Genomic DNA, 57,419 nt, shown 5'->3' with positions numbered 1-57,419 from the left:
CGGGTACAACGCGCTGATCTGGACGATCGACCCGGTACTGGAGACGTCGGTCTTCGACCGGTTCGCGCGCCGGGCGCTCGACGGCCGGGCCCCGGACGCGTACGACCGGTTGCTGCGCGGCAGCCTCCGGCCCGGCAGCAGCAGCGACGACCCGGACGCGGAGGACTTCACGAAGTCCGTCCGGGTGCGGCGCCGTCGCGTCCAGCGGACGATCGCGCAGCGGATCACGAAGCTGGAGGGCGAGTTCCTCACCGACGACCTGGGCCGGGTCCGTCTGCTGGTCGCGGTGAGCAAGGTCGACATCATCCGGCTGGCGCTCGAGAAGACGATGGAGCCCGCGGCGCGGCTCGACGACATCGGCAAGAGCGGCTCGTTCAAGGCCGGCGTCATGCATTACCTCGACCACGTCGCCCGGAACGTCGGCGAGATCTACCACCCCGATCCGGACTGCGCCGAGCTGCTGAAACGCCTCGACGTCCGGCTGGTCGCCGACGAGTACGTGCTGCAGGACCGGCTGTCGGGCCTGGCCGACTCGCTGCTCGACCACTACTCCGACGCCGACCGCTTCTGGCAGCTGGTCGAGGAGGGCGGAGCCGCCGACGTCCGGCTCGGCGCGGATCCGGACGACCCGTACTACGACGGGCCGGTGCTGCACGTCCCGTCGATCGGCGAGCACCTGCGCCGCGCGCTGCAGCCCGGCCCGCCCGACCCGGCCGGACGCACCGGTGTGGACGATCCGCTGCTCACCCGCGACCTGGTGATGTCGGCGATGGGCTGCGGGCTGGTCTTCGCGCTGGGGTACGGCGAGGCGATGGTCGGGCTGATGAGCATGCCCTGGGCCGACCTCCGCATCTTCCTCTGCTCGCCGCTGGCGGCCACGCCCCAGGAGAGCGCCGGCCGGGACCGGGTCACGATGGACCCGCTGGACGACGCCGCCGACTTCGCCGACACCGCGGACCGTTCCGCGTCCCTGACCCAGCTGCTGCTGCGCGTCCTCCGAGGAGTGCTGTGATGGCCCGGACCGTGAGTTTCACGACCGTCGGGTGGACCGACACCGGCCAGGGCTGGCAGCAGGAGCGGGACTCCACCGAGAACGTTCCCGACCGGCTCTGGGCGGTCGCGAGAGACCACCTGCAGTTCGTCCCGCAGCCGCCGGAGAGCCTGCAGGACCTGACCGGAATTCCGATCTGGAGCCTGGCCTCGGTCCGGGTCGGGACGGCGGACCAGTGGTGTTTCACGGTCCAGGGCCGGGGCGCCGGGCACCGGGCCGGGACCGTCCAGTTCGCGTTCGCGGACGGCCGCCACCCGGCGTCGACGGTGTGGCGCGCGGCGGCGACGCTGGTCGCGACGCCGGGCCACGGCAGCAGCCCCGACCGGTTGCCGTGGAGCCGCTCCTCGGTGGACGTGCCCGCCGTCGCCGGTGCGGTGCCGGTCGACGCGGCCGCGTTCGAGAAGGCCGCCGCCGAGCTGCTCACCGCGCTGCTGGGCCCGTCCGGCATGACGATCGTGCAGGCCGGTCCGGAGCTGATGGCCGGCGTGCTGCCCGCGGTCCTCGCGATCGTGCCCGCCGGTCTGGCCAGGGCGTTGCGCTGGCACACGTGCCTGCTGCAGCCGGCCAAATCCGTCCGCGCGACCCAGAACGCGGTCGTGGGCGAGTGGTCGCCGCACATGCGCCGGCTCGCCGGCCCGGCGGCGTCCGAGGCCGACGCCTGGCTGGAGAACATGCGCCGCCAGCAACGCCGCTTCGACCCCGGCCCGGACACGAACGACCTGGTGACGCAGGTCGCCCGGGGCCTGGCCCAGGGACACGCCGTCGATCCGGAGGAGACCGCCGACGCCGGCTCGGTCCGGGGTGCGCTCGACCGCGCGTGGACCGCCTGGCAGCGTCCCGCGCTCGACGTCCCCGCGCTGGTGAACGAGCGGCAGTGGGCCCGGCTGCTGGCCGCGCCGGACGGCGTCCACCAGTACGCGGCCGCGACGCCGCGGGCGGCCGCGGATCTCCTCCGGGGCGGGAGCGCGGCACTCGACCGTGGCGTCGCGGTGCTCCTGTTCCGAGGCCTGGCCGGTCAGCTGCCGTCGGACTCCACGATCGCGGACGCGCTCGGGCTGCCGGCCGAAGACGGATCCGGCCCGTCCGACGCCTACCTGACCTGGCTGGGCGCGGTCGTGCGGCAGAGCCTCGACGAGACCGAGAACTGGGCGCTGATCCGGGCGTTCACCGCGCCCGGCGGACGCTGGCACGGCCAGGCGGCGCGCCTCGCCGGTGCCCCGCTGTTCACCGCCATGGGCTATACCCGGGCGAGCTGCCCCGACCTGTACCCGTTCGACGCGGCCGGTCTCGCGGCCCGGATCGTGCAGCGCGACGAGGTGTCCGACGACGTCCGGCAGGTGATCGAGACGTCCGGTGACCCGCTCGGCGTGGTGCGGTCGGTGACCGGGCACCTGAGCGTGCCGTCGCCCCGGCTGTTCGGCGGTCTGCTCGCCTGCGCGCTCGCCGTCCGCGACCGGCCGGCGGATTGGGACGAGCAGCTGTACGCCCTGGGCAAGGACTGGGTCGACGACCAGGCGTCCACCTGGTCCTCGCACCAGCGGAGCGACTGGCCGACGCCCCCGCAGTGGTGGGCGCGGATGGTGTCGTTCGCCGACCGGTCGGGCGCGGACCGCGGCCGTGCGGCGGCGGACCGGACCCTTCTCGTGGACGCCGGTCTGGCCGGCCTGTTCGGGAACGGCTACAGCGAGCGCGAGGTGCTGGTCGCGGTCTCCGACGCCCCCTCGACGACGCTCGAGACCCACCTGAGCGAGCTCGACGGCCGGTCGCCGCTGACGCCGTCGACAGCCGCGTTCATCGGCCAGCTGGTGCCGCTCTGGCGCGACGAGCAACGGGAGCTGGTCGTCGCGCAGCAGGAGCTGGCCGCGACCCGGTCGAAGCTCGGCGCCGCCCGGCGCGAGGCGCAGGCGGCGGCCGGGCGCGCGCGGGCGGAGTTCGGTGAGACGGGATCCCGCTACTCCGAGGGCGGCGGCGAGGACTCCGACGCCGACGAGCGGCCCCGTACGAGCCGGTTCTCGTCGTTCCTCGAGCCGCTCCGGCCGAAGGGGGACGGCGACGACCTCACGTCGCCCCGGAACGTCGCCGGGACGGCAACGATGATCGGCGTGCTCGCGTTCGTCGTGGTCGTCGTCGTGGCCGTGACCTGGTGGGCCGTCGGCGGCAGGAAGGAGACCCCGGCCGCTCCCACGGCGCAGCGGACGGCGCCCGCACCCGCTCCGACGGTTCCCACCGCCGGTGAGGCGGCATACGACGGCAGCACGGTGACGCTCACGGTCAGCGGGGTGACGTCGGGTTCGAGCCGGCTGATCGTGCTACTGGCCCAGTACGACCCGAACGCGCCCGACAAGGCCCTCAGCGTGATCACCGCGACGGTGGTCCGGCGCAGCGGCGAGACGGCCCGCTACACCGCCTTCGGGACGTTCCCGCCCCACCAGCTCTCGGCCGCGATCGGGCCGCTGCCGGTGCACGTGTGGGTTCTCGACCCCGCGCTCCGGAAGGACCGGGCCGACGACGTGCTGGCGGCGCGGAAAGCGGTGCGGGACGATCCCGGCCACGACCCGTCGCCGCTGATCGAGGCCGCGAACCGGGCCGGCACCCCGACGACGACGGTGAAGGTCTAGCAGCGGGGCGATCCAGAGACGGGCTCCCCCGTGGCGCCCGTCTCTGACCCGATCTAGCGCGGGATGCTCCTATCCATCCGCATGAGCGCCGGTACCGACAGCGTCATGTCGGGTTCCGGACGTTCTGTCGACCACCGTCCGGGGGCCGGCGCCCTTGGGCCTGACCGCGCGGTCGCCGAGCAGCGCGAGCGCGGCCGGCAGCAGCACCCCGCGCACCACGGTGGCGTCCAGGAGGATCGCCACGGCCGCGCCCACGCCGAGCATCCGGTACTCGATCGCGCTGAGCGTCAGGAAGATCGAGAACGCGGCCACCATGATCACCGCCGCCGACGAGATCACCCCCGCGCTCGACGCGACCCCGCCGACGATCGCGTCCCGCGCCGGGCGGTCCGGCGTCCACCGCTCCTGGATCCGGCTGAGCAGGAACAGGTGGTAGTCCATGCTCAGTCCGAACAGGAGCACGAACAGGAACAACGGCAGCCAGCTGACTATCCCGCCGTAGCCGCTCCCGTTCTGGAAGACGAACGTCAGGACGCCGTAGGCGGCGCCGACCGAGAGCAGGTTCAGCGCGATCGACACCGCGGCGACGAGCGCGGAGCGGAACACGACGAGCAGCAGCACGAACGCGAGCCCGAGGACGAAGACCAGCACGGACGGCGTGCGGCGGGCCAGCTGGTCGGCGAAGTCGGCCGCGAACGCCGTCCGACCGGCGACGGCGGCGTGGAACCCGGGTGGGAGCGCCGTACGCCGGAGGTCGTCCAGGGCCCGGACCGATTCGGGATCGGTGCCGGACCCCGGCAGCGGGACCCTGGCCATCACCGCATCGCCGTAGGCGCTGGCCGTGACCCGCGGGAAATCGCCGTAGGCGTCCCGGACGAGCCCGGCGTCGAACCGGACGCCGGGGTCGGCCCGGACCACGACCCGGGCCGGGGAGGCCGCGCCCGGGAACGCCTCGTTCATCCGGTTGGCCGCGTCGATCGCCGGCACGCTGCGCGGCAGGCTCGCGGTGACCGGCGCGTCCTGCAGGTGCATCGAGGCCGCCGGAGCGGCCACGAGCAGCAGGAGCAGCACCGCCGTCCCGCCCCACCAGGCCGGCCGCCGCGTCACCGCGGTCGCCAGCCGTCCCCAGAACACCGAGGACTGCGCGGCCGGGGAGGTCCGGCGCAGACGGATCCGGCCCCGGTCCACCCGGTGACCGAGGGCGGCGAGGATCGCCGGGAGCACCACGAGTGCGCCGGTGACCGCGACCGTGACCACGATCGCGATGCCCAGGGTGGCGCCGCGGAACACGTCGATGCCGGTCCAGAGCAGGCCGCTCAGGCAGAGCACGACGATCACGCCCGACACCAGGATCACCCGTCCGGACGTCCGGCCCGCGATCCGCACGGCCGCGGCGGAGTCCCGTCCGGCCGCGCGCTCCTCGCGGAGGCGCCGCAACGAGAACAACGCGTAGTCGACGCCGACCGCGACGCCGATCAGCAGCACCATCGTGTAGGCCGCGCTGTTCACCGCGAGCCAGTGGTCGACGATCGAGATCAGCGCGAACGTCGCGACCAGCGTCGTCGCGGTGAGCAGGATCGGGATGCTCGCGGCCACCAGCGCGCCGAACACCACGAGCAGGATCACGATCGTGAGCGGTAGCGAGATCCGTTCCGAGCGCCGCACGTCGGCCCCGATCGCGCGGTCCACCGCCACCGCGAGACTGCGGTCCCCCGCCTGCGCGAAGTCCGTCCCCGGGTGCCGCGCCGCCACTCGGACGACCAGGTCGCCGACGTCGTCGGCCCGCGCCGACGACCCGTTCAGCGGCCCCGCGATCTGAGAGGTGACCAGCGCCAGCCGGCCCCCGTCCGCCAGCCGGGCCCCCTCCGCCGGCCGGGCCGGATCGTCGCCCGGGGTCGCTCCGAACGGTGACCAGACGTCCGCCACCGCCTCGCGGTCGGCCCGCAGGGCCCGGGTCAGGTCGGTCACCGCGGACCGCACCGCGGCCGGATCCGCCGGGCCGATCAGGACGCTCTCCTGCGTCGCCTGGACGTCGTGCTGAGCGTTGATGACCCGCTGCGCCCGCCCGGTCTCCCCCGGATCACTGCTCCGGGCCCCCGGGCCGGAGATCAGGCCGCTCGCCACCACGGCGAGCACGACCACGACCAGCCACCCTCCGATCGCCGCCGTCCGGTGCCGCGCCGACCACGCGGCGATCCGTTCGACGAACGGAGGGGATGTTCCGGGCACGCCGGAGGAAGATTTGCGCAGGCTATCCATGACCTGGTGTCCTCATTCTCGGAGGGAGCGTTCACGAGAGCTCGCCGTACGGCGAGGAACTGCTTCAACCACTGGGCCGCCGAGTTGCCGCTCGGCGGCCCAGACTTCTATTCGACCTCGGTGAGCACCTGCTCGAGTTTCGTCATCCGCCCCCGCAGGTCCGACAACTGGCCCGACAGGTCGGCCAGGTGCTTGTTGGAGGCCTTCTGCCCGGCGACCGCCTGTGCGGCCAGTTCCCGGTACTCGTCCTCGCGGGTGAGCGCGGCCTTCGCGCGCCAGGTCGCGAACAGCTGCCAGATCGTCACCGTCACCACGATCGTGATGAACGTGAAGATTCCGATCGCCCCCACGACCTCGGCGAGGTCGTGTCCGTCCATGGTCAGTCTCCGTTCGGGGGGTCCGGGTTCGTCGGTGGATGGGGAGTGAGGGTCGGCACGGCGGCCGTGATCGTGTCCGGGGTCAGCCGGAACGCGAATTCGGTGACCTCGTAGTAGCGCCGGGCCTTGCCGTCCTCGGACACTTCCGTCCGGGACGTGACCAGCCCGGCCGCCTGCAGCTTGCGCAGGTGAACCTGGAGCAGCGGCCGGCTGATGCCCAGTTCCCTGGCCAGCCGGCTGACGTACGTGGGCTCGGTCCGCAGCGCCGCGACCACCCGCATCCGGTGCGGGTTGGCCAGCGTCGCGAGGACCGCGATCAGTTCGTCGCCGGTCGGCGGCGAGCGGGTCACGGAAAGCTTCCTAGCGACATGCCAAGGAAAGTTAGCAGGTGCCAACCCTGATGCGCATCAGGCATTCCCCCTACGGCCGCGACACGGTCCTATCTCGACCCGGATGTCCCCGCGGCGCGGTGCGGGCGGAGCAGAATGGGACCGCTTGAGCTCACCGGCGAGAGGGGCGTCATGCTGTCACGAATCGGACGAGCCCGTCCGCAGGTCCGGACGGCACGGCCCGCTGCGACGCCGGTCGCGCTGTCGGCCCTGGCTGCGGTGATGACGGCCGCCGCGGTGACGGCTGCCGCGCTGACAGCGGCTCCGGCGATCGCCGCTCCCCACGGCGGTTCACCGTCGCCGTGGCCCAGCGCGTCGCCGTCGCCGGGCGCGTCGCCGTCGCACCCCGGGTCGCCGTCGCCGAGCGCGAGCGGGTCGCCGTCGCCGAGCACCAGCGGGTCGCCGTCGACGGGTGCGCCCGGGGAGGGGTTTCTCGACCTCACTCCGCGCGGTGGCGAGAGCCGGGCCGTGCGGCTGGCCCCGGGCGGGGCGCTGGTCGGCAACTGGGCGCCGGTGCCCGACGGCACGTTCACCGGGTTCGTCCGGCTCCCGTCCGGCGTGCTGCGGGCGCTCGGCCCGCTGGGCCCGCACGCGCAGGCCCTCAACGACCAGGGGGACGCCGTCGGCTGCACCGCCGGCGGCACCGGGCTGTACTGGCACGACGGGACGCTGACGTACCTGGTTCGGCCCGGCCTCTCGAGCTGCCTCTACGCGATCAACGACGCGGGGCAGATCGCGGGCGCGTCCGCGGCCCCGGGCGGCGGCGAGAAGGCGTTCGTCTGGAAGGACGGTGTCTACACCGACCTCGAGACCGCGCCCGGCCAGGCGTCGACGCCGATCGCGATCAACGAGCGCGGCCAGGTCCTCGCTCGGGTGTTCGGCGACCGGACGTCGATCCCGGTGCGCGCCGTGGTGTGGACGGACGGCTCCCCGACCGATCTCGGCACGCTCGGCGGCGCCCAGACGATCCCGGCCGCGCTCGGCACCGACGGCGCCGTGGTCGGCATCTCGGAAGTGCCCGGCGGCGGGTCGCACCCGTTCCGGTGGGCGCACGGACGGATGACCGACCTGCTGGCCGGCACCGGCGTCGACGACCGGAACGCGCAGGCCGCCGGGCTCGACACCGCGGGCGACGTCGTCGGAACCGTGTCGTCGCGCCCGGCGCTCTGGCGCAACGGCGAACTGACCTACCTGGCCGACGCCGGCGAGGCCACCGCGATCAACGAGGCCGGCCAGGTGACGGGGGTCGTACGCGAGGGCCCGGACGGCCGCCCGACGGTGTTCCGGTGGACGGACGGCGACCTGGCCCGCCTCCCCAACCCGGCCGATGCCAGCTACTGCTACGCGGTCGGCATCGACCGAACCGGCACCGTGGTCGGCAACGTCGCGGTCGGTCCGGTAGGCCACGCCGTCGTCTGGCCGTCGGCCTGACCGGGCCAAGTACTGCAACGGCATTCGGCACGGGACCGGCCGGTCCGGCGTCCGGGTCGTGTGACGGGGGTCCCATGATCTGGACTCCGTCTCGTCGACTGGGACGACCCGTCTGATTCCCGCACCAAGCCCGGGCTGTGCGGCTGGTCATGGGTGAATCATTCGGGGGAACGCCGAGATCGATGGAACATCGCCCCCGCGAGAGCACCCGCAACTTTCCATCGATAACCATTTCCGCTGGACCGGGGCATCGGGCCGCGGCCCACTGTCGTGGCCGTACTAGTGTCCTGAGTCTTTGATGCGCGTGCAGTAGCGTGCGATGGAGTCGAGGATCTGGTCGGCGGTCTTGGTCCAGATGTAGGGCCGGGGGTTGTCGTTCCAGGTTTGGGTCCAGGCACGAATGTCGTCGTTGAGGGCACGGACCGAGCGGTGGGTTCCGCGTTGGATTTTCTTGGTGGTCGACTCACCGAACGAGCGTTCGACCAGGTTCATCCCGGAGGAGCTGGTCGGGGTGAAGTGCAGGACGAACCGCGGGTGGGCGAGCAGCCACTTTTGATGGCGGGCGTTTTGTGGGTGGAGGCGTTGTCGAGGATGACGTGGACGTCCAGGTCGGCCGGGACGTTGCGGTCGATGGTCTGCAGGAACTTTGTGAACTCGATGGCGCGGTGGCGTGAGTGCAGCGCGGTGAGGACTTTCCCGGTCGAGAGGTCCAGGGCCGCGTAGAGGCTGGAGGTTCCCGCGCGGATGTAGTCGTGGCTGGCCCTCGCCGGATCCCGGGCATCATCGGCAGGACCGGAGCGGTCCGGTCCAGGGCTTGAATTTGGGATTTCTCGTCCACACACAACACGACCGCGCGTTCGGGTGGGTCCAGATAGGGACCGACGACGTCACGGACCTTGTCGATGAACTGCGGACCCTTCGACAGCTTCCAGGTGTCCTGGCGGTGCGGTTGCAGACCGAACGCCCGCCAGATCCGCGACACCGCGGTCTGGTTGAGACCGACCTCGGTGGCCATCGACCGGGTCGACCAGTGTGTGTCGGCACTCCACTCCGGAGTTCCTGAAACGAGTGTCCCCACCCAGTTTTCCAGGACCCCGAATGACGGAGACGCGGCCGTGACGGCGCCGTGACGGAGGCGCGGCTGCTCAGCCGAAATAGCCGAGGCGGCGGCTGATCTCGTCGGCGGCGGCGATCACCGACGGAGCGATCTCGTGCAGCCGCTCCTCCGGGCAGCGGTACGCCGGCCCGGAGGCGCTGACGGCGGCCACCACCGCTCCGTTCGCGTCCCGCACCGGGGCGGCCACCGCGTTCAGGCCGATCTCGTACTCCTCGACGGTCACCGCGTAGCCGTGCTCCCGGGCGTCCGCCAATTGTTCTTCGAGGACGGTGACCGAGACGACGGTCGCGGGGGTGTACGCGGCGAGTTCGGCGGACGCGTACGCGGTCCGGCGATCGGGCGCGGAGAGCGCCGAGAGCAGCACCTTGCCGCTGGACGTGGCGTGCAGCGGGGTGAGCTGGCCGACCCAGTTGTGGGTCGTGACCGTCGCCCGGCCGCGGACCTGGTCGACGTTGACGGCGTAGTGCTCGCGGAGCACCGCGAGGTTGACGGTCTCGCCGACCGCGGCGGCGAGCTGTTCGCAGGCCGGACGCCCCTGCTGGACGACGTCGAGCCGGGCCGACACCGCACCGGCCAGCCGGACGACGCCGAACCCGAGGCGGTACTTGCCGCGGTCGGCGGTCTGCTCGACCATCCCGCGGTCTTCGAGCGTCTCGAGCAGGCGGAACGCGGTCGACTTGTGAACGCCGAGCTCCCCCGCGACCTCGCTGACGCCGGCCTCGCCGCGCCGGGCCAGGATCTCGAGCACGTTGATCGCCCGGTCGACCGATTGGACTCCGCCGGAGGCAGGCGGGGCAGCGTCTTCATTGAGCTGCTCGGTGTTCCGCATGACGCAACTGTAAGCGGTCCACAGGCCGGGTGCGGGTTCTTGACCCGCCTATATGAGCCGGTCATGCTGTTGCTCACGCAGAAACACGCTTCGCATGGCGCAACGATCCCCCCTTGTCGGAAAGGCGGTGGCGGGTGCCCGGCCTGTTCATCGACGGAATCTGGACGCCCGGTTCCGGCGGTAAAGACGACGTTCTCAACCCCTTCGACGGCAGCGTGGTCGAGCAGGTCGACCTCGCGGACGCCGCCGACGTCGGCAACGCGGTCCGCGCCGCCCGGCGCGCGTTCGACGCCGGAGACTGGGCGAACACGCCGGCCCGCGAGCGCGGGGCACTGCTGGGCCAGGTCGCCGACCTGCTCGTCCGAGACAAGGACGCGATCGCGCACCTCGAGACGCTCGACACCGGCAAGACCCTGACCGAGAGCGGGCTCGACGTCGACGACGTCGTCTCGGTGTTCCGGTACTACGCCGGTCTCGCCGACAGCGATCCCGGGCGGCTGGTCGACACCGGGCAGGCTTCGGTGGTCAGCCGCATCGTCTACGAGCCGGTCGGCGTGTGTGCGCTGATCACCCCGTGGAACTACCCGCTGCTGCAGATCTCCTGGAAGGTCGCACCGGCGCTGGCGGCGGGCAACACCGTGGTGATCAAGCCGAGCGAGGTCACGCCGCTGACCACGGTCCGGCTGGTCGAGCTGCTGGTCGAGGCCGGGGTGCCGGACGGCGTCGTCAACCTGGTTCTCGGGGGCGGGCCGGTCGGTGGCGCGCTGGTCGAGCACCCGGACGTCGACCTGGTGTCGTTCACCGGCGGGGTGGCGACCGGGAAGCGGATCCTGCGCGCGGCCGCCGACACCGTGAAGCGGGTCACCGTGGAACTCGGCGGGAAGAACCCGAACATCGTATTCGCCGACAGCGACTTCGAGACCGTGGTCGACTACGCGCTGACCGCGGTGTTCCTCCACTCCGGACAGGTGTGTTCGGCCGGGGCCCGGCTGCTGGTCGAGGCGCCGATGCACGACGCGCTGGTGGCCGAGGTCGCGGCGCGGGCGGAGCGGATCCGGATCGGCAACGGCCTCGACCCGTCGTCCGAGACCGGGCCGTTGGTGAGCGCCGCGCACCGGGCGAAGGTCGAGGCGTACGTCGAGGCCGGTCTGGCCGAGGGCGCGAGGCTGGTGGCCGGCGGCTGCCGCCCCGACGATCCGTCGCTGGCCGACGGGTACTTCTACCGCCCGACGGTGTTCGACGGGTGCCGCGCCGACATGCGGATCGTCCGCGAGGAGACGTTCGGGCCGCTGCTGACCGTCGAGACGTTCGACACCGAGGCCGAGGCACTGGCGCTGGCCAACGACACCGAGTACGGGCTGGCGGGTGCGGTGTGGACGACCGACGCCGCCCGGGCCGAGCGGGTCGCCCGGGGTCTGCGGGCGGGCACGGTCTGGATCAACGACTACCACCCGTACGTGCCGCAGGCCGAGTGGGGCGGCGTCAAGCAGTCCGGCAACGGGCGCGAGCTCGGGCCGTCCGGGCTGGCGGAGTACCGCGAGGCGAAGCACATCTGGCAGAACACGGCTCCGGCGCCGCTGCGGTGGTTCAAGGGATGAGCGCGTTCGACTACGTCGTCGTGGGTGGCGGCAGTGCTGGGTGCGTGGTGGCCGCGCGGCTGTCGGAAGACCCGTCGGCGTCGGTGTGCCTGCTGGAGGCCGGGCCGTCGGACGTCGGCGACGAGAAGATCCTGCGGCTGACCGACTGGATGTTCCTGCTGGAGTCCGGCTACGACTGGGACTACCTGGTCGAGCCGCAGGAGCGTGGCAACAGCTTCCTGCGGCACTCGCGGGCCCGGGTGCTCGGCGGGTGCTCGTCGCACAACTCGTGCATCGCGTTCCATCCGCCGGCCGAGGACCTGCTCGCGTGGGACGTACCGGGATGGAGCCCGGCGGAGTTCCTCCCGCTGGCGCAACGGCTCGAGATCTCGGTGCGCACCGTGCCGCCCAAGGACCCGTGCGGTGCCGCGGTGCTGGAGGCGGCGGCGCAGGCCGGGCTGCCGACGGTCGACTTCAACACGGGTACGACAGTGCTCAACGGTGCCGGCTGGTTCCAGATCAACGCCGAGCCGGACGGGACGCGCAGTTCGTCGTCGCACGCGTACCTGCACGGGGTGCTGGCGTCCCGGCCGAACCTGACCGTGATCACCGACGCCTGGGCCTCCACGATCGTGCTCGAGGGCGGCCGGGCCACCGGCGTGGAGTACCTGGCCGCCGACCGTCTGCACCGGCCGACCGTCGGCGCCCGGCGGGAGGTGATCGTCTCGTGCGGGGCGATCGACACGCCGAAGCTGCTGATGCTCTCGGGCATCGGCCCGGCCGGGCACCTGCGCGAAGTCGGCGTGGACGTCGTGGTCGACTCCCCCGGCGTCGGCGCGAACCTCGACGACCACGTCGAGGGCCTGGTGATGTGGGACGCCTCCCAGCCGATGGTCACCGAGTCGACGCAGTGGTGGGAGATCGGGCTGTTCGCCACGACGGTCTCCGGGCTGGACCGGCCGGACCTGATGATGCACTACGGGTCGGTGCCGTTCGATCTGAACACCGTACGGTGGGGCTATCCGACCACCGAGAACGGGTTCTGCCTGACGCCGAACGTCACCCGGGGCCGGTCGCGGGGCACCGTGCGGCTGCGCTCGCGCGACTTCCGCGACAAGGCGCGGGTCGATCCGCGGTACTTCACCGACCCGGACGGCGAGGACGAACGGGTGATGCTGGCCGGGCTGCGGCTGGCCCGGGAGATCGCGGCGCGGCCGGCGCTGGCGGGCTGGGTCGCCCGCGAGCTGGCGCCCGGGCCCGCGGCCGTGACCGACGACGAACTGCTGGACTACGTCCACAAGACGCACAACACCGTGTACCACCCGGCGGGCACCGCCCGGATGGGCCGCGACGCCGCCTCGGTCGTCGATCCGCAGTTGCGGGTGCGCGGAGTGGACGGCCTGCGCGTCGCCGACGCCTCGGTGATGCCGTCCCTGACCACGGTGAACCCGAACCTGACCGTGATGATGATCGGCGAGAAGTGCGCCGAAGAGGTCAGAAGCGCGCGGCGGTGAGGCGGGGAGCTTCGTAGACCGAGGGCACCGCGGCCAGCGGCGGCGGGGGCGGCGCGTCGGCCAGCCGGGCCAGCTCGGAGGCCGGTCCGGGCCGGCCGTAGAGCCAGCCCTGCCCCGCACCGCACCCGTGCGCGATCAACGCGGCCGCCTGGTAGGGCTCCTCGATCCCCTCGGCGACCGTGCTCATCCCCAGCGCCTGCGCCAGCGCGACGATCGCGGTGATCACCGGGGCCACGGCGGTGTCCGGCCGCAGCGTGTTCACGAACGCCCGGTCGATCTTCAGGATGTCGACCGGCAACCGGTCGAGTCGGCTCAGCGACGAGTACCCGGTTCCGAAGTCGTCGACCGCGATCCGCACCCCGTCGGCCCGCAGCGCCTCGAGCGCGGCCAGCGCCACCGGGGCGTCGGCCTCGAGCATGCTCTCGGTCACCTCCAGCACCAGCCGGTGCGGCGGCAGCCCGGTGTCGGCCAGCACCCGCCGGACGTCCGGCACGAACTCCAGATCGTGCAACTGCCGCCCGGAGACGTTCACCGAGATCCGCGGGTTCTCGGCCCAGTCCCAGGACGCCGCCTCCCCGCACGCCGCACGCAGCACCCACCGTCCCAGGTCGAGGATGAACCCCGACTCCTCGGCCAGCGGAATGAACTCGATCGGCGGGATCGCGCCCCGCTCGGGGTGCGTCCAGCGCAGCAGTGCCTCGGCCCCCACCACGACGCCGCTCGTCAGGTCCACGATCGGCTGGTACACGACCAGGAACTCACCGGCCGGCAGCGCGTCGACCATCTCTTTGCTCTGGGCGCCGCTGTACACGTCGACGAACGTCCGCGCCCGGCCGCTGAGCTTGGCCTGCTGCAATGCCGCGTCGGCCCGCCCGAGCAGCACCGACGCCGAATCCGCGACCCGCCACTCGGCGACGCCGGCGGAGCAGGTCCGGCCCTCCGGCAACATCGCGCGGAGCCCGTCCACGATCGCGGCACCCTCGGCCGCGGCCACTCCCGGCATGACGACCCCGAACTCGTCTCCGCCCGAGCGGGCCAGCAGCGCGTCGGGCGGTAGCGCCTGACGCCACGCCTGCCCGGTCAGCCGGAGCAGCCGGTCGGCCTGCGCCTGTCCCAGTAGCTCGTTGACCCGGCGGAAACTGTCCAGGTCGAGGAACGCGACGGTGGCCGGCGTGGCGTCCCGCCGGGCGGCGTCCAGAGCCCGATCGACCGCGCGTTGCAGGCCGCGACGGTTGGGCAGGCCGGTCAGGGAGTCGGCCTCGGCCTCGGTCGCCTCGCGGACGAGCCACCCGACGATGACCGCGATCACCGCGTTGGTCACGGTCAGCGGAACCACGACGACGCGGGGCAGCGCGTCCCAGACGCTCTCGCCCACGATCAGCGACGCGGCGATCAGCACCTGGTAGAGCAGTCCGACCGGCCAGCTGAAGAAGAACATCGTGAACAGCGAGGCGAGCGGATACGCGGTCGCGTAGGCGAGCGCGTGGCCCTCGTCGCGGGCGAGCCAGACCACCGCGGTGACGAACGCGACCGCCGCGCCGATCACGACATGGAACGCCCACCGGGGCCAGCGCCGGCCGACCCGGATCACCAGCACCCCGGCCATCGCCACCAGCACGCCCACCGCGAACCCGGCGATCACGCCGGTCCGAGCCTCGCCGAGCGCGACGATCGCGACCACCGCCCCCGCGGCGACGTAGCTGCACCCGGAGACGATCGACATCAGGCGAGGGGTCGCGACGACCGGTGCCTGCCACCAGCCGGCCTGCCCGCGCAAGGCGAGCAGCCATCGCAGCGGCGCGGTCATCGGTCTCCTCTCGGCGTGCGGGTGGCCTCTGGCGTGAGGGTGCCCTCTCCGCGTGTGGGTGACAGACGCCCGATCAGCTCTATCGGCACTGGTCAGGGCGTTCTGAGTAGTACTACTCAGGGGGACTGGGTCCATCGGACGGCGTGCCCGGTGCTTCGGCTGCGCGATCGTGACGCGCATGAGTGGCACCGAGGGTTACGACCAGGAGCTGGCGCGTGCGGACGCCGCGCTCGCCGCCGCGGCCCGGACACTGGCCCAGGCCGACGCCGGCGCACGGGCGGCGCGGGCCGCGCTGGCGGGGGCGGAACGGTGGGCCGTGGAGGCGTACCGGGTCTGGTCGCAGGCGTCGGGGTACCGGTCGGAGCTGTTGTCGCGACGGGCGGCCGCGGCGGGGGTCGTTGGGCCGAGCGGGGTTGGGCCCGGCGGGGTTGGGCCCGGCGGGGTTGGGCCCGGCGGGGTTGGGCCCGGCGGGGTTGGGCCCGGCGGGGTTGGGCCCGGCGGGGTGGATCCGCGAGGGGTGGCTCCGGGCGGGGTGGCCGGCGGCGGGCTGGGAAGGGTGGCTGCGGGGGGTGGGCCGGTGTGGGTGCCGGTGGCGGGTGAGCCCGGGCGCCGGACGGAGACGTCGGCGCGCTCGGTGCAGGCGGTGCTGCTGGGGCTGGGCGGGGTGTTGCTGGCGGTGGCGGCCGTGGTGTTCACCGTGGTCGCCTGGGGCGCGTTCGGGATCGGCGGGCGGTCACTAATCCTTGGGGCCTTCACCCTCGGGGTCTTCGCGGTGCCTGCGGTGCTGCTGCGTTTCCGGCTGGCCTCGACCGCGGAGACGCTCGCGCTGCTCGGTCTGGTGCTGCTCCTGCTGGACGGATACGCGGTGCGGCACGTCGGGCTGGTCCCGGGGTCGTCGAGCTACGCCGGGATCGTCTTCGCGGTGACCGCGCTCGTCGCGCTCGCCTATCCGTTCGTGGTTCCGATGCGCACGCTGCGGCCGGCCGGGGTCGTGCTGGCGCACCTCTCCGCCGTTCTCCTGACGGTCCCTCATGCGGACGCCGCCGGGCCGTGGGCCGTGGCCGGGGTCGTTCTCGTCGCGGCGGACGTCGCGGTGCTGGCGCGCGTGCGGGGCAACGCGGTGCGGGTGGTCGCGGGGGTGTGCGGAGGCTTCTCCGCGGCGGGGGCGCTGCTGTGCGGACTGGTCGCAGCGGCGACCGGCACCGGGTCCGGGTTCGCGGCGGGGGTGCTGGCGCTGGTCGCGCTGGCCTGCGCCGGCTTGCTCGCCGCCGAGCTAGGGGCTCGGGGGATTCGAGACGTGTCCCGGGGGGTCGCGGCCGGAGCCGCGGTGCTGCTGGTGGCGGCCGGGCCGGTGTTCGGATGGCTGCGGTTCGGGCCGTCCGGGTGGGGGCTCGCGGGGCTGGGAGCCGTGGCGCTGGCGTGCGCGCTCGCGACCCGGATGCTCCGGCCGACGGGGCGGCTCGGTGCCGGAGCGTCTTGGCGGGACCGTGCGTCTTGGCGGGACGGGGCCGGAGCGACGCGGCAGACCGGGACCGGAGCAGCGTGGCGGGACGGGGCCGGAGCGACGCGGCAGACCGGGACCGGAGCAGCGTGGCAGACCGGGGCCGGAGCGGCGTGGCAGACCGGGGCCGGAGCGGCCTCGGCGGCGGTGGCTAGCGCGACGGCGATCTCGCCGCTCCTCGCGGTCGCGTTCACGCTGGTCTCGCCGCTGAGCGACCGGGACCTGCTCTGGGGCGCCGACGCGGGTCGCGCGCTCTGGGCCTCTCCGGGCCGCCCGACGTGGGCGGCCGTTCTCGCCCTCGCGGCGGTGCTGACCGCGTTCGCCGTGATCGTCGGAGTCTTCGACGCCCGCCGGGCCCGTCCGGTGTCCCTGGCACTGGCCGCGGCCGGCGTCGCGGCCCTGGCCGTGCTGGTCCCGGCCGCGGCGGCGGCCCCGCTGTGGGCCGCGGTACTGGTCGCGGGCGCCGCGGCAGCGGCGGCGACCGTGGCCGGGCTGGTCGCCTCCGGCCGCGCCGCCGCGGCCCCCGCCCCGCCCGCGCCCGGACCCAACGCGGCCGGACCCGACGCGGCCGGACCGGACACGGCCGGACCGGACACGGTGCCTGCGACCGCCAAGGCCCCTGCCGCCGGAGGCCCTACGGCCGGGGGGCCTGCCGGAGGCCCTGCCGGAAGACCTGCCGGAGGCCCTGCCGGAAGACCTGCCGGAGGCATGACTGCCGGAAGCCCTGACGACGGAGGCCCGGCTGCCGCAAGCCCGCCTGCTGGAGGCGCCTCCGCCGCAGACGCTGCCGCCGGAGGCGCTCCCGGAAGCCCGGCCGAGCGCCTGACTGCCGGGGGCATGACTTATGGAAGCCCGGCCACCGGAGGCCGGGTGATCGGAGGCCCCGCCGGAGGCCGAGTTGCCGGAGGCCGAATTGCCGGAGGCCGAATTGCCGGAGGCGCTGCTGCCGGGGGTGCGGTCAGGGGCCTGGCTGCTGGGGGCCCTGCCTCCGGGGGCTCTGCCGCCGGGGGCGCTGCTGCTGTGCGGGCGGGTGCCGTGGGGCTGCTCGTGGCGGGCGGAGGGCTCGCGGCCTACGCGCTCGGGGTGGCGCTCGCTTCCCGCGGGCTGACGCTGACGGTGCTGGGCGGGATCGCACTTGGGTACGCGGTGTTGTCGTGGCGCGCGGCCTCGGAAGGGCGCCAGGCCGTGTTCGCCGGGGTGGCGCTCGGTGCGGCGATCGGCGAGGCCGCAGCACTGGCGACCGCGCTCACCAGCGGCGCAGCGGGCTGGGCGGGCGGACCCGGACCGGCCGGCGCCGCGATCGGTGCCACCGCCGTGGTGGCGCTCGGAGTCGCCGCCCTCACCCGGCGCCCGCGCCCGCGGACCGCAGCGACCGCGTCGACGATGGCCGCCGGTGCGGGGTACGTCGGTGCCGCGCTCGGCGCACTGGCGATCACGCCCGCCGGGAGCCTGGCTCTGACCGTCGGCCGTCCGGTCGCGGCCCTCCTCGCCGTGGCCGCCGCCGTACTCGCCACCACCGCCGCCCGCACCGCGACCACTACCGCGACCGGAACAGCCACCGGCACCACGACCGCACCCGCCACCCCCACGACGACCGAACCCGCCGTCAGCACCACGACGGGAACCGCCACCAGCAGCGCGACCGCCACCCACACCACGACCGAACCCGCCGTCGACACCACGGCCCGCGCGGCGACCGAAGCCGCCACCGGCAACGCAACCGAAGCCGCCACCGGCAACGCGGCCGGAGCCGCCGCCAACGCGACCGGAGCCGCCAACGCAACCGGAATCGCCGCGTCGGCTGCGGCCGGTCCGATGGCGGCCCCGGCGAGCATCGCAACCGGCACCGGCACCGGCAGCCGCAGCCGCAGCGGGGCTCGGGCCACGGCCGGGACGGCGGGGGTGCTGGCGGCGGTGCCCGGGCTGGCCGTGGCGGCGCTGGCGCTGGCGCCGACGGCCCTGGCCACCGTGCTCGCTCCGGTCGCGTGGGTCACCGCGGTCTGGAGCGGCGCCCCGGCGAGTGCGGCGCAGCTCGCGCCGGACCTCACGTTCCCGGGCGGCGTTCTCGAACCGGTCGCGGCGCTGGCGTTCGGGCTGCTGGTGCTGCACCTCGGAGTGCGGTGGTACGCGCACCCCCGTGCGGCGGTCCGGTACGCGGTCCCCGCGCTCGCTCTCGGGCTCGCGGAGCTGGCCCCCGCCTTCGGCGCACCCTGGCCGGTCGCGCTCGGCGTCCTCCTCACCCTCGCCGCCACCGGCGCACTCCTCGCCTGCACACCCCCCACCGGCGGCGCGCGCACCAGCCAGGTAGCCGCCGCCGTGCTCGCGGCGTCCTCGGGCCTCGTCGCGGTCGTCTGGTCGCTCGCCGACCGGGCCGCGACGCTCTCCGTGCTCGGCACCGTCCTCGCCGGCGCCGTCGCGGCGACGGTCCTCACCCGGGCCGCGCTCCCCCGCCGGGTCGCCGCGGCCATCAGCGCGGCGGCGGCCGTCGCGCTCGCGTTCGCGACCGGCGCCGCGAGCGACTTCCCCACCGCCTACCTGCTGCTGGCCGTCGCGACCGCCCTCGTCCTCCCCGGCCTGACCGCCGCGCCGCGCCTGGTCACCAGAGCCCTCGACGCCGGGGCCGCCGTCGCCGGGGCCCTCGCACTGGCCACCGCCATCGCCACCGAAATCGCCGCCGAGATAACCGCCGGCCACAGCCCGGCCACCCCAGGCACCCCCACCACCCCAGGCAGCCCAGGCGGCCCCACCACCCCCACCACCCCAGGCGGCCCGGCCCTCCCCGGAGGCCCGGCCACCGGCCCGGCCACCGGCCACGGCCCGGCCACCGGTGACGGCTCCGGCCCGCTCGCCTTCCTCGGTGCCTCCGACCACCTGGTCTTCGCCCTCACCGCGACGCTCCTCGCGATCCCCCTCGGACTGGCCGGGCTCCGCGCGTCCCGCCGCTGGTGCCTGAGCCTCATCCCCGCCGTCGAGCTCCTCGCTCTCTGGGCCTGGCTCGCCCGGGCCGGCGTCACCACACCCGAGGCCTACACGCTCCCCGCCGCCGCGCTGGCGGCCGCGTTCGGCCTCTACGTCCTGCGCCGCCGGCCGGCGATCTCGTCCTGGACCGCGCTCGGCCCGGCCCTCGCGGTCGCCGCGATCCCCACCGGCGCGATCGCGCTCTCCGACGGCGAACTCGGACTGCGCGTGCTGATGCTCGGAGCGGCCGCGCTCGGCGTCACGCTCGCCGGTGCCGCCGCCCGCCGCCAGGCCCCGTTCGTCGCCGGCGCCACCGTCCTGACGCTGGTCGCCGCCCGCGCGCTGGCCCCGGTCCTCCCGCAACTCGCCGACGCCGTCCCGACCTGGGTTCCGCTCTCCCTGGCGGGCGTCCTCCTCGTGGCCGTCGGCGCGACCTACGAACGACGCCGCGCCGACGCGACCCGCTTCACCGCATTCGTGAAGCAGATGCGCTGAGGCGTGTTTCCCCGGCGCACGGGTTCAGCGCGCCGCCGGCTCGATCCGCAGGTGTGCCCGCAGCACCCGAGCGACCGGATCCTCCTGCTCCACCGCGTACCCGCGCGCCCGGCAGGCGCGCGCGAGCGACCCCACCCCGTCGTCGCGCTCTCCCCACACCGCCAGCCCGGCGAGCGCACCCTCGTGGAACGGCACCCCGGCCGGATGAGCGACGGAGCCCGCGTCGAGCACCACGGCGTCCCGCTCCAGCCGGTCGACGATCCGGCCCGCGATCCGGACGCCGCCGAGGTCCGCGTCCGGGCAGAGCAGGACCTCGTCGACGTCCCCAGCAGCCTGAGCGATCAGCGCGACGATCGGGTCCGCGGGCTGGCCCGGGCACCACACGACGGCCTCGTCGGGCCAGCCGTCGCACACGGTCTCGGCCGCCTGCCGGTTCTCCACCACCGTCAGACGGCGGACGCCGGGCTCGGTGCGCAACGCGACCGCCCGCCCGGCCGTGATCCGGAACGAGTGGGGACCGGGCAGTGGACCGGTCCGGATCGGGTGGCCGTCCACGGTCAGGACCAGCGGGCCACCGATCCCGAGATACGGAGAACGTACGAGCCCCAGCGCGAAGAGCGCGTCCGCTTCCCAGCCCAGCGCGGCCAGCAGGTCGGTGACGTCCTCCCGGGCCTTGGTCCCGCGGTCGGCGCGGGGCGCGTCCGGGTCGCCGGTGTGGCGCTGGACGAACGCCCGCCGGCTGTCGCTGCTGCGCCCGGCGGCCAGGTCGCTGCCCGCGGCGACCGCCCAGAACAGCCGATCACCGCCGGGTACGGCGGCGAGCGAGGCGGCCGCACCGGGCCAGCGCGGACGCAACTCGTCGGCGAGTGCCGCCGCCCGTGCGGCCAGCGCGGTCCGGCGGTCCGATCGCGCCGTGCGGGCCGACCGGTGCGCGGCGGCGAGCGTCTCGTCGGGGATCGTCCGGACCGGCGGACGCCGCGCGGCGCCGCCGGCGAACCGGTACTCGATCCGGACGCCACCCGCGCGCGCCACCGCGGCCATCACGTCCTCGGCCGAGTCCGCGAACCGGCCGGCGATCGTGGCCCAGAGGCGCTCGCTCGCGGTGAACCACGACCAGGCCGCCGGATCGACGTCGTCCGGGCAGACCGGCGGTACCGGCGGTTCGGCCGGCTCCACGGTGACCCGGCGTGGATCGTCCCGGCCGCGCCGATCCTTCTCGTAGGTCCCGTCCGCCCGGGGCAGGGCGTACGCGTCGAGCCCGGCCAGCGGCGAGACGTCGAGGCGGAAGCCCCGGGGCCGGGCCCGCGTCATTCCGGGTAACTTCCGGACAGCCAGTCGAGCAGGAGCGCGACCCGGGCCGCACGGGTGTCGAAGCCGTGGATGACCGGCGCCTGGTTGTAGGCCATCGTGTCCGAGGTCCGCCGGAGCTTCACGTACTCACCGCAGGCGTCGATCGCGTAGCGCTCCATGTCGTCCTGCAGCGCGCCGACCACCGTGATCCCGCTGTCGGCGCCGATCCGCTCGAACAGCGCGACCGCCTCGCGCCGGTGCTGCTTGCCGAGGTTGCGGCCCAGTTCGTCCAGCACCAGCAGCAGCGGACGCCCGGTACCGGACGCCAGCGCCGCGGCGCACACCAGCTTCACCGCCTTCTCGTCCATCTGGGCCGTGTTGCCGCGACGGTCGTAGGCGACCATCGGGTTACCCTCGGCCCGGCGCCAGACCGGGGTGACCTCCCAGTTCCAGCGCTTGGTCGGGTCGGCGGGCGGCTCGGGCTCGGCGAAGCGCAGGCCCGCGCCGTAGCCGCCGTAGGCCTGGTCCAGGCGGTCGAACTCTTCCCCCACCGCGTCGAGCCGGGCCTTGATCGCCTTCGCCAGCGAGGCCCGGACGGCCGCCGCGGCCTTCGACGCCTCGTCGTGGCCGAGCGCGGCCGCGTCCCGGGCCCGGCGTTTCTCGGTCCGCTCGGCCGCGATCCGGGTCCGCTGGTGGGTGTCTTCGTGCGCCTTGAGCCGGAGGTGGTCGCGGACCGCGTCGAGAAGGGACGCGAACGACTGTTTCTGCCGTTCGGGCTGGCCTCGGCCGGGCGTCGCCCGCTCCTCGGCGAGCGCCGTCACCTGGGTCGGCACCGGATCCCCGGGCCGGAAGCAGAGCGCGAGCATCTCGCCGAGGACCCCTTCGGCGGCGCGCCACCAGTCGTCGGCGTCGAACAGCTGCTCGTCGTCGGCGAGGTCGGCCAGGTGGTTCTGCGCGGCCTCGACCGTGGCACCCCAGTCGCGCAGGAGCGTGTCGAGGTCGACGACGCGGCGGCGAGCGTCGAGCCGGTCGCGTTCGAGCCGCAGCTCTTCGCGCAGGTCCTCCAGCCGGCGACGCCGGTTCTGGAGGGCGTCGGCCCGCTGCTGCCTGCCGGTCTCGAGGAGCCGGGCCTGGTCGTACTCGCCCCGGGCCGCGGCGAGGCGGGGAGCCAGTTCGTCGGCGCGCTCGGTCACCGCGTCCAGGTCGCGCCGGTGGGTCCGCATGCGGGCCCGCCGGGACTCCGCGGCCACCGCGGCCTGGGCCCCGGCCAGTCGTCGCTTCGCGGTCTCCAGCTGCCGTTCGCTGCCGGTGAGCGCCGCGTCCGCCTCCCGCAGATGCTCGGCCGTGGCGGCCACCCGTTCGCGTGCTCGGGTGATGCGGGCGGCGCGGCCGGTCACGGGTGCGTCGAACCCACCGATGACCGTGACGCCCGCTCGGGTCACCGAGGGCGGGTCGCTCTGCTCGTCCGCGCCCGCGCGCAGCGCGGTCAGAAACCCCGAAAGATCGAATCCGGCCGCGTTACCCGGCACGTCCCCCGCGCTGCCCGGGACGTCCTGCGCGGCCACCGGGGCTCCGGCGACGACGAGCATCGCGCCGGGCAGCGGAGCGAGCGCGGCCACCGCGGCCGGGCGGGTCTCCGCGGCGATGACCGCTGCTCCCCGGTACGGCCAGAGCAGCGGCTCCCAGGTCACGCGCTGGGCCTCGGTCACGGCCACCGCGTCGGCGAGGGCGATCGCCGGGATCCCCGCGCCCTTCAGCCGGGCCAGCTCGTCCGCGGCGATGTCGTCACCGGCCTCGGCCGCGGCGAGCGCGGTCCGCGCCACCTCGGCGGCGTGGGCGGCGACCGCCCGCGCACCGATCGCACGGACACGGGCGCCGTCCGCGTCGGCCAGCTCCGCGGCCGCGGTGGCCTCGTCGCGTCCGTCGGCGTCCCTGGCAGTGGCTTCGAGGTCGTCGGCCTCCCGGCCCAGCCGGTCGAGCGAGTCGGCGAGCGACCGCCGCCGGTCTCTGAGCTGCTGGTTGTCGCCGTCGAGGGCCGCGAACGCCTCCTCCGCGCGCCGGAGACGATCCCGCACCGCGACGTCGTCCGCGAGTTCGTGCAGTTCCTCACCGATTTCGGTGAGCCGTTCGCGGTGGGCCGCGTCGTCGGCGGCGATCCGCCGGAGGTCGTCTTCGATCGCCTCGATCTCGTCGGCGGCCTGGGCGACGAGCACCGCCGACCGCGACCGCCAGTGCGCACGCGCGGTGTCCTCGCGGTCGCGGGCCTGCTCGCGGCGCTCGATCGCCGCCTCGATGTGGAACGCCTGCTCCTCCCACTCGAGCAGCCGGTTCTCGGCGTCCTGCGCCTTCTCTCGCTCGGCGTGCTCGGTGTTGCGGTGCCGCTGCTCACTCGCGATCTCGTGGTCGAGGCCGGTGAGGGCGGCGACCGCCGAGAAGATGCGATCCGGTTTCAGCTCGTTGAGCGGCTGCGCCAGCAGGTTCGCGGTCGCGGACGGCCGGACCGACGTCGACAGGAACGACACGCACCGGATGTGTTCGCCGAACAGCACCCGGGAAAGGTCCCGTGCGTTGTAGTCGCGCCGTCCGGCTCGCGGCGGCAGAGCCGCCCACAACGCGTCCGCCTCGCGTTCCCGTTCCGATTCGGTGGACGCGACGGGAACGTGCAAACCGTCGGTCCAGCGGACGAGAAGGTGAGGCGTCTCGCGGTCGATGCGCAACCAGACCGTGAGCGCGCCGGCGGCCAGCGACTCGGGGTCGACCGCGTCCGCGTCGGCGAACACCCCGATGACGTAGCCGTGGTCGGCGCTGGCGTACTCGCGGTCCTGGGCCGCGATCTCGGCCGAGAACAGCAGGTCGGCCGATTCGCGTGCGCCGGACGCCAGCCGCCACTGCTCGTCGCCGTGCAGCAGCGTCAGCGCGGCGATGAACGACGACTTGCCGGCGCCGTTGGAGTCTTTCGGACCCTGCCCGGCGACCGTGATCAGGCAGCCGGGCACCAGCGGCACCGGATGCGTGGAGAGGCGGGACACCCCGATCAGCTGGATGCCGATCGCGACGCGGTCTCCGACCACGTCCAGATCGCCTCCGCCGCGGATAGCGCGCGTCACTGCTCCCCTCCCAGTTGGCGTGCCGCCCGGATCGCCGCCGCCAGCGGGCTACCCGGTCCCGCGGCCAGCACGAGTTCTTCCTGCAGGAGCCGCCGCGCCGCCGGAGTCAGCCGGTGGAACTGGGGACCCGGCACGTAGGCCGACCCCTCCACCGCGCGGACCGGCCGGATCAGATCGGCGGCGCGCAACCGTTGCAGCGCCTCCCCGAGCCGGCCGCGGGCCAGCTGGGTGTGGCTGCGCAGCTCGGCCATGCTCGTCGGAACCGCCGACGCCCAGCTGTCTTCCGCCAGCCGGCCTTCCGACCGCGGAATCGCCACCGAGTGGACCAGGATCGTCGTGAGCACGGCGCGGTCGAACTCCGGCAGCGTTCCCCAGCCGCGGGCGACGAGCTCGTCGCGGACCGGGTCGTCGAACCCGCTCGTCCACTCGCGTCCGGAGACCCGGACCAGGTCACGGCCCGTGCGGCGCAGCAGGGTCCGCAGCGTTTCGCGCAGCGCCGGGTCACGCAGGGCGGCGAACCCCAGCTCCTCGACCGGTTCGCGGGCGTGTTCGACGGCCGCCCAGGCGGCGACGACCTCGTCGCGGTCGCGTTCGGACAGACCGCCGAGCAGATCGTCGGCCACGCCGCTCACGCGTCTGCCCCGGCCGGGTCCGCAGCCTCGCGGGGCTCGGGTGCCTGGGGCTCGGCTGCCTGGGACTCGGGTGCCTGGGGCATCGTGCGGCAGAGCTCGCGGAGCGCCTCGACGTCGGACGCGGGCCACATCACCACGCGCGGCCCGAGCCGCACCACGCCGGTCGGCTCGTGCCAGTGCAGCCAGCCGGCGTCCGCGAGCTGCCGGAGGGCCTCGGCGGCGAACCGCTGGTGCATCTCCGGACTCCGGGTCGGGAGCAGCTCGGTCAGAACCGTGAGGACGGCCTCGACCGTGGCCGCCCGGCCCGGCCAGGGCGCGGACCCGAGGTCGGTCCAGCAGCACCGCAGGCACCCGGCCAGCACCCGCGCCGCCTCGTTCGGATGGGTGAGGGTAGGCACGGTCAGCCGCAGGTCTCGCAGGGCGGCCGGTGTGACCGCGTCGGGGCCGACCGGCACCCACCAGGCCCGGGTGACCCCCGGCTCGACCAGACGCACGAACCCGTCGGGAGCGGGTGCACCCGGCGGGACCGACAGCGGCCCCTCCGCCCGGGCCCGCGCGGCCCAGAGCGCTGCTTCCTCCACGCTCATCCCGTGACCGGCCCTCGGCCGAAGTGGCCCTGACCCCGCCAGGAGGGCACCCCACCGGCGTCGACGAGCAGCCCGTCGCGCCAGGTCAGCGCGTAGGGCAGCGCCGGGTGCTGGGCCGCCGCGGTGAGATCGGCGAGCAGTCGCCGCGCGGTCGGCCAGTCGCCCGACCCGCCGATCACGTCGGCCATCTCGACGACGTCCCGGCCGGCCAGCACGGATTCGGCCCGCTCCCGGAGGTCGGCGGCCTCGGCGTCGTCGCCGGACCGCACCTCGGCGACCGCCTCCGGCTCCTCGTCGGACGGACGCGGCGGCCGGAGCCGCTGGGGCGTCGGACGCTCGGCCTGCGCGACGGCCTCCCCCAGGTCACCGGCCGACAGCCAGGGCCGGGGAGCGTCGAAGACCAGCCCCGCGAGCGGCGCGGCCAGCGCGCTCACCGGCGAGCGGCGGGTGAACGTCCGCCACGCCTCCGGCGGCAGCAGGTCGAGCGCGCGGGTGGCACCGACCGCCTGCGTCAGCCGCCCCGCGGCCGCGGTCGACACGTCGCGGTAGGCCGCGACGGAAGCCCGCAGCTCGGTGCTCGGCCGCGTCAGCTCCGGCCAGCGCGACAGGATCAGATCGTGGACGCCCGTCGCCTCGCCGATCAGCGCGTCGGCGTTCCACAGCAGCGGTGCCTTCTCCCGGAGCGCGTCGATCGTGCCGCCGGACGTCAGCATGAAGAGTTCGGTGACGATCAGCCGGAACGCCCGGGCCAGCCGGGCCGCGCTCTCGCGCGCGTCGTCCTCGGTCGCGGCCGGGTCGTCCAGGTTGAGCCGCTCGAGCGTCAGCATGCGGTGCAGCTCCAGCTGACCACCGCGGGTGAGCATTCTGCGGATGAACAACAGCGAGACGTAGCTGGTGAAGGACGCCCGGTAGACGTCCTGGTGCGGACGGTCGAAGGCTTTCTGGACCGCGCCGAGCTCACGAAGCGTACGGACCCTCGAGTGGAAGACGGAGTCCGGGAAGCCCCGGCACGCCAGCCGCATCTGCTCCATCGTCAGCCCGTCGCTGCCGGCTGCCGAGAACGCCGCGAACAGCGTCTCGGCCAGGTCGACCAGGACGGGCTCGCTGATCACCGACTGCGCCGAGCTGCCGAGGACCGCGAACATCTGCCGGTAAACGGCCACGATCGCGTTGTCTTCGGCAGCGCTCTCGAGCGTCAGTTCATCCGGATCCACAGTCCGGACACTCTAACCCGGGCCACCGACAGTCTGGTCCGGGCATGCGGAAGGGCCCCGGTCGGTTGACCGGGGCCCCTCTGCTCAGCTCAGCCCTGGCGGGCCTTGAGCCGCGGGTTCTTCTTGTTGAGGACGAAGATCTGTCCGTGACGACGGACCACGATCGAGCCGTCCTTCGCCTTCAGCGCCCGAAGCGAGTTACGCACCTTCATGGTGTCCTCTCCGCTCCCGGCCTCCCGGAAGCCTTCACATACCTGATAACCATTTTCAGGTAGTGGTCATTCCCTCAGGCTGCCGCGGCGTCGTCGCCGCGATTCGGGAGCCGGTGGAGCGAGGGCGTCAGGCCGTAGTCGGCCTGGGCGCGGAGGGCCTCGTGGGTGTAGCTGTCCGCGAGCTGCCAGACCAGGTCGTCGCGGTCGTCGGCGACCGCCTCGTTGATCCGCACGGCGTAGTCGTCGTGGAGCTCCTGCAGGTACTGCTCAATGCTCAGTGCCGTAGGCACGGTAGCCATCCTTCTTCGCTGGTCTGTTCCGCCTTCTACTGTATCGATAAAGACGCCGAACCGCCAACGGATATTCCTGACGGGTAACTGACTACGCTCGGTAGCCTTCGCCGCCCTGACCAGCGGTGACGAGAAGGCACAAATGACCACTGAGGACACCGGGTCTGCCCGTTCGTATGAGGCGCGACAACCCGCTCGGCCCTTACCGTCCGGCGCCATGACCCCGGGATCGTCCGCTCGCCCCGCCACCGCCTCGCCCGACCCGGCGGCGACGGTCCCGTTGACCACGGTTGATCCCGATTCAGAAAACGCGCCGACGGCGCGCACGGCCGCCGCCGCGACCGCGTTGATCAGCGCCCGCCGCTCCCAAAGCTCCTGGGGGACGCCGCCCGGCGAACCACCGCACGCCACGCAAGTAGGCGCACCACCGACGGCCGGGAGCCCGCAATCCCCGCGCCCGGCCCCCGAGGCACCGACGGTAGCCGTCCCCACGGTGCCCGCTACCGCGACGGCGCCGCCACCGTTCCTCCGGGCGCCTTCCGCGGGTTCGCCCTTCCCGGACGCGCCTACCTCGGGGGCGCCTTTCGTCGGGGCGTGGGGGCGGGAGGCGGAATCCACCGGAGCGCGATCCGCTGACGGCGAGGCCGCGGAGGCGCCGGCTCCGGACGGGTCAGACGCAGGCGCACCGGTTGAGAACGCGTCGATCGCACGGGCACGGGCCACCGGCGGGGCGGCCTGGGCCTCGGCGCGCGACTCCCCGCCCCGCTCGCCGGAATCCGAGAGCCCCGAAGCGGCAGCCGCGGCTCCGTCCACCCCGGCGGTCCCCACGCAGCGAACCGCGTCCCGGGACCTGAAGGCAGGGAACTCCGCGCCGAACCTGGACACGCTCGGAGCCTGGGTGTCGGCCCAGACAGCCCGCAAGACCGCACCGCCGCCCGCCCCGAGCCCCCCGGTCACCCCCGGCGCACGGGTCACCCCCGACTCACCGGCCACCGCACCGCGGCCACCCGCGGCGGAACCCCCCACGGCGGCCACCGCACCGCATCCGCTCTCGGCCGCCGCACCCGACCGTCTCACCGCCGTCAGTCCCGACCCGCGGACCGCCGCCACACCCCAGCTGCTCGGCGGCAACGCGCCGGAGCGGCCGTCCGCCGCCACGCCGGAACCGCCCCTCGCGAGTGGGCCGGAACCGCTCGCCGCCAGCGCGCCAGAACCGCCCTCAGCCGCTGCGCCGGAGCCGTCCTTCCCGGACTCGCCAGACCCGTCCTCCGGCACGCCCCAGCCGTCCGCCGCTGTACCGGAGCCGCTCGCCACGCCCGAGCCGTCCGCCGCCGCCGCGAAGCGGTCCTCCTCGGACAGGCCGGAGCCATCCTCCCCCGTGGCGGAACGGTCCGCCGCCGTAGCGGAGCCGTCCGCGGCCGCCGCGGGGCCGCCCGCCGCCGTCGCGGAACGGTCCGCCGCAGTAACGGAACGGTCCGCCGTCACGGAGCCGCCCGCCGCCGTCACGGAGCCGCCCGCCGCCGTCACGGAACGGTCCGCCGCAGTAACGGAACGGTCCGCCGTCACGGAGCCGCCCGCCGCCGCCGCCGCGGGGCCGCCCGCCGCCGCCGGGCCCGCCGCAGTAACGGAACGGTCCGCCGTCACGGAGCCGCCCGCCGCCGTCGCGGGGCCGCCCGCCGCCGGGCCGCCCGCCGCCGTCACGGAGCGGTCCGCGGCCGTGGCGGAGCGGTCCGCGGCCGTGGCGAGACAGTCCTCCGCCGTGGCGGCGTGGGCCGCCGCGTCGACTCCGGATGCGCCGGCCTCCGATCCGCGGTCGCCGGTCAGCCCGACGGCCACCGCGAACGGCCCGGCCCCGGCTGCCCGGGCGGGGGGCATCCCGGATGCCGCGCCGCCTCCGGCCGCGTCGGCCGACACCCCCGCGTCGCCGAACGACGACGCCACCGCGTCCCTCCACACGGTGTCCCCGCCGACCGCCGGGAAGCCCGCCGCGCAGCCCTCCAACTCGTCCGCGGCGAACACCTCGACCGAGCCTTCCGGCGCCTCGACCCAGCCGTCCGACGCCTCGACCCAGCCGTCCGGGCCCAAGCAGGCCTCGGACATCTTCCAGGTCAGCCCGGGCTCCGCACTGGCCGCGCTGCTCGCGATGACCGAAGGCATCGCCCCCGCCAAGGACCCGGGGCCGACCCCCACTCCCCCGGCGCCCACTCCCCCGGCGCCCCGGGCCCCGACCACCGGCCGGGCCACCGTCTCTCCACCCACCTCCGGCCGGGCGACCGTCTCCCCACCCAGCGCAAGCTCCGCAACCGGCCGAGTCGCCGTCCCCCGGCCGGTCAGCGCCCCGCCCACCCGCCCGGCCGCCGAAACCTCCCCCGGGTCGCCCTCCGTGGCGGCGCCCCCCGCCGGCTCGCGCGACGCAGCAACGCCTCCCAGCGCCCGGGGCGCCTCCCCAATCCCCACCGGCGCGCCGTTCGACGAGGCAACCACCACCGGCGCTCGTCCCGCCACCAGCGCTCGGGGCACCGCCGGGGCATGGGCCACCACTGGCGCTCAGGGCACCACCAGCGCTCAGGGCACCACCAGCGCTCAGGGCACCACCGGCGTCTGGTCCGCCGCGGTGGCCCCCGCCGACCCGCGGTCCGCGGCCGCAACCCGCAGTAGCGCGCCGGGCGACGCCGGGCCGACCCCTGTGATGCCACCGGCCGACAAGGGCTGGTCCGCGATCGAACCGGTCAGCGCACCACCCGCTCACGGCTCGGGGCCGACGCCCGCCATGCCGACCCCCGTCATGCCGCCGGCCGACAAGGGCTGGTCGGCGATCGAACCGGTCAGCGCACCACCTACCCAGACCTCGGGCGCGGTCGCGCGTGGCACCGTCCGGCCGGTGAGCGCACCACCCGTGTCGGCGCGGGCGACCGTCACGCCTCCGGCCGCGAGGCCTTCCGCATCGGACACGTCGGACTCTCCGTACCCGGCCGCGACCACGCCGGTCATGCCAACGCCGGTCATGCCACCCGCCGATCGGGGCTGGTCGGCCACCGAACCGGTCAGTGCGCCGCCCGGGCACAGCACCTCCGCGGTCGCACGGTCAACCGTCACTCCGGTGAGCGCACCGCCCGTCCACGGTAGGACGTGGGCCGCCGCCGAAACGCCGGCACCCGTCATGCCACCTGCCGATCAGGGCTGGTCCGCGACCGGATCGCCGCACTCGCCGGCTGCGGCCTGGACCGCCTCGCCGCCGGTCAGCGCCCCACCCATCAGCGGCCGACCCTTCACTGCCCCGTCCGTCAGTGCGCCGCCCGTCAGCGCCCCGCCGGTCAGCGCCCCACCCGCCAGCGCCCCACCCGTCAGCGGCCGACCCTTCACTGCCCCGCCCGTCAGCGGCCGACCCGTCAGCGCCCCGCCGGTCAGCGCCCCACCCGTCGCTGCGCCACCCGTCAGAACCCAGCCGGGCTGGGCTCCCACGGCATCGTCCGTCAGTGCGCCGCCCACGGCGACCGCCTCCTGGACGCCCCCGACCGACCACGGCTGGCCGGCCAGTCCAGCGCCGGCCACTCCAGCGCCGTTCGGGGCAACCCCGGTCGGGGCAACCCCGGTCGGAGACACCCCGGTCGGGGCAGCACCGCTCACCGGCGACGACCTGCGGAACGCGACCGATCCGACCGTCACGCTCGGGGTCGTCAAGACTCCGCGGGTGCGACCGGCCCGGCCCCCGGCGGTGGTGGCGGCCATGGTGCTGGTGAACCTCACCGGAGTGGCACTGTTCGGGCTCTCGCTCCTGTTCGCCACGCTCGGGCCGGCGGTGTTCTTTGTTCCGCTGGCCGGGGCCGTCATCATGGGCTGGCTGGGGCGCGGCATCTGGCGCGGGAGCCGGGCGGCCTTCGTGATCATCACGGCGCTCTCGGCCATGTTCGTCGTCGCGGGCATCGCGTCACTGGGCGGCGGCTCGATCGGGCTGACACTCGCCCAGTTCGCGATCCCGGCCGTGCTGATCGGACTGCTCACCGCCCAGCCGGTCACCCGCGCCTACTTCTGGCATCGATAGCTGCCCCGACGCAGGTCGGGGGGGGGGGGGGGGCGGCCCCCCCCCCCCCCCCCCACCCCCCCCCCCCCCCCCCCCCCGCGCCCCCCCCCCCCCCCCCCCCCCCCCCCCCCCCCCCCCCCCCCCCCCCCCCCCCGCGAGCCGGTACCCCAGGGCCGAGTTGATCGCGATCATCGCCGCGTTCGTGTCCCCGTTCCACGACGACACGAGTCGTGCTGCCGGCCACACCCCGGTCAGCCGGCGCAGGTTCGCGACCTTGACCAGGGCGTCGACCGCTTCCACCCTCAGCATCCCGCCACGGTCGGCCAAGCCCGCCAGGCGGGCAACCCATTTACCGACGGCCGACGCTGCGCGCGGCCCGTCCGATCACCCGGAGGAAGAGCGGCCGCGGCGCGTAGCGCACGATCCCTCCCAAGACCTTGTAGCGGACGCTCGGCACGCTGGTCGGTCGTCCGCGGCGCAGATCGGCGAGCGCCTCGCGAACGACCGTGTCGGCGTCCAGCCACAACACATCCGGGATGTCCGCGGTCGGGATCGATGCCCGCGAGTGGAACTCCGTCCGCACGAACCCCGGGCACACCGCGCTCACCCGCACGCCGTGCTGCCGGAGCGTCAGGTGCACCGACTCGCTGAACGTGATCACCCACGCCTTGGTGGCCGAGTACGTCGACCCCGGTGCGGTCGGGCCGAAACCGGCCACCGACGCGACGTTCACGACGTCGCCGTGCCCCCGCGACGCCATCCCGGTGACCGCCGCGTGGGTGAGCCGCATGACCGCCCGCACGTTGAGCGCGAGCATCCGCTCCTCGTCCTCGATCGGGTTTTCCAGGAATCCGTCCCGTAGCCCGATGCCCGCGTTGTTCACCAGCAACTCGACCGGCTGCCCGACGTCCGCCAGACGCTTTTCGACCTGGGCGCACCCCTCGGCGGAGGCGAGGTCGGCCGGCAGGACCTCGACCTCGACCGAGTAGCGGTCGCGGAGCTCGGCCGCGGTCGCGGCCAGCCGTTCGGCATCGCGGGCCACGAGCACGAGATCGCGCCGCTCGGCGGCGAGCGCGCGGGCGAAGGCCGCGCCCAGACCGGCGGTGGCCCCGGTGACCAGTGCAGTAGTCATCACTTCTCCCCGCAAAAGAAGCGGGGCCGACAGGTGGATCCCTGTCGGCCCCGCCGGACGAACCTCAGTAGCCGGCGGCCGGCTTACGGAAGTACGCGTTCGAAGCCGGCAGCGCCAGCAGCACGATGATCGCGACGAAACCCGCCAGCTCCAGGAACGTGACCAGGTAGCTGTAGGCGAGGTACCCACCCGGCAGGTAGGACGAGATGACCGCGAGCGAGAACGCGGTCGAGACACCGACGCAGCACAACGCGAGGCCGGAGACCACCCAGGCGATGATCCGGGCGACGTTGGCTCCGCGCAGCACCCCCAGCGCGAGACCGATGAACGCGGCGGCGAAGATCAGGCCGAAGACGATGCCGAAGACCTGGCTGAGACCCTGGTTCGAGCTGGTGCTCGTCAGGTTGTTGTCGGCCAGGTACTTGTCGGTCGCCTCCTTGATGGTGTCTGCCGCGAGCAGCGAAACCACTGCGCCGATGAGCAGTAACACCGCCTCGCCCACCAGGACGTAGGCCGCCATGGTGACGGTCGCCGGTCGTGATGCTCGAGGGCTCTGGCCGGGAAGTGGCGGCTGGCCCGACGCGCCCGGCGGGGGCGGGTTGTAGGTCATGCGTCTCCTCTCAGGAGGTACGGACTCTCTCTGCCGGTACAGACGAGTTGAGGGTCCCTACCCTGCCGCATGACGGCTCATTCCTTATGAGAGATCTGTGAGTTCACGAGGTCTTCTTTCCGACATTCAGTACAGCCCTCGGACGGCTTCCCACCCCGGGTCGGGCCGCCACTCACTCGTGACCTTGATCGACTGCTGACCGGCCCAGGTCGCGACCTGGTCGGGTACGACGCCGTTGCTGTCGGCGTACAGGTGCAACGTACGGACGCCTGCCATCGTGACGATCGCGACCAGCACCGCGGAGTCTCCGAGCCGCCCCAGCAACCCGTTCTGGACGCCGTCGAGCGAGGCCTCCTCGGCCGAACCGGGCTCGAACGGCAGCCGGACCCGGCCGTGCAGGTCGTAGAGCGGATAGTCGAGCCGGGCGAACGGAACCCGGACCCGCACGGTGACCGGCCGATCGCGGTCGTCGAAGCCGTCGACGGTCACCCATTCGCCGAACTTGTAGTGGGTGGCCAGCTCGACGACCGCGGCCCGCAGCTCCTCGACGTCATTGGCCTGGTCGTCGCCGGTGACCTTGACTTCGCCCAGCCAGCGCTCGACGTCGTCTTCACCGAGAGCCCAGTCGAGGAGCAGGAACGACGCCTGGAGCCGCACCGCCTCGTCCAGACGAGGAAAGTCGGGGTGCCAGACCGCGACGTGTACCCGGGCGCGGTCGAGATCGATCTCGTAGCCGAACCGGGCGGAGCCCGGATGGAAAGGGCGGCCCCCGAGCTGCACCGAGCCGGTGTAGGCGGTCGGGTCGGGCTGGCGGGAGGCGTAGTACTCCCAGTCGGCATCCGGCCCGGGGCCGGCGCGGAGCCACCGCTCGGTCACCGGACGCAACGCGGGCGAGCCCTCGGGGCTGACCACGAGCGCGTGCTTGGCCTGCCGGCCGGACGTGAGCTCCCAAGCGAGCTCGGGGTGGATGGCGCGCACCCGTCCGGTGAGGTCGCGGTGCAGCTTGCCGAGGTCGTCCCGGTCGAGGCCGGCCCCCACCTGATCGCGGGCTCGGGCCCACCAGGACCAGAACGCGGTGATGCTGTCACGGGGGTCGCGAGTGCGACGTTCGAACAGCGCCATGAAGGCAGTTTGCCAACCCGCGCCAACGGACGCCTCAGCGGTCCGGCCCGGAGAGACGATCGACGGCGGTTACTCCTATTTCCGGGGGATTTCCGGGTCGGTCCGGCGACCGACCGGTCCGACCACGGATGATGGGCGAAAACCAGGTCCGTAAGCTTGAGTTTCGGACGATCCGGGGAGGGGTCTCGGTTTGCGGTACCGGGTAGCTGCCCTGTTGACACTTGCGCTGGTCGTGGCCGGGTGCAGCCCGATCGACGGCAAGATGGTCAGCTACGACTCGGTGGCCAATCACGTCCGGATCGCGGCTTCGAACCTCGGGCAGGCCAACGGCGTCCGGGTGAACGGAACGCTGCAGGACGACCGCGGCGAGGAACTCGCGATCGACGTCCGGCTCAACGGCGCCGGTGAAGGCGCGGGGAAGATCCGGCGGAACGGCATCGCGGCGGCGGCACTGGTCGTGGACTCCATGACGTACGTGAAGGCGCCGTCGGCGTGGTGGGCTCCCGACAGCCGGGCCGACACGTACGACAACGTCTGGGTGGCGGTCGCCGAGACCACGATCGGGTTCGACCTGGCCCGCAAGCTCAAGCCCGACGCGCTCGGCGCGCTGGTCGACGACGCGTTCGGCTCGCTGCAGATCGAGGGCATGCCTCCGGTCACCGAGGTCGACAAGATGCCGGTGCGGAAGGTCGAGGCGTCGGCCGGGACGCTCTGGGTGACGGCCGAGAAGCCGTACCGGGTAGTACGCACCGAAGGCAGCTTGCTCGGCAAGCAGACCGCGGTGAACTTCACGATCACGGCTCCGGGCGCCACCGCGCTGATCGCCCGGGACGTCGCTCTCGGCTTGCCCGCCCTGCGTACCGGCAGCTACGACGCCCACGCCAGCCTCCGGTTCGACGGCGCGCTGCGCAGCGCGTGCGACGCCCAGGGGTGCACGGTCACCGGGCGGGTCCGGAACCCGTCGGCCGAGGAGCCGGTGACCGCGGTGCTCGACGGCAAGGTCAGCGCCGACCGCACCGTGCTGGGCCGCTGCCGGTCCGGACGGGAGACCGTACCCGCCTCGGCCGCGGCCGACGTGAGCTGCCGGGTGACGACCGCGGCCTGGCGATCGTTCTTCGCGTCGGCAGCCTCGTCGGGCGCCCCCGCGACCAGCATGAAATACCAGGTCGCCGCGAGTGCGAGCGCAGTGTCCCCGGCACCGGTCGCGACGACCTGCCTGCGCGGGGGCAAGGGCTGCGGCGACCTCGACCTCGACGACGGCGACGTGCTGGAGACGTTCGACCGCAGCGGCGCCGCCTGGTACGACCGGACACCCGCCGACTCCGAGCTGCCCGACTGGCGGAAGATGATCGAGGAGACGGCGGCCGGCGCCGACCGGGTGCCGTGGGCGTCCGACGGCAAGCCGACGGTCGCGTACTACGGGACGCAACGCGGCCGCCCGTTCGTCGCGCAATTCGACCGCGAAGACGGCAAGCTCGTCGCGGCCTACGGCCCGAGCACCGACGAGGCCACCGCGCTCCGACAGGCCGTCAGCGGCATGTGAGCCGGCTCAGCCGCAGACCACCAGCAGACGCGTACGCGGTTCGACGCGACCGGCTCGCCGGACCTGGCCTGTCTCACGTCGGAAGCTCGGGGTTCTCGCCGTGACGCGGCTTGAACTGCGTCGGCGGGAAAATCTGAGACCCCCCGTCGGGATCCTTCTCGACGAACCAGACCTCCGGAAGGAGCGGTGGTTGGCGAAGCGGAAGCTTCGAAGGTCCCGGCGGCCCCCTCGTTCGAATCCGGGGCTGGTGGGCAATCCTGGGGAGGAACTTGAATCGAGGGAGAACCCACCATGGGCGAAGTGCCTTACCTGACTCTGAACAACGGGGTTCGAATCCCGCAGCTGGGCTTCGGTGTCTGGCAGGTGCCGGCCGACGAGGTGGTCGAGCCGGTCCGGATCGCGCTCGAGACCGGCTACCGCCACGTCGACACCGCGGCCGCGTACGGCAACGAGGAGGGCGTCGGCCAGGCGATCCGCGAGGCGGGCGTCGCGCGCGAAGACCTCTTCGTCACGACCAAGCTGTGGAACGCCGACCACGCGAACGCGGGCGAGGCGTTCGACGTCAGCCTGCGGAAGCTCGGCCTCGACTACGTCGACCTGTACCTGATCCACTGGCCGCGGCCCGACAAGGACCAGTACGTCGAGGCGTACCGGGCCATGGAAAAGGTGCTGGCCGAGGGCCGGGCGCGCGCGATCGGGGTCTCGAACTTCCACCAGGCGCACCTGGAGAAGCTCCTGGCCGAGACCGAGGTCGTTCCCGCGGTGAACCAGATCGAGCTGCACCCGGGCTTCGACCAGGCCGAACTGCGCGCGTTCAACCGGGCGCACGGCATCCAGACCGAGGCCTGGAGCCCGATCGGCCAGGGCAAGGGCCTGCTCGACAACCCCGCGCTGGCCGAGATCGCCGCGGAGGTCGGCCGCACTCCGGCCCAGACCGTGCTGCGCTGGCATCTCCAGCTCGGGAACGTCGTGTTCCCGAAGTCGGTGACGCCGGCCCGGATCCGGGAGAACTTCGAGGTGTTCGACTTCGCGCTGAACGCCGCCCAGATGGACGCGATCAGCGCGCTGCCGGGCGAGCGCATCGGCGCGAACCCCGAGACGGCGTTCTTCTAAAAAGAGGGGGCCCGTAGGCCCCCCTCTTTGAGAAGAAGGGGCCCGTGGGCCCCTTCTTCTACAGCTGGATGATCGGCTCCGAGCTCACGACCAGCGAGTCGCGCTCGGCGTCGACGTCCACGTAGACCGTGTCGCCGTCCACCACGCCGCCGGCCAGCAGCGCCCGGGCCAGCTGGTCGCCGATCGCCGACTGCACGAGCCGCCGCAACGGCCGCGCCCCGTAGACCGGGTCGAACCCACCGATCGCCAGCCACTCCCGGGCCGCGGCGGTGACCTGCAGCGTCAGCCGCCGGTCGGACAGGCGCGCGCCCAGCCGGTCGAGCTGGATGTCGACGATCCGGGTCAGCTCCTCGGTGCCGAGCGCGTGGAACACGACCACGTCGTCGAGCCGGTTGAGGAACTCGGGCTTGAACCGGGCCCGGACGACCTCCATCACGGCGTCCTTCCGGCCCTTGTCGTCGAGCGACGGGTCGGTGATCGCCTGCGAGCCGAGGTTCGACGTCAACACCAGGATCGTGTTGCGGAAGTCGACCGTGCGGCCCTGGCCGTCGGTCAGGCGTCCGTCGTCGAGGACCTGCAGCAGGATGTCGAACACGTCCGGATGGGCCTTCTCCACCTCGTCCAGCAGGACGACGGTGTACGGACGCCGCCGGATGGCCTCGGTGAGCTGGCCGCCCTCTTCGTAGCCGACGTAACCCGGAGGGGCACCGACCAGGCGGGCCACCGAGTGCTTCTCGGCGTACTCGCTCATGTCGATGCGCACCATCGCGCGCTCGTCGTCGAACAGGAACCCGGCCAGCGCCTTGGCCAGCTCGGTCTTGCCGACGCCGGTCGGGCCCAGGAAGAGGAACGACCCGGTCGGACGGTCGGGGTCGGCCACCCCGGACCGGGCGCGGCGCACCGCGTCCGAGACCGCGGAGACGGCCTCCTTCTGCCCGATCAGTCGCTTGCCGAGCTCGTCCTCCATCCGGAGCAGCTTGGCGGTCTCGCCCTCGAGCAGCCGCCCGGCCGGGATGCCGGTCCACTGCGCGACGACGTCGGCGATGTCGTCCGGGCCGACCTCCTCCTTGACCATCGGGGTGGTCGCTTCGGCCGTGCTCGCGGCCTCGGCCAGCTCCTTCTCCAGGGCCGGGATCTGCCCGTAGAGCAGCTCGGACGCCCGCCCGAGGTCACCCTCGCGCTGGGCCCGCTCGGCCTGCCCCCGGACGTCGTCGAGCCGCTGCTTCAGCTCACCGACCCGGTTCAGACCGGCCTTCTCGCTCTCCCAGCGGGCGTTGAGCTCGGAGAGCTCCTCCTGCCGGTCGGCCAGGTCCTGCCGGATCCGCTTGAGCCGCTCGACCGAGGCCGCGTCGGACTCTTTCTCCAGCGCGAGTTCCTCCATCCGCAGCCGGTCGACCGCGCGCTGCTTCTCGTCGATCTCGACCGGACGGGAGTCGATCTCCATCCGCAGCCGGGACGCCGACTCGTCGACCAGGTCGATCGCCTTGTCGGGCAGGAAGCGGGAGGTGATGTACCGGTCGGACAGCGCCGCGGCGGCGACCAGGGCGGCGTCGGTGATGCGCACCCGGTGGTGCGCCTCGTACCGCTCGCGCAGGCCGCGGAGGATGCCGATCGTGTCTTCGACGCTCGGCTCGCCGACCAGCACCTGCTGGAACCGACGCTCGAGCGCCGGGTCCTTCTCGATCCGCTCGCGGTACTCGTCGAGCGTGGTCGCGCCGACCATGCGCAGTTCGCCCCGGGCCAGCATCGGCTTGAGCATGTTGCCTGCGTCCATCGACGAATCGCCGGACGCACCGGCGCCGACGACGGTGTGCAGCTCGTCGATGAACGTGACGATCTGCCCGTCGGAGCTCTTGATCTCCTCGAGGACGCTCTTCAGCCGCTCCTCGAACTCACCGCGGTACTTCGCGCCGGCGACCATCGCGCCCAGGTCGAGCGAGATCAGTCGCTTGTTGCGCAGCGACTCGGGAACGTCACCGGCCACGATGCGCTGGGCCAGGCCCTCGACGACCGCGGTCTTGCCGACGCCCGGCTCACCGATGAGCACCGGGTTGTTCTTGGTACGGCGCGACAGCACCTGCACGACCCGGCGGATTTCGGAGTTCCGGCCGATGACCGGGTCGATCTTGCCCTCACGGGCCCGGGCGGTGAGGTCGATGCCGTACTTCTCCAGGGCCTTGTACGTGCCCTCGGGATCGGGGGACGTCACCCTGCGGTTGCCGCCGCGCACCGTCGTGAATGCGCTGACCAATGCGTCCTCGCCCGCGCCGGCCGACTTCAGCCAGTCGGACACCTCGCCACCGGCCTTGGCCAGGCCGGCCAGCAGGTGCTCGGTGGACACGTATTCGTCGCCCAGCGGCTTGGCGATCCGCTCGGCGGCCTCGATGGCGTTCAGCGCCGCTCGCGCGAGTTGCGGCTGGGCGACGCTCGCCCCGGACGCGCTGGGCAGGCGCCGTAGCGCGGCCGTCGCACGGGTTCGCAGGTCTTCCGGGCTCGCGCCCACCGCGCGCAGCAGGGCGGGCGCCGTAGACCCGTCGACGTCGAGCAGCGCGATCAGCAGGTGCGCCGGCTCCATCGTCGCGTGCCCGGCCTCGGACGCCGCGGACAGGGCAGTCGCCACGACTTCGCGGCTCTTGGTGGTAAGGATCTCAGCATTCATAGCTAGCTGCGGGGCTCCTGTCTGACGACGGTCTCGCTCTGAGCAACTGCAACAAACTTGAGTGTATTCCGCTCAACTTTGCCACTTCGAGGCAAGGAGCTCAGTCGGGTACCAGGCGGATCCGTGTACCGCCGGGAGCCGGGAGGGCAGTCTCCGGGGAGCTTCCCCGAAGGAGACACCCATGGCCTACCCGGTCGATACCCGTCGACTCCGCCCCCGCCGCAGCTGGTACGCCGTCGCGGTTCTCATCGCCGTGCTCTTCACCGCGGCCGGCATCGGCGCGTTCGTGTTCGGCATCGTGTCCGCGACCAAGTCGATCCCGGACTTCACCCGCACGGTGCAGAGCGGCCAGGTCGACCTCCAGCCCGGCGTCTACGGGATCTTCGTCCCCGAGGGCTCGTCGACGGCCTGCACCTACGACGAGGGCGTCACCGCGACCACGCCGGGCGGCCAGATCACGTTCAGCCGCAACGGCGGCAGCTGGACCTGGGTCTCGACGATCACCGTCGACACCGCGGGCAACTACGCGATCAACTGCGACGCGGGCCAGTACGCGCTCGGCGGCAAGCCCGAACTCGGGACGTTCGCCGGTGGAATCGCCGGCGGTGTCGCCGCGCTGGCCGGTCTGCCGTGCCTCGGCATCACGATCGGCGGCATCATCGCGCTCGTCGTCGGCCTCCGGCGCTCGTCCCACAAACGTCGGCTGCAGACACGTCCCTACTGAGCTCCCCAACCGGGCAGGAGCGGCGGCAGGTCGTCGTACGGCTGGGCCGGCTGGCGCGGACCGGACTTGTGGCCGTCGTCCTTCGCCCAGCGCAGGCCGTGCTGGTCGGGCAGCGTGCCCCAGCCCCAATACGGGGTCGGGAGCTCGGGTACGCCGCCCAGCCGCGTCTTCCGCGGGTCGAACGGACGCTCGATCACCGTGCACAGGTGTTCCCAGGTTCCGTCGAAAACGTAGGCGAACTGGTCACCCTGGTTCAGCTCGCCCATCTTGGCGAGCACGCTGTCGTCCACCCGGACGCCGTCGGCCAGTACGAAGTCGGCCTGTTTCGGCACGTCCCAGCGGGCCAGCGCGGTGTCGATCGCCGTCCCGAACTCGGCGAACGAGTGCGACCGGGCCACCGCGAACAACCGACCGGGCCGCGGCCACAGCGGGCTGCCGGAACCGGCGATCACCTCGACCTGGATCGCCAGCCAATTTCTCCGTCGCATAACCCCACTATCCCCGCCCGATAACGGAGTATCACCCGGCGTTCGTCCGGTTGAAAAGCTCAAGCAATCTACCGAACTCCGTGACGTCGCTCTCGTCCCAGGTCTCCAACAGGCGGCGCACCTCCTGCTTGCGCTCGGTGCTGACGCCGTTGAGGCGCTCGTGCCCGGTCGGCGTGATCGCCACCAGGTGCGCCCTGCCGTCCGACGGGTCGGGCGTCCGCTCGACCAGACCCCAGTCGATCAGCCTGCTCAGCTGGCGGCTCACGGTCGACTTGTCGAGCGCGAACCGCTCGCCGATCGTCGACGCGCGCAGCGGCCCCTCGGTGTCGAGCAGCCGTAGCGTCGCGTACGCGCTGAGCTCCAGACCCGAGTGAACCGTGGACGCACTGGTCACCATCAGCGTCCGGGCCTGCCGAATGAGGAGCGAAAGCTCCCGTTCGACCCGGTCGTGGTCCTGCTCGCTCACCGGCGCTCCTCCGTCGGCCACACCATTCCGAGCAGGGTACTTGGCTGTACCTACTTATTGACGTCGCTGCTCAGCCGGTTCTCAACGAATTGGAGACTGCAGCGGCAGGCCGACGGGCGTCACCATCGTCTCGCCGCTCTCCGCGCGCTCGGCCGCCCGGGCGATATTGCGGACCATCCCCCCGAAAACGATGCCGTGGAACGGCACGATCGCGATCCAGTACGCGTGCCCGGCCAGCCCGCGCGGAAGGAACACCGCACGCTGCCGGTACCGGGATCCGGCCGGATCCGGAGCGACGGTCAGCTCCAGCCACGCCCGCCCCGGAACCCGCATCTCCGCTCGCAGCCGCAGCAGGTGCCCGGGCTCGATCTCCTCGACCCGCCACCAGTCCAGCGCCTCACCGACGTAGATCTGGTCCCGGTCCCGGCGTCCGCGGCGCAGGCCGGCCCCGCCGACCAGCCGGTCCATCCAGCCCCGCACCGACCAGGCCAGCGGGAACGAGTACCAGCCGTTCTCACCGCCGATGCCCTCGATCACCCGCCAAAGCGTGTGCGGGGAGGCGTTCGTGACCCGCTCGCGGACGTCGGTGTAGGCGCTGCCACCCGACCACTCCGGGTCGCTGGGCAGCGGATCGCTCGGCGCGCCCGGCGTCGACGCCCAGGCCCAGGTGGTCTCCACGGCGTCCTCGCGGATCCGGCGCAGTGCCAGCTCGACCGCGTGGTCGTAGGGCGTCAGGCCCTCCGGCGGGTCCGGCACGTACTCGCTGATGTCGTGCTCGTGGCACACGACCTCGTGCACCAGCGACTGCACCAGCGGAACCGCGATCGCGCGCGGCACCGGCGTCACGACGTTCACCCACTGGGCCGAGAGCGTCGGCGACAGCACCCCGACCGGCACGATGATCCGATGGGGCAGCCCGGCCACCCGCGCGTAGCGCTGCATCATGTCCCGGTAGGTCAGCACGTCCGGCCCGCCGATGTCGAACGCCCGATTGACGTCCTTCTCCAGTTCGGCGGAGGCCACCAGATACCGCAGCACGTCCCGGACCGCGATCGGCTGGATCCGGTTGCGCACCCATCGCGGTGTCACCATCGCGGGTAGCCGCTCGGTCAGGTACCGCAGCATCTCGAACGAGGCCGACCCCGACCCGATGATGACCGCCGCGTTCAGCACGATCGCAGGCACCGGCGAGTCGAGCAGGATCTGCCCGACCTCGGTCCGCGACCGCAGGTGCGGCGACAGGTCCTCCGCGGCCACCCCTTCCGGGGTCAACCCGCCCAGATACACGATCTTCCGGACGCCCGCCTGCGCGGCGGCGTCCGCCACGGTCTGCGCGGCACGCCGGTCGAGGTCGTCGAAACCCTTCGTCCCCAGGCTGTGGACGAGGTAGTAGAGGACGTCGATGCCCTGGGCCGCCTTCTCGAGGGACTCCGGGTCGGTGACATCACCCTGGGTGATCTCGATGTGTTTCGCCCAGGGGACGTCACGGAGTTTCGAGGGCGTCCGCACCAGGCAGCGGACCGTGTGTCCCTGCTCCAGCAGCCTCGGCACCAACCGCCCACCGATGTAGCCGGTGGCGCCCGTCACGAGTATGCGCATAGTTCGATCCTCAGCCCGTTTGTCCAAATCTGCATCTCGGGCCAGGCATGAAAGGCTTACCGGGTGGAGCGGACTCTCGAGGGCAAGGTCGCCATGGTCACCGGCGCGAGCCGGGGCATCGGCTACGAAATCGCCGCGGGTTTGGGTCGCGCGGGGGCCACCGTGGTGTGCGTCGCGCGGGATCCGCGCCGCCTCGACGAGGCAGTCTTCACGCTGCGCACCGGCGGTGTCGACGCGGTCGCCGCTCCGTGTGACCTCGGGCAACCCGGTCAGGCGGCCCGGCTGGCGGGGCAGTTGGGCGAACTCGCGGACGTCGACATCCTGGTCAACGGCGCCGGTGTCCTGGGCAGCCGGGCGGCCAAGACCCTGAAAGCCACCTACGCCGAATGGCGAGCCGTGTCGGCCGTCGTCCTCGACGCGCCGTTCCTGCTGATCCAGTCCTTCGCCCCGTCGATGATGGCCCGGCGCACCGGCCGAATCGTCAACCTCTCCGCGGACGAGGGCCGAATGACCGGCCCGGGAAATACCGGCGGCGTGGCGCCGTACCGGGTCGCCAAAGCCGGGCTGAATGCGCTGACCCGCAACTTCGCCTACGAGACCGGCCTGGGACGCCGGGGCCTCCTGGTGGACGCGGTGGCGCCGGGCCGAACCCGGACCGACCTGGGCGGCCCGGCCGCGCCCCGCTCGCCCGAAGAGGGAGCGGAGACCGCTCTCTGGCTCTGCACCCGCCCCGCCACCGCCGAAGACGGCTCGCCGGCGCCGACCGGCCTGCTGTGGCAAGACCGCGAGGTGATCCCCTGGTAGTGCGGCCCACCGGTCTGGTCTCCGCGTTCGGCGGACGACGGCCGTTCGGCCGGGGGTCAGGCGTCGTCGGCCGGGATGCTGAGGCAGGAGAGACCGCTGACGTCGAGCCATGTGCCCTGGGCGGTGGCCACCAGGCTCAGCAGTTCCGAGCCGCAGCTGCGGCAGCGCATCACCAGGCCAGGGGCGCGGAAGTACACGCGGGTATCCGCCAGCATCGCCGTGTTCCCGCAGTGCGAGCACTGGCCGCGGACCGTCGTCGGCTCGACCGCGAGGATCTCCTGCAGCGGACCGGCAGCGGCGTTGCCATCGACGTAGCCGTAGTCGGTCTCCATGCCTGACCATCCTGCCGCGCCGGGGTCGAAGCGTCGAGCCTCAACCGTCCCGTGTCTGAGCGGCGCGGGCATTTACTCCGGCTGAGCAGTCAGGCGAAGCCGGCCAGCGCGAACATCCCGAGACCGACCAGCGCGACCGGCACCGCGACCAGCAGCGCGCCCCAGCGCCGCGGCCAGGGCACCCGGAACAGCAGCACCAGCGCCACCCCGAGACCCGCGTCGATCAGCGCCGTCTCCACGATCTCGGACGTCCGGTAGTTCTGGTCGCCCCCCTGACCCAGGATCAGCAGCGCCTCGGCGAACAGCACCGCGGCCGGCACCGCGAGTGCCGCGACCTGCCACCGATCGGCGCGGCGCGCCGTCACCCCGGCGGCGCCGAACACGACCCCGGCGATGACGCCGAACGCCGTCCACACCGGGCTCCACAGCGCACCGATCCGGTCGTCCTGGATCAGGAACGCAGCCAGGTAGTAACTGGGCACCGCCACCACGAGCAGTACGACCGCGCTCAGGACGCCGCCCACGTACCCTCGCCGCGCCCGGTACGCGAACAGGAACGCCGCCACCGCCCACACCGCGCTCGAGTTCCCCAGCCCGCCGAACGGAAAGGGGACGAACTTGATCCAGACGAAGTCCAGGAACCCGAGCAGGAACCCGGCCACCAGCGTCACCAGCGCGAACTTCCACCCGGTTCTCATGCCGCTCACGGTCGCAGCCGGCGCGCCGGTCGCGCGTCTGCCGCATCGGGTATCTCGGCCTCCGTCGAACGACCTATCCGGCGCGGCCACGCTGACGCGAGAACGTCAGCGCCTTGAACTCCTCGGTCTGCCGACGGATCCCGACCTCGGTTGGCAACCGTTCGATCGACGACGCCCCGAAGAAGCCCACGACGCCCGACGTGTGCTCCAGCACGTACTGCGCGTCCGCCGGCTCCGCGATGGGCCCGCCGTGGCACAGGCACAGGATGTCGGGGTTCACGCGCCGCGCGGCGTCCGCGAGCGCCTGGACCCGTTCGACCGCCGCCGCCAGCGTCAGAGCCGTCTGGGCCCCGATCGTCCCGGACGTCGTCAGGCCCATGTGCGGCACCAGGATGTCCGCACCCGCCCGCGCCATGTCGGCGGCCTGCTCCTCGTCGAACACGTAGGGCGCGGTCAGCAGATCCATCTCGTGTGCGGTCCGGATCATGTCGACCTCGAGTCCGAACCCCATCCCGGTCTCCTCGAGGTTCGCCCGGAACACCCCGTCGATCAGCCCGACCGTGGGGAAGTTCTGCACGCCGGCGAATCCGATGTCGCGCACCTGTCGCAGGAAGTGCGGCATCACCCGGAACGGGTCGGTGCCACACACGCCCGCCAGCACCGGCGTCCGCGAAACCACCGGAAGCACCTCGGACGCCATGTCCATCACGATCGCGTTGGCGTCGCCATAGGGCAGCAGACCCGACAGCGACCCGCGACCGGCCATCCGGAAACGTCCGGAGTTGTAAATGATCAGCAGGTCGATGCCGCCGGCCTCGGCCGATTTCGCGGTGATGCCGGTGCCCGCGCCGCCGCCGATGATCGGCTTCCCGGCCGCGACCTGCGCCCGGAACCGGTCGAGGACGTCCTTCCGGTTCATGCCGATGCCCCCTTGATGGACACGTCGAGTTCGTCGGCCGCGGCCGCCCCGAAGCCCGCGTCGTTGATCGCCTGGTCCCGTTCGACGATCGAGACGCCCGACCCGGCCAGCCCCGACCGCAACGCCTCGAACAGCGCCGCGTCCGCGTCCGCGTCCCGGAACGGCCCGCCGTCGACGTCGATCGCGCTCACGCCCCTCAGCGGCAGGAACAGCATCGTCGGCCCGGTCGCCGCGGCCAGCTTCGCCGCGATCCGACGGCCGAGCTCGGCCATCTCCTCCGACGTCGTCCGCATCAGCGTGACGGTCGGGTTGTGCACGAACAGGTTCCGGCTCTCGAACTGGGGTGGCACGGTCTCGCGCGGCCCGAAGTTGACCATGTCGAGCGCGCCGACGCTCACCACCTGGGGCAGGCCTCTCTGCCCGGCGATCTCCAGCCGGTCCGGACCCGCGCTCAGCACACCGCCGACCAGATCGTCGGCCAGCTCCGTCGTCGTCAGGTCGCACACACCGGCCAGCAGGCCCGACTCGACCAGCTTCTCCATCGCCCGTCCGCCGGTTCCGGTCGCGTGGAACACCAGCACCTCGTACCCGAGCTCGGTCAGCCGTTCGCGCGCCTCGTCGGCGGCCGGCGTCGTGACGCCGAACATCGTCAGGCCGACGAGCGGCTTCCGGTCGGCCGCCGGTGCCCGCCGTTCGTAGGCCGCCGCCATGCCGGCGATGCCGGCGGCGGCATTCCCGAGGACCGCCTCGGACACGGAGTTGATCCCGGCGACGTCCACCACCGAATACATCAGCGTCGCGTCCACCTCGCCGACGTACGGTTGCACGTCGCCGCTGGCCATCGTCGAAACAAGCATTTTGGGGACGCCTATCGGCAGCGCCTGCATGGCGGGCGCCGCCACCGAAGATCCGCCGGAGCCGCCGACGGCGAGCAACCCGTGCAGGCCGCCGTCGTCGAACAGACGGCGCACGACGACGGCCGCGCCGGTGCCCATCGCAGCCATCATCTCGCCGCGGTCGCGCCGCTCGCGCAGTTCGGCCGGGTCGACGCCGGCGGCGGTCAGCACCTCGTCGGAGCTCACATCGGCCAGCGGGCTCGTGGAGAACGAGCCGACGTCGATCATGACCACGCCGACGCCGTGCTCGCGCAGCCGATCGCGGAGCCAGGTGTACTCGTCGCCTTTGGTGTCGAACGTGCCGAGCAGCCCTATGGTCGCCATCGAGATCTGACCCCCTCCTCGGACTCGGGTGCTGACCGCAGGCTAAGCCGGTCGGACGCCCCGGGCCTGGACCAATTCCCGGTGATTGGCCCACTGCCGACCGGCATTTCAATGGGACAGTGCTGCTGTGGTGATGACGGCGCTGGACGCGAGCGAGCTGAGCCGCCTGCTCGGTCCGTGGACGACCGGCACGACCACTCTCACCGATGACCTGGTCACCGCACTCGTCGAGCTGATCGACGCCGGGCTCGTGCCGGCCGGGGCCCGGCTGCCGCCCCAGCGAGGGCTCGCCACCGCGCTCCTCGTTTCACGGGGAACGGTGACGGCCGCCTACGACGCTCTCGAAGCGCGCGGCTACCTCGCGACCAGCCGTGGATCAGGCTCCCGGGTCCGGTCCTCGCGCAACCCCCTGCAGAGCCACCCGTCCGGCCGGTTGTTCTCGTTCACCAGCGCGCCGGCCGACGTCGTCGACCTGTCGACGGGCTCGTTGCCCGCTTCACCGGTCGCGGCCGAGGTACTCGGACGCCTGACCGATGTCGGCGCCTATCTCTCCACCGACGGCTACTTTCCGGCCGGCCTCCCCGTGCTGCGGCAGGCGATCGCCGATCGGTACACCCGTGACGGGCTGCCGACCCGGGCGCAGCAGATCCTCGTGACGTCCGGTGCCCAGCACGCGACCTGGCTGGCGATGACCGCGCTGGCCGGGAGCGGCGACCTCGTACTGACCGAGGAGCCGACGTATCGCGGCGCGCTGGAGGCGGTGCGCTCGACCGGCGCCCGGGTCGAAGGGTTGCCGCTGATCGGCGGCGGTCTGGACGTCGACCTGGTCCGGCACGCGCTCGCCCGCCGGCCGCAGGTGCTGTTCTGCCAGACCGCGATCCACAACCCGACCGGGCGGAGCACCGCCGACGGGACCCGGATCGAGCTCGCCGAGGTGCTGAACGACGCCGGCCTGCTGACGATCGAGGACACCTGCTCGGCCGACCTGACGCTCGCCGGGCCCGCTGTCGCCCGCACGCTGACCGGCCTGGTCGATCCCGAGCTCCTGCTGACGATCGGCAGTACGTCCAAACTGTTCTGGGGTGGCGTCCGGATCGGGTGGATCAGGGCGAGTGAGACGCGGATCCACGGCCTGGTGGAGCTGCGGAAGGCAGTCGACCTGGCGTCGTCGGTGACGGATCAGTTGCTGGCCGCGGACCTGATCGGGCGCACCGACGTCGCGCGTCGCCAACGGCGGGAAATGCTGACCGACGCGCTGGCCGCGACCGAGCGGGAACTGTGCGAGGCGTTCCCCGACTGGCGGTGGCACCCGATCGACGGCGGCTCCGGACTGTGGGTCGACACCGGGCAGGACGCCGTCGCGCTCGCCGAACGGGCCAAACGGGTCGGCGTCAAGCTGGCCGCCGGGCCGAGCTTCTCCACCTACGCCGGCCAACGCACGTTCCTGCGGCTACCGGTCTGGCACGAGCCGGCCATGCTGCGGGACGCCCTGTCCACACTGTGATCGATCCGGGAGGCTCCAATGGCGAAGTCCTACTACAGCACGGTGTTTGATCACGACGCCGCCGCGGTCTGGGCCGTCGTCCGCGACTTCAACGGGCTGCCGACGTGGTGGCCGGACGCGGTCAGCGAGAGCCACATCGAAGACGGGAAGGCGGCCGACCAGGTCGGCGCGATCCGGAGTTTCCGGCTGGGCGATGCCACGATCCGGGAGCGGCTGGTGGCGCTCACCGACCGCGACCGGTCGTACAGTTACGCGTTCGAGGAGCCGGAGCCGTTCCCGGTCGCCAACTACGTGGCGACGCTGCGCGTGACGCCGCTCTCGGACGGGCGGTCGTTCCTCGAATACTGGGCCGAGTTCGATCACGCGGACCTCGACCACTGGACGACGTTCTTCGCCGCCGAGGTGTTCGGGCCGGCGCTGGCCGCGCTGGCGGATCATCTCGGGCGCAGCGCCTGAGGAGCGCGGACGGCCCGCCTCGGGCGCAGCGCCTGAGGAGCGCGGACGGCCCGCCTCGGGCGCAGCGCTCGAGGGCTCCGGCCGGTGCGGGCGGGCTACCTCGGGGCGTAGCGCCCGAGGAGTTCGGTGCCGATTCGGGCGAGGTGCTCTTTCACCGAATCCGGGGAGAGCACCTCGACCGCCCCGCCCCAGCCGGCGAGCGTGCGCGCGATGTCGAGGGGCGTGGGCGCGGCGACCCGGACCCGCGATCGGCCGTCGTGATCGTCCTCGACCTGACAATGGAGTCCGAAATGATCGCGCAGGATCGGGACGAACCGCGTCTCGATCAGGAGTGACGCCTCGGTGCGGGACCGCCGCTGTTCGACCTCCCCGACGACGCTGCGCCACGCCTCTTCGAGCGCGAAGTCATCGGGCCGGGTGAACGGCTCGGCGGTGGGTTCCGCGTCGGCGATCCGGTCGACGCGGAACGTCCGCCTGCCCTTCGCGGTGCCGGCGATCAGGTACCAGGTGTCGTCCTTGTCGACGAGACCCCACGGATCCACCTCGCGCCGGGACTTCTCCCGCGAACCGCTGGTGTAGTCGAACCGGACCTTGCGCTGCTGGATCACCGCGGTCTGCAGCAGGTCGACGATCGCCGGTCGGGGCCGTGCGCGTTCGCCCCAGCGAGTGGCATCGATCATCGTCGCGGTCGCCGCGGCCTCGGCGTCCGCGCGGAACGTCCGGGGCAGCGCCTGCACGAGTTTGCGCAGCGCGGTCTTCGCCTCGTCGGACACCACCGCGGCCGGGCCGACCAGCAGGAACAAGGCCTGGGCCTCGGTGGACGAGAGCCCGCTCAGGTCGGTGCGGGCGCCGCCGACCAGCGACCAGCCGCCGCCGCGCCCGGCCTGCGGGTACACCGGGATGCCGGCCGCCGACAACGCCTCGAGGTCGCGGCGGGCGGTCGCGATCGAGATCTCCAGTTCCTTGGCGAGCTCGGCGGCCGTCACCCGGCCCTTGGACTGGAGCAGGAGCAGGGCGGCGACGAGTCGATCGGCACGCATGTTTTTCAGTGTGGCTCCGAAAGTGCTCAGAGGGTGAGCACTTTGGCGCGGAGGATGGGGTCATGACTCTTCGCGGACTCACCACCATCACTTATTTCTCCGACGACGTGCCGGCGGCGGTCGCTTGGTACGCCGAGCTGCTCGGCGTCGAGCCCTACTTCGTCCGGCCGGTCGATGGGCCGCCCGCCTACGTCGAGTTCCGCATCGGTGACTACCAGCACGAGCTCGGTCTGCTGGACCGGCGCTTCGCGCCCCCAGTCGTCCCCGGCGGCGGTCCGATCGCCTACTGGGCCGTGGACGATGTGGAAGCGGCGTACTCGCGGCTGCTGGAGCTGGGGGCGACGGAGCACGACAAGCCGACCGATCGCGGCCCGGGCTTCGTGACGGCCTCAGTGACCGACCCGTTCGGCAACCTCCTGGGCGTGATGTTCAACCAGCACTATCTGGACGTGCTGAGCTCGTCCAGCACCCAGAGCTGAAACGCCCGAGCCTCCGCCCCGGAGGGAGGCGGCCCCCCGGCCCGAGCCGCGATCGAGCGCCCGATGATCCCCACCGCCCCGGCCGGCCCGGGCCGCCAAACCGCGCCGCCCCCACCGGCCCCGCTTGGGCCCTCGGCCCGGCCAGGGCCCGCCGCCCGGCCAGGGTCTGCCGCCCGGCCAGGGCCCGCCGCCCGGCCAAGGTCCGCCGCCCGGCCAAGGTCCGCAGCCTGGCCAAGGTCTGCGGCCCGGCCAGGGCCCGCCGCCCGGCCAGGGCCCGCCGCCCGGCCAAGGTCCGCCGCCCGGCCAAGGTCCGCAGCCCGGCCAGGGTCTGCGGCCGAATCGAGCCCTCCAACCGAGCCGAGCTCGACAGTCGAGCCGAGCTCCCCGACCGGGGTGGCCTCCACAGCTGAGCCGGGCTCCACCGCCGAGCTGGGTCGCCCATCCGAGCCGGCCTCCACCGCCGGACCAAGCTCCCCGATCGGATCAGGCTCCCCAGCCGGGGCGAGCTCCGCAGCCGAGCCGAGCTTCACCACCAAGCCGGGCTCCCCAACCCAGCCGGGCACCCCAGCCGAACCGCTGGGCGGCGGCGAGGCGACGAGGCGGCCGGCGTCGACTTTCGAGAGCCACCGCCCATAGCGCGCCTTCGCGAGAGCTCGACACGCATTGAGTACGGCGTCCTCGGCGCCGGGGGCCGGCGCGTCGCCCTCCGGCGTGGGCAGGGCCAGCCACCACGTGAGCGCATCGATCAACAGCGCGGGAACGTCGTCCGGGTCGGCGAACGTCTCGGCGGCGGGCGGGCCGAGCAGCGCCCGCCCGGACTGGCGCAGGATGCTGCGGTCGAGCGCGTACCAGAAGCGCCCGTCGGCGGCCGGTCGTTCCTCGGGCGAGTAGGTCTCGCGAAAGGCCATCCCCGCGCCGGTATTCAGCTCGACCTCGAACCCGGGGGCAGGATCGGACGAACCCGCGACCTCCCGCCGGTAGACCACCAGCTCCAGCCCCCGCGCCGGGCACGGCAGGCTCTCGTGCCGCAGCGCGCCGACCAGTGCACGCTTCTCGTACCCCTCGAGCGCACGTTCGACGACCAGCGCGACATCCACGTCGCTGCGGCCGGGCTGGTACGCACCCAACCCGACCGAGCCTCCGGCGTAGGCGCCGACGAGGTTGGCCCCGAGAACCGCCCGCGCCGCCTCGAGCAGGTCGTCGAAATACTTCATTTCTGAGCGAGCAGGTACGCGTACCGGGTGGTCATCGTGTCGTCGCGCTCGCGGATCAGCCGCGCGTGCACGGTCAGGCCCACGTTCGCCAGCAGGTCGACGACCACCTCGACCGGGTGCCGCAGATAGTCGATGTCGATCTGCTTGCCCCACGCTTCGGACTTGTGCAACGTCTCGCCGTCGGTCTGGAAGATCACCAGCAGTTGGCCGCCTGGCGCCAGAACTCGCGCGAACTCGGCGAACGCGGTCGGCAGCCGGTCTTCGGTGACGTGGATGATCGAGAACATCGCGGAGAGGCCGGCCAGCGACGCGTCGGGGAGATCGAGCGCGAGCATCGTGCCGACGTCGAACCTCAGGTGCGGATGACGCTCGCGGGCGACCGCGATCATCTGCGGCGAGAGATCGACGCCGAACGCGTCGAGGCCGAGTGAATGCAGGTAGGCGGTCTTGATGCCGGGACCACACCCGATGTCGGCGACCCGCCCGCCGCCGACCAGCTCGGCGAACGCGTTGACGAAGTGACGATCGACGGGCCGGATGTCGAGATCGTCGGCGAAATGGTGGGCGTAGTCGGCAGCGATCGCGTCGTAGCCGGATCGGATGAGATGCGTCTCGGTCACGACGCCCATCGTGCCGCTGGGGTCCGACAGAATAGGCGGCGTGACAGGCATTGTGGAGCTTCCGTCCGGGGGGCGGGTGCGGGGCCGCCGGTTGCGTGATGTGCCGGAGAAACCCGCCGACTTCCTGCTCGCGCTCGCGCGCGGGCCGCTGCCGTCCTGGCCGTACCGACGAGTCGACTGGCCCGATTTCTGGATCCCACGCGATCGGGCCGACGCGATCGACGCGCTGAACGAAGGCCTCCGGCGCGCCCGTGACGGCGAGTTCGTCGAGGTCGCGTGCGGCGGCGGCCGGGGCCGGACCGGCACGGCGATCGCCGCCATGGCCATCCTCGACGGTCTGCCCGTGGACGAGGCCGTGCCGTGGGTCCGCCGGGAGTACGACCGGCATGCCGTGGAAACGCCCTGGCAGGCCCGCTGGCTCCGTCGCCTCAGGTAATCAGCGGGAGCGCTCCCGGAACGACAACGGGCGCGGTCTCTGGGAGACCGCGCCCGAAGGAAGTAGTACCGGCCCGGCAGCCGCCTCTCGGCGAGTGGCCGCTCGTAGCGGCTGAAGGTGAGGCCCGGGGGCATGGACCGAACCGGCATCCGGTGTAAGGACGGACGCCCCCCGATCATTCCCGCTCCCCGATCATTCCCCCGCATCCCGTGTGACGCCGCTCACGGTTGAGCGGATCCCGGCCAGGATCAGACCGACGCCGGCCAGGAACTGAGCCCGGTCGTCGTGGTCCCTGAGCTGCTCGGCGACCTTGCGCGTGAACGGGAACTCGTCCGGATCGAGGCCGGCGGCCACGGCGCCCAGGTAGTCGGGCCGGTTCAGGTCCGTGTCCGGGGTCCGCGTGGCGTTCTGCGCGGCCACGCCGAGGATGTAGTTCAGCAGTGCCGACGCCGCATCGAACTGGGCGGTGGCCGGGACGCCGAGCGCCTCGATCTGGCGTCCGAGGCGTTCGAAGATCTGCAGCGCCGTCGCCTGGGACGAAACCCGGGAGAGCTGGACCCCCACCCACGGGTGGTCGTCGATCGCGTCGAAAAGGCCCAGCGCCAACGCGCGAACCGCGCCCTCCGGCGCCTCCCCCACGCCCTCCGGCGCCCCCTTCACGCCCTCCGGCGCCTCCCGAACGCCCTCCGGCGACCCACCCGCGCCCTCCGGCGCGGCCAGCACGGCGTCGTCCGCCATCGCGTCGGCCAGAACCGTATGAGCCGCGGCGACCAGGAGCTCACTCTTGTTCGCCACGTGCCAGTAGATCGCGCCGGGCCCGGTCTTCAGCTGGGCGCTGAGCGTCCGGAACGTCAGTCCGCCCTCGCCGGAGACGTCGAGCAGCTCGATCGCGGCGTCGACGATCCGCTCCCGGGACAGCGCATTTGCCATGCGCCTATCTTCATGCGCCTATCTTGACGACACCAAAAGACCCCCGGGACCGGAGCCCCGAGGGTCTCGAGCGTGTCAGCGGCTCTTGGGACGCCAGACCGGGAGGACGGACTGGTCCAGCGGGACCAATTCGCCCCGGTACGGCATGGAAGCACGCATCTCGGCGGCCTCCTGCCGTGCGGTGCGCAGCTCCGTCAGCAGTTGCTCGGTGCGCTCCTGCAGGTCGCGGACCTGCTTGGACAGCGCGATGATCCGCTTGATGCCGGCCAGGTTGACGCCCTCCTCCTGGGAGAGGCGGGCGATCTCGCGCAGCAGGACGACGTCCCGAGCGCTGTACCGACGGCCACCACCGGCCGACCGGCCCGGCTGCACGAGCCCGAGCCGGTCGTACTGACGCAGGGTCTGCGGGTGCATTCCCGACAGCTGAGCCGCCACCGAGATCACGAACACGGGGCCTTCGAACGCCACGTCGATCTCGATCTCGAGATCTCCGGTTCGGTGGGGCTGGCTCATCGCGCTCCCTCCCGTTCCAGATGCGCGCGAGGGTTACCCGGCGTCGCGGCCGCATAGTCGGCGAGCGCCTTGCGGGCAGCCTCGCTGAGGTTGCTGGGCACTTCGACCTCAATGGTGACCAACAGGTCGCCGGGAGGGGCATCGCCCTTCCGGACGCCCTTTCCGCGAACCCGCAGGACGCGTCCGCTCGGCGTCCCCGGTGCGACCCGGAGCGTCACCGAACCGTCGAGCGTCGGCACCCGGATCTCGGTTCCGGCCACCGCCTCGGGGAACGTGACCGGCACGGTCAGCGTCAGGTTCAGGCCACTACGCCCGAACAGCGTGTGCTGCCGGACGTGGACGACGACGTACAGGTCACCGGGAGGACCACCCCGCTGACCCGGCTGGCCCTTGCCCTTGAGCCGGATCCGCTGCCCGTCGCTGACCCCGGCCGGGATCCGCACGTGCATCGTCCGGGTCTTGGTGACGCCGCCGGTGCCCTTGCAGTCGACACACTTCTCGTCGACGACCGACCCGGCACCCTGGCACTCACGGCACGGCTCGGAGAACGAGAACGCACCCTGGTTCCGGCTGACCAAGCCGGTACCGAGACAGAGCGGACAGGTACGCGGCTTCGTGCCGGGCTTGGCACCGCTGCCCTGACAGGTCTCGCAGACTCCCGGCGCGTGCAACCGCAGCGGCACGGTGACGCCACGAGCGGCCTCGGCGAAGTCGAGCGTCGCCTCGGTCTCGATGTCGCCGCCGCGATTGGACGCGCCGGGCTGCCGTCCGCCACCGAACATCGCGCCGAACAGGTCGCCGAGGCCGCCGCTGCGGGCCCGATGGGCACCCCCGGCGGCGCCCGGCCCGCCGGCACCGCCGGCGTTCTGCGCGTTGAACAGATCGGTGAAGTCGTACGGCATGCCGCCGGGCCCGGTACCACCGAACCCGCCGGCACCGGCCTGACGCCGGAAGGCGCCCGAGCCGAACAGCGTCCGCGCTTCGTCGTACTCACGACGCTTGCGCTCGTCCGAGAGGACGCCGTACGCCTCGGACACCTCCTTGAACCGTGCTTCGGCCTCGCTGTTACCGGGGTTCTTGTCGGGATGCAGATCCCGCGCGAGCTTCCGGTACGACCGCTTGATGACTTCCGGGGAAGCGTCCTTGGACACGCCCAGGACCGCGTAGTAGTCCTTTTCGATCCAATCCTTGGTACTCACCGGGCGCGCCTCCCTCCGTCACTCTGCGGACGACCCACCGGACGTCTCGACGCCGGCACCATTCTGCTCCGACCCGGAGCCACCGCTCGGGTTCACCGGGTCGGCCACCGCGACCATCGCCGCACGCAGCAACCGGTCTCCCATCGTGTAGCCCTTGCGCAGCACCTCGATGCAGGCCGTCTCGGTGACGTCCGGACTCGTGGTGTGCGCGACCGCCTCGTGGAAGGTGGGATCGAACGGATCGCCCTTCTCACCGAACGCGTTCAGGCCCAGCTTGGTGAGGATCGCCGTCAGCTGCTCGGCGACCGCGCCGAACGGACCGGTCAGGTCGCCGTGTGCGCGTGCCCGGTCGAGGTCGTCGAGTACCGGCAGCAGCGCGGTGAGCACCGCGCCGGTGGCCTGCTCGGCACCGACCTGCCGGTCACGATCGACGCGACGCCGGTAGTTCGCGTACTCGGCCGTCACGCGCTTCAGGTCGGCGGTGCGCTCGGCCAGTTCGACCGCCAGTTTGGCCGCTGCCTCGCTGCCGCCAGATGCCTGCTCCGAGACGTCTGTCGCGCCCATACCGCCTCCTTCCCCCACACCGTCGTGCGCCCCGGCCCTGTGATCAGCCGGGGTGTCGACCTTGCTCCCGCCGTCCGACGGAGCGTCGGCCGCGGCGGCGGAGGCCGAAGCCCCCGCCGTGTCGCCGCCGACGCTGGCCACCGCGATCTCACGCGGTGCCCCGGTCTCCGGATCGATGCGGCGCCGGTCGCGAATCACGACCTTCGGCTGCTCCTCGGAGTGCCCGTCGTTGGTGGCGCTCACTTCTGAGCGCCCCCGCGGCCCTCGTCGTCGACGATCTCGGCGTCAACGACGTCGTCACTCCCACCAGCCGCGTGGGCGGCCGGCGGCGGCGTGGTGCCGTCCGCAGCCGGACCCTCGCCCGCTTCGCCGGCCCCGGTCGCGGCCTGCGAGTTGGCGTACATGGCGGTGCCGACCTCCTGGGAGATCTTCGCGACCTTCTCCTGGGCGGTCTTGATCGCCTCGAGGTCGCTACCACCCAGCGCCGACCGGAGCTCGGTCAGAGCCTCGGACAGCTCGGCCTTCTTGTCGGCCGGGATCTTGTCGCCGTTCTCGGCCAGGAACTTCTCGGTCTGGTACTGCAGGGACTCGGCGACGTTGCGCACCTCGGCCTGCTCGCGGCGCTGCTTGTCTTCCTCCGCGTGGGCCTCGGCGTCGCGCATCATCCGATCGATCTCGTCCTTGTTCAAGGCCGAGCCACCGGAGATGACCATCTTCTGCTCACGGGACGTCGCGAGGTCCTTGGCGGACACGTTGACGATGCCGTTCGCGTCGATGTCGAACGTGACCTCGATCTGCGGGACGCCGCGCGGCGCCGGCGGGATGCCGGTCAGCTCGAACATGCCGAGCTTCTTGTTGTACGCGGCCATCTCGCGTTCGCCCTGGTAGACCTGGATCTGGACCGAGGGCTGGTTGTCGTCGGCGGTCGTGAAGATCTCCGAGCGCTTGGTCGGGATCGTCGTGTTCCGCTCGATCAGGCGGGTCATGATGCCGCCCTTGGTCTCGATGCCCAGCGAGAGCGGGGTCACGTCCAGAAGCAGGACGTCCTTGACCTCACCCTTGAGGACACCGGCCTGCAGCGCGGCACCGACGGCGACGACCTCGTCCGGGTTGACGCCCTTGTTCGGCTCCTTGCCGCCGGTCAGCTCCTTCACCAGATCGGTGACGGCCGGCATGCGGGTGGAACCACCGACGAGGACCACGTGGTCGATGTCGGCGACCCGGATCTGGGCGTCCTTGATGGCCTGGTGGAACGGGCCCTTGCACCGGTCGAGCAGGTCAGCGGTCATCCGCTGGAACTCCGCGCGCGACACGTTGACGTCCAGGTGCAGCGCACCGTTGGGGCCACCGGTGATGTACGGCAGGTTCACGTTCGTCGACTGCTGGCCCGAGAGCTCGATCTTGGCGACCTCGGCCGCCTCACGGATGCGCTGCATCGCGATCTTGTCGGGGGACAGGTCGATGCCGTTGGTCGCGGAGAACTGCTTGACCAGGTAGTCGACCAGGCGCTGGTCCCAGTCGTCACCACCGAGGTTGGTGTCACCGGAGGTGGCCTTCACCTCGACGACGCCGTCACCGATCTCCAGCAGCGAGACGTCGAACGTACCGCCACCGAGGTCGAAGACCAGGATGGTCTGCTCGGTCTCGCCCTTGTCGAGCCCGTAGGCCAGGGCGGCCGCGGTCGGCTCGTTGACGATGCGCAGCACGTTCAGACCGGCGACCTGCCCGGCCTCCTTGGTGGCCTGACGCTGGTGATCGG

At 72.8% G+C, this 57,419-nt stretch carries 48 protein-coding genes and 1 pseudogene (1 of these 49 running past the window's edge); 15 read left to right on the top strand and 34 right to left on the bottom strand.

The genetic code is table 11. From position 1 onward, the window contains the following. Together ACIBZJ_RS39550 and ACIBZJ_RS39545 are read left to right on the top strand one after the other, a co-directional pair. A protein-coding gene (locus ACIBZJ_RS39550; protein ID WP_395938769.1) for a hypothetical protein crosses the window boundary here: on the top strand, positions 1-1,012 show its 3' portion. Its footprint begins 905 nt before the window's first position; the window shows 1,012 of its 1,917 coding nt (coding positions 906-1,917); its start codon lies off the left edge, out of view; its stop codon occupies positions 1,010-1,012. Further along, positions 1,012-3,669: a hypothetical protein gene (locus ACIBZJ_RS39545; RefSeq protein ID WP_395938768.1), complete on the top strand. Its 2,658-nt coding sequence runs from the start codon at positions 1,012-1,014 to the stop codon at positions 3,667-3,669. The genes ACIBZJ_RS39550 and ACIBZJ_RS39545 overlap by 1 nt, the downstream gene beginning before the upstream one ends. 69 nt (positions 3,670-3,738) lie before the next feature. Here the strand turns inward: ACIBZJ_RS39545 and ACIBZJ_RS39540 are convergent, their stop codons facing one another. From ACIBZJ_RS39540 to ACIBZJ_RS39530, 3 genes are all read right to left on the bottom strand, one after another. Further along, positions 3,739-5,898 carry an MMPL family transporter gene (locus tag ACIBZJ_RS39540; protein WP_395938767.1) on the bottom strand — a complete coding sequence of 720 codons (2,160 nt, stop codon included), beginning with the start codon at positions 5,896-5,898 and terminating at the stop codon, positions 3,739-3,741. Between the two features lie 137 nt (positions 5,899-6,035). Then, positions 6,036-6,305, bottom strand: a complete 270-nt coding sequence (locus ACIBZJ_RS39535; RefSeq protein ID WP_395938766.1) for a hypothetical protein — start codon at positions 6,303-6,305, stop codon at positions 6,036-6,038. A gap of 2 nt (positions 6,306-6,307) precedes the next feature. Beyond that, on the bottom strand, positions 6,308-6,655 hold the full coding sequence (locus tag ACIBZJ_RS39530) for an ArsR/SmtB family transcription factor (protein ID WP_395938765.1): 348 nt from the start codon (positions 6,653-6,655) through the stop codon (positions 6,308-6,310). A 171-nt stretch (positions 6,656-6,826) separates the two neighbouring features. Between ACIBZJ_RS39530 and ACIBZJ_RS39525 the strand changes: the two genes are divergently transcribed. After that, a complete protein-coding gene (locus ACIBZJ_RS39525) occupies positions 6,827-8,125 on the top strand; it encodes a hypothetical protein (protein WP_395938764.1) in 1,299 nt (432 codons plus the stop codon). A gap of 279 nt (positions 8,126-8,404) precedes the next feature. On the opposite strand, the pseudogene ACIBZJ_RS39520 reads toward ACIBZJ_RS39525, so the two are convergent. Further along, positions 8,405-9,161 (bottom strand): annotated as a pseudogene (locus tag ACIBZJ_RS39520) (IS630 family transposase); the annotation flags it as partial. 109 nt (positions 9,162-9,270) lie between these two features. Beyond that, positions 9,271-10,071: an IclR family transcriptional regulator gene (locus ACIBZJ_RS39515; RefSeq protein WP_395938763.1), complete on the bottom strand. Its 801-nt coding sequence runs from the start codon at positions 10,069-10,071 to the stop codon at positions 9,271-9,273. A gap of 134 nt (positions 10,072-10,205) precedes the next feature. Here ACIBZJ_RS39515 and ACIBZJ_RS39510 point away from each other — a divergent pair, with 134 nt between their 5' ends. Both ACIBZJ_RS39510 and ACIBZJ_RS39505 read left to right on the top strand, forming a co-directional pair. Continuing rightward, positions 10,206-11,669: an aldehyde dehydrogenase family protein gene (locus tag ACIBZJ_RS39510; RefSeq protein ID WP_395938762.1), complete on the top strand. Its 1,464-nt coding sequence runs from the start codon at positions 10,206-10,208 to the stop codon at positions 11,667-11,669. Then, positions 11,666-13,162: a GMC family oxidoreductase gene (locus tag ACIBZJ_RS39505; RefSeq protein ID WP_395938761.1), complete on the top strand. Its 1,497-nt coding sequence runs from the start codon at positions 11,666-11,668 to the stop codon at positions 13,160-13,162. Before ACIBZJ_RS39510 ends, ACIBZJ_RS39505 begins: the two co-directional genes overlap by 4 nt. Here ACIBZJ_RS39505 and ACIBZJ_RS39500 read toward each other — a convergent pair. Further along, positions 13,143-14,969 (bottom strand): putative bifunctional diguanylate cyclase/phosphodiesterase, encoded by a 1,827-nt coding sequence (locus ACIBZJ_RS39500; RefSeq protein ID WP_395938760.1) that lies wholly within the window; start codon positions 14,967-14,969, stop codon positions 13,143-13,145. The two genes, ACIBZJ_RS39505 and ACIBZJ_RS39500, sit on opposite strands and share 20 nt — an antisense overlap. 178 nt (positions 14,970-15,147) lie before the next feature. Between ACIBZJ_RS39500 and ACIBZJ_RS39495 the strand changes: the two genes are divergently transcribed. Further along, entirely contained in the window at positions 15,148-19,923 is a 4,776-nt protein-coding gene (locus ACIBZJ_RS39495; RefSeq protein ID WP_395938759.1) for an SCO7613 C-terminal domain-containing membrane protein, read from the top strand. 24 nt (positions 19,924-19,947) lie between these two features. On the opposite strand, the gene ACIBZJ_RS39490 is transcribed toward ACIBZJ_RS39495, so the two are convergent. The 9 genes from ACIBZJ_RS39490 to ACIBZJ_RS39450 all read right to left on the bottom strand — a co-directional run bounded on the left by ACIBZJ_RS39490 (position 19,948) and on the right by ACIBZJ_RS39450 (position 30,807). Beyond that, complete coding sequence (locus ACIBZJ_RS39490) at positions 19,948-21,234, bottom strand: DUF2399 domain-containing protein (protein WP_395938758.1); 1,287 nt, start codon at positions 21,232-21,234, stop codon at positions 19,948-19,950. After that, positions 21,231-24,320, bottom strand: coding sequence for a hypothetical protein (locus tag ACIBZJ_RS39485; protein WP_395938757.1), 3,090 nt, complete (start codon positions 24,318-24,320; stop codon positions 21,231-21,233). The genes ACIBZJ_RS39490 and ACIBZJ_RS39485 overlap by 4 nt, the downstream gene beginning before the upstream one ends. Continuing rightward, a complete protein-coding gene (locus ACIBZJ_RS39480) occupies positions 24,317-24,952 on the bottom strand; it encodes a hypothetical protein (protein ID WP_395938756.1) in 636 nt (211 codons plus the stop codon). Before ACIBZJ_RS39480 ends, ACIBZJ_RS39485 begins: the two co-directional genes overlap by 4 nt. After that, entirely contained in the window at positions 24,949-25,539 is a 591-nt protein-coding gene (locus tag ACIBZJ_RS39475; RefSeq protein WP_395938755.1) for a hypothetical protein, read from the bottom strand. The genes ACIBZJ_RS39480 and ACIBZJ_RS39475 overlap by 4 nt, the downstream gene beginning before the upstream one ends. Beyond that, complete coding sequence (locus ACIBZJ_RS39470) at positions 25,536-26,753, bottom strand: hypothetical protein (protein ID WP_395938754.1); 1,218 nt, start codon at positions 26,751-26,753, stop codon at positions 25,536-25,538. Before ACIBZJ_RS39470 ends, ACIBZJ_RS39475 begins: the two co-directional genes overlap by 4 nt. An 89-nt stretch (positions 26,754-26,842) precedes the next feature. Then, positions 26,843-26,965 carry a type B 50S ribosomal protein L36 gene (gene ykgO, locus ACIBZJ_RS39465; protein ID WP_142708675.1) on the bottom strand — a complete coding sequence of 41 codons (123 nt, stop codon included), beginning with the start codon at positions 26,963-26,965 and terminating at the stop codon, positions 26,843-26,845. A gap of 74 nt (positions 26,966-27,039) precedes the next feature. After that, positions 27,040-27,255 (bottom strand): hypothetical protein, encoded by a 216-nt coding sequence (locus ACIBZJ_RS39460; RefSeq protein WP_395938753.1) that lies wholly within the window; start codon positions 27,253-27,255, stop codon positions 27,040-27,042. A gap of 2,745 nt (positions 27,256-30,000) precedes the next feature. Further along, positions 30,001-30,351, bottom strand: a complete 351-nt coding sequence (locus tag ACIBZJ_RS39455; protein WP_395938752.1) for a hypothetical protein — start codon at positions 30,349-30,351, stop codon at positions 30,001-30,003. Between the two features lie 78 nt (positions 30,352-30,429). Then, the gene (locus tag ACIBZJ_RS39450) at positions 30,430-30,807 is read right to left on the bottom strand and encodes a hypothetical protein (protein ID WP_395938751.1); all 378 of its coding nucleotides are present in this window, start codon (positions 30,805-30,807) and stop codon (positions 30,430-30,432) included. A gap of 139 nt (positions 30,808-30,946) precedes the next feature. Between ACIBZJ_RS39450 and ACIBZJ_RS39445 the strand changes: the two genes are divergently transcribed. Next, positions 30,947-31,297, top strand: coding sequence for a hypothetical protein (locus tag ACIBZJ_RS39445; RefSeq protein WP_395938750.1), 351 nt, complete (start codon positions 30,947-30,949; stop codon positions 31,295-31,297). Positions 31,298-31,625: 328 nt separating this feature from the next. On the opposite strand, the gene ACIBZJ_RS39440 is transcribed toward ACIBZJ_RS39445, so the two are convergent. The 3 genes from ACIBZJ_RS39440 to ACIBZJ_RS39430 form a co-directional block, all read right to left on the bottom strand. Beyond that, positions 31,626-32,408 (bottom strand): SDR family NAD(P)-dependent oxidoreductase, encoded by a 783-nt coding sequence (locus ACIBZJ_RS39440; RefSeq protein WP_395938749.1) that lies wholly within the window; start codon positions 32,406-32,408, stop codon positions 31,626-31,628. A 64-nt stretch (positions 32,409-32,472) separates the two neighbouring features. Beyond that, on the bottom strand, positions 32,473-33,018 hold the full coding sequence (locus tag ACIBZJ_RS39435) for a hypothetical protein (RefSeq protein ID WP_395938748.1): 546 nt from the start codon (positions 33,016-33,018) through the stop codon (positions 32,473-32,475). Between the two features lie 126 nt (positions 33,019-33,144). Further along, positions 33,145-34,140: a hypothetical protein gene (locus ACIBZJ_RS39430; protein ID WP_395938747.1), complete on the bottom strand. Its 996-nt coding sequence runs from the start codon at positions 34,138-34,140 to the stop codon at positions 33,145-33,147. Positions 34,141-34,354: 214 nt separating this feature from the next. On the opposite strand from ACIBZJ_RS39430, the gene ACIBZJ_RS39425 reads away from it, so the two are divergent. Both ACIBZJ_RS39425 and ACIBZJ_RS39420 read left to right on the top strand, forming a co-directional pair. After that, positions 34,355-35,683 carry a hypothetical protein gene (locus ACIBZJ_RS39425; RefSeq protein WP_395938746.1) on the top strand — a complete coding sequence of 443 codons (1,329 nt, stop codon included), beginning with the start codon at positions 34,355-34,357 and terminating at the stop codon, positions 35,681-35,683. Between the two features lie 291 nt (positions 35,684-35,974). Continuing rightward, entirely contained in the window at positions 35,975-36,796 is an 822-nt protein-coding gene (locus tag ACIBZJ_RS39420) for an aldo/keto reductase (protein ID WP_395938745.1), read from the top strand. Between the two features lie 58 nt (positions 36,797-36,854). Here the strand turns inward: ACIBZJ_RS39420 and clpB are convergent, their stop codons facing one another. Further along, the gene (gene clpB / locus ACIBZJ_RS39415; RefSeq protein WP_395938744.1) at positions 36,855-39,455 is read right to left on the bottom strand and encodes an ATP-dependent chaperone ClpB; all 2,601 of its coding nucleotides are present in this window, start codon (positions 39,453-39,455) and stop codon (positions 36,855-36,857) included. 181 nt (positions 39,456-39,636) lie between these two features. Between clpB and ACIBZJ_RS39410 the strand changes: the two genes are divergently transcribed. Beyond that, complete coding sequence (locus ACIBZJ_RS39410; RefSeq protein ID WP_395938743.1) at positions 39,637-40,179, top strand: hypothetical protein; 543 nt, start codon at positions 39,637-39,639, stop codon at positions 40,177-40,179. Here ACIBZJ_RS39410 and ACIBZJ_RS39405 read toward each other — a convergent pair. The 3 genes from ACIBZJ_RS39405 to ACIBZJ_RS39395 all read right to left on the bottom strand — a co-directional run bounded on the left by ACIBZJ_RS39405 (position 40,173) and on the right by ACIBZJ_RS39395 (position 42,732). Next, positions 40,173-40,667: a hypothetical protein gene (locus tag ACIBZJ_RS39405; RefSeq protein ID WP_395938742.1), complete on the bottom strand. Its 495-nt coding sequence runs from the start codon at positions 40,665-40,667 to the stop codon at positions 40,173-40,175. The genes ACIBZJ_RS39410 and ACIBZJ_RS39405 overlap by 7 nt on opposite strands. 31 nt (positions 40,668-40,698) lie before the next feature. Further along, complete coding sequence (locus ACIBZJ_RS39400; RefSeq protein WP_395938741.1) at positions 40,699-41,133, bottom strand: MarR family winged helix-turn-helix transcriptional regulator; 435 nt, start codon at positions 41,131-41,133, stop codon at positions 40,699-40,701. Positions 41,134-41,214: 81 nt separating this feature from the next. Continuing rightward, complete coding sequence (locus ACIBZJ_RS39395) at positions 41,215-42,732, bottom strand: SDR family oxidoreductase (protein WP_395938740.1); 1,518 nt, start codon at positions 42,730-42,732, stop codon at positions 41,215-41,217. A 63-nt stretch (positions 42,733-42,795) separates the two neighbouring features. Between ACIBZJ_RS39395 and ACIBZJ_RS39390 the strand changes: the two genes are divergently transcribed. Beyond that, positions 42,796-43,536: an SDR family NAD(P)-dependent oxidoreductase gene (locus ACIBZJ_RS39390; RefSeq protein WP_395938739.1), complete on the top strand. Its 741-nt coding sequence runs from the start codon at positions 42,796-42,798 to the stop codon at positions 43,534-43,536. 56 nt (positions 43,537-43,592) lie between these two features. Here ACIBZJ_RS39390 and ACIBZJ_RS39385 read toward each other — a convergent pair whose 3' ends face one another. The 4 genes from ACIBZJ_RS39385 to ACIBZJ_RS39370 all read right to left on the bottom strand — a co-directional run bounded on the left by ACIBZJ_RS39385 (position 43,593) and on the right by ACIBZJ_RS39370 (position 46,705). Next, on the bottom strand, positions 43,593-43,868 hold the full coding sequence (locus ACIBZJ_RS39385; RefSeq protein WP_395938738.1) for a DUF6510 family protein: 276 nt from the start codon (positions 43,866-43,868) through the stop codon (positions 43,593-43,595). A gap of 89 nt (positions 43,869-43,957) precedes the next feature. Beyond that, entirely contained in the window at positions 43,958-44,566 is a 609-nt protein-coding gene (locus tag ACIBZJ_RS39380) for a DUF6518 family protein (RefSeq protein ID WP_395938737.1), read from the bottom strand. Positions 44,567-44,639: 73 nt separating this feature from the next. After that, complete coding sequence (locus ACIBZJ_RS39375) at positions 44,640-45,485, bottom strand: phosphoenolpyruvate hydrolase family protein (RefSeq protein ID WP_395938736.1); 846 nt, start codon at positions 45,483-45,485, stop codon at positions 44,640-44,642. Continuing rightward, positions 45,482-46,705 (bottom strand): Tm-1-like ATP-binding domain-containing protein, encoded by a 1,224-nt coding sequence (locus ACIBZJ_RS39370; RefSeq protein ID WP_395938735.1) that lies wholly within the window; start codon positions 46,703-46,705, stop codon positions 45,482-45,484. The genes ACIBZJ_RS39375 and ACIBZJ_RS39370 overlap by 4 nt, the downstream gene beginning before the upstream one ends. A 133-nt stretch (positions 46,706-46,838) precedes the next feature. Between ACIBZJ_RS39370 and ACIBZJ_RS39365 the strand changes: the two genes are divergently transcribed. Both ACIBZJ_RS39365 and ACIBZJ_RS39360 read left to right on the top strand, forming a co-directional pair. Next, positions 46,839-48,209: a PLP-dependent aminotransferase family protein gene (locus ACIBZJ_RS39365; RefSeq protein ID WP_395938843.1), complete on the top strand. Its 1,371-nt coding sequence runs from the start codon at positions 46,839-46,841 to the stop codon at positions 48,207-48,209. 18 nt (positions 48,210-48,227) lie between these two features. Beyond that, on the top strand, positions 48,228-48,665 hold the full coding sequence (locus ACIBZJ_RS39360; protein WP_395938734.1) for an SRPBCC family protein: 438 nt from the start codon (positions 48,228-48,230) through the stop codon (positions 48,663-48,665). Positions 48,666-48,760: 95 nt separating this feature from the next. Here ACIBZJ_RS39360 and ACIBZJ_RS39355 read toward each other — a convergent pair whose 3' ends face one another. After that, the gene (locus ACIBZJ_RS39355; protein WP_395938733.1) at positions 48,761-49,705 is read right to left on the bottom strand and encodes a helix-turn-helix transcriptional regulator; all 945 of its coding nucleotides are present in this window, start codon (positions 49,703-49,705) and stop codon (positions 48,761-48,763) included. Positions 49,706-49,767: 62 nt separating this feature from the next. Here ACIBZJ_RS39355 and ACIBZJ_RS39350 point away from each other — a divergent pair, with 62 nt between their 5' ends. Continuing rightward, on the top strand, positions 49,768-50,184 hold the full coding sequence (locus tag ACIBZJ_RS39350; RefSeq protein WP_395938732.1) for a VOC family protein: 417 nt from the start codon (positions 49,768-49,770) through the stop codon (positions 50,182-50,184). Here ACIBZJ_RS39350 and ACIBZJ_RS39345 read toward each other — a convergent pair. Then, positions 50,145-51,398 carry a hypothetical protein gene (locus tag ACIBZJ_RS39345; protein WP_395938731.1) on the bottom strand — a complete coding sequence of 418 codons (1,254 nt, stop codon included), beginning with the start codon at positions 51,396-51,398 and terminating at the stop codon, positions 50,145-50,147. The two genes, ACIBZJ_RS39350 and ACIBZJ_RS39345, sit on opposite strands and share 40 nt — an antisense overlap. Further along, positions 51,395-52,018, bottom strand: coding sequence for a class I SAM-dependent DNA methyltransferase (locus ACIBZJ_RS39340; RefSeq protein WP_395938730.1), 624 nt, complete (start codon positions 52,016-52,018; stop codon positions 51,395-51,397). The genes ACIBZJ_RS39345 and ACIBZJ_RS39340 overlap by 4 nt, the downstream gene beginning before the upstream one ends. Before the next feature lie 40 nt (positions 52,019-52,058). Here ACIBZJ_RS39340 and ACIBZJ_RS39335 point away from each other — a divergent pair, with 40 nt between their 5' ends. Further along, a complete protein-coding gene (locus ACIBZJ_RS39335) occupies positions 52,059-52,454 on the top strand; it encodes a protein phosphatase (protein WP_395938729.1) in 396 nt (131 codons plus the stop codon). Between the two features lie 192 nt (positions 52,455-52,646). Here the strand turns inward: ACIBZJ_RS39335 and ACIBZJ_RS39330 are convergent, their stop codons facing one another. The 5 genes from ACIBZJ_RS39330 to dnaK all read right to left on the bottom strand — a co-directional run. Beyond that, positions 52,647-53,384 (bottom strand): TetR family transcriptional regulator, encoded by a 738-nt coding sequence (locus ACIBZJ_RS39330; RefSeq protein WP_395938728.1) that lies wholly within the window; start codon positions 53,382-53,384, stop codon positions 52,647-52,649. A 75-nt stretch (positions 53,385-53,459) separates the two neighbouring features. Next, positions 53,460-53,897 (bottom strand): heat shock protein transcriptional repressor HspR, encoded by a 438-nt coding sequence (locus tag ACIBZJ_RS39325; RefSeq protein WP_395938727.1) that lies wholly within the window; start codon positions 53,895-53,897, stop codon positions 53,460-53,462. Then, a complete protein-coding gene (dnaJ, locus tag ACIBZJ_RS39320; RefSeq protein ID WP_395938726.1) occupies positions 53,894-55,096 on the bottom strand; it encodes a molecular chaperone DnaJ in 1,203 nt (400 codons plus the stop codon). Before dnaJ ends, ACIBZJ_RS39325 begins: the two co-directional genes overlap by 4 nt. Positions 55,097-55,114: 18 nt before the next feature. Continuing rightward, a complete protein-coding gene (gene grpE / locus ACIBZJ_RS39315; RefSeq protein ID WP_395938725.1) occupies positions 55,115-55,903 on the bottom strand; it encodes a nucleotide exchange factor GrpE in 789 nt (262 codons plus the stop codon). Continuing rightward, a partial coding sequence (dnaK, locus tag ACIBZJ_RS39310; RefSeq protein ID WP_395938724.1) for a molecular chaperone DnaK occupies positions 55,900-57,419 on the bottom strand: 1,520 nt, incomplete at its 5' end. The genes dnaK and grpE, both read right to left, overlap by 4 nt.

This window comes from Cryptosporangium sp. NPDC051539, assembly GCF_044454545.1.
GTDB lineage: Bacteria > Actinomycetota > Actinomycetes > Mycobacteriales > Cryptosporangiaceae > Cryptosporangium.
The sequence above is the reverse complement of the archived record's forward strand: the minus strand, read 5'-3'. Positions and strand labels throughout refer to the sequence as shown.

Coding starts and splice junctions, on each gene's coding strand:
- ACIBZJ_RS39545 (WP_395938768.1), top strand. CDS start 1,012: ATGGCCCGGACCGTGAGTTTCACGACCGTCGGGTGGACCGACACCGGC.
- ACIBZJ_RS39535 (WP_395938766.1), bottom strand. CDS start 6,305: ATGGACGGACACGACCTCGCCGAGGTCGTGGGGGCGATCGGAATCTTC.
- ACIBZJ_RS39525 (WP_395938764.1), top strand. CDS start 6,827: ATGCTGTCACGAATCGGACGAGCCCGTCCGCAGGTCCGGACGGCACGG.
- ACIBZJ_RS39515 (WP_395938763.1), bottom strand. CDS start 10,071: ATGCGGAACACCGAGCAGCTCAATGAAGACGCTGCCCCGCCTGCCTCC.
- ACIBZJ_RS39505 (WP_395938761.1), top strand. CDS start 11,666: ATGAGCGCGTTCGACTACGTCGTCGTGGGTGGCGGCAGTGCTGGGTGC.
- ACIBZJ_RS39500 (WP_395938760.1), bottom strand. CDS start 14,969: ATGACCGCGCCGCTGCGATGGCTGCTCGCCTTGCGCGGGCAGGCCGGC.
- ACIBZJ_RS39495 (WP_395938759.1), top strand. CDS start 15,148: ATGAGTGGCACCGAGGGTTACGACCAGGAGCTGGCGCGTGCGGACGCC.
- ACIBZJ_RS39490 (WP_395938758.1), bottom strand. CDS start 21,234: ATGACGCGGGCCCGGCCCCGGGGCTTCCGCCTCGACGTCTCGCCGCTG.
- ACIBZJ_RS39475 (WP_395938755.1), bottom strand. CDS start 25,539: ATGAGCGTGGAGGAAGCAGCGCTCTGGGCCGCGCGGGCCCGGGCGGAG.
- ykgO (WP_142708675.1), bottom strand. CDS start 26,965: ATGAAGGTGCGTAACTCGCTTCGGGCGCTGAAGGCGAAGGACGGCTCG.
- ACIBZJ_RS39440 (WP_395938749.1), bottom strand. CDS start 32,408: ATGACTACTGCACTGGTCACCGGGGCCACCGCCGGTCTGGGCGCGGCC.
- ACIBZJ_RS39435 (WP_395938748.1), bottom strand. CDS start 33,018: ATGACCTACAACCCGCCCCCGCCGGGCGCGTCGGGCCAGCCGCCACTT.
- ACIBZJ_RS39430 (WP_395938747.1), bottom strand. CDS start 34,140: ATGGCGCTGTTCGAACGTCGCACTCGCGACCCCCGTGACAGCATCACC.
- ACIBZJ_RS39420 (WP_395938745.1), top strand. CDS start 35,975: ATGGGCGAAGTGCCTTACCTGACTCTGAACAACGGGGTTCGAATCCCG.
- clpB (WP_395938744.1), bottom strand. CDS start 39,455: ATGAATGCTGAGATCCTTACCACCAAGAGCCGCGAAGTCGTGGCGACT.
- ACIBZJ_RS39410 (WP_395938743.1), top strand. CDS start 39,637: ATGGCCTACCCGGTCGATACCCGTCGACTCCGCCCCCGCCGCAGCTGG.
- ACIBZJ_RS39405 (WP_395938742.1), bottom strand. CDS start 40,667: ATGCGACGGAGAAATTGGCTGGCGATCCAGGTCGAGGTGATCGCCGGT.
- ACIBZJ_RS39395 (WP_395938740.1), bottom strand. CDS start 42,732: ATGCGCATACTCGTGACGGGCGCCACCGGCTACATCGGTGGGCGGTTG.
- ACIBZJ_RS39385 (WP_395938738.1), bottom strand. CDS start 43,868: ATGGAGACCGACTACGGCTACGTCGATGGCAACGCCGCTGCCGGTCCG.
- ACIBZJ_RS39380 (WP_395938737.1), bottom strand. CDS start 44,566: ATGAGAACCGGGTGGAAGTTCGCGCTGGTGACGCTGGTGGCCGGGTTC.
- ACIBZJ_RS39375 (WP_395938736.1), bottom strand. CDS start 45,485: ATGAACCGGAAGGACGTCCTCGACCGGTTCCGGGCGCAGGTCGCGGCC.
- ACIBZJ_RS39370 (WP_395938735.1), bottom strand. CDS start 46,705: ATGGCGACCATAGGGCTGCTCGGCACGTTCGACACCAAAGGCGACGAG.
- ACIBZJ_RS39365 (WP_395938843.1), top strand. CDS start 46,839: ATGACGGCGCTGGACGCGAGCGAGCTGAGCCGCCTGCTCGGTCCGTGG.
- ACIBZJ_RS39360 (WP_395938734.1), top strand. CDS start 48,228: ATGGCGAAGTCCTACTACAGCACGGTGTTTGATCACGACGCCGCCGCG.
- ACIBZJ_RS39355 (WP_395938733.1), bottom strand. CDS start 49,705: ATGCGTGCCGATCGACTCGTCGCCGCCCTGCTCCTGCTCCAGTCCAAG.
- ACIBZJ_RS39350 (WP_395938732.1), top strand. CDS start 49,768: ATGACTCTTCGCGGACTCACCACCATCACTTATTTCTCCGACGACGTG.
- ACIBZJ_RS39345 (WP_395938731.1), bottom strand. CDS start 51,398: ATGAAGTATTTCGACGACCTGCTCGAGGCGGCGCGGGCGGTTCTCGGG.
- ACIBZJ_RS39330 (WP_395938728.1), bottom strand. CDS start 53,384: ATGGCAAATGCGCTGTCCCGGGAGCGGATCGTCGACGCCGCGATCGAG.
- ACIBZJ_RS39325 (WP_395938727.1), bottom strand. CDS start 53,897: ATGAGCCAGCCCCACCGAACCGGAGATCTCGAGATCGAGATCGACGTG.